Raw genomic sequence first — 50,296 nt, 5'->3', positions numbered from 1 at the left:
TCCCCTACCGCCACCCCCGCGGCGCACCCACCACCACGCCCCCGCCCACCACCGCCGCCACCCACCACGCCCCCTACCACCACCGCCGCGGCCACCCCCACGGCGCGCACCTTCGCCATGCCCTCATGACCTCCGGGGAGACGCTCCACCCGTCCCCGGCGCTTGTCCGGTCCCGTACCCCCACCGCACCCGAGGAGCACACCGTATGAGCACCATCGGCAGAAGAGGCTTCCTGGCCGCGAGCATCACCGTGGCCGGCGCCGCGACCGGCCTGGGCGCCGCCGCACCCGCGTTCGCCGCCCCGGCGTCCGTCACCGGGCCGTCCGCCGCCCGGTCGTCCACCGGCCTGACCGCCCCCGCCGCCCCGACCCCGCCGCTGTACCGGGAACACCCCTGGCTGCGTACCGCCCGCACCGGTCTCTTCCTGCACTGGGGCATGTTCACCGCCCCCGCCTTCACCGATGCCGCCGCGTGGGAGGCGGAGGTCACCGGCTCCGGCTGGACCGCCGAGTACTGGGTCCGGGAAGCGCTCAAGCTCAAGGCGTCCTACCTGGTCCTGGTGACCTTCCACAGCCGCCTCGGCTACGCCCGCGCCTGGCCCTCGCAGATCCCGGGCAGCGGCTCCACCCGGCGCGACTTCCTGGGCGAACTGATCGCGGCGGCGAAGAAGCGCGGCCTGAAGGTCATCTGTTACGTCACCGACGACCCCCAGTGGCACGACGCCACCGGGACCGAGTGCCTGGACTCGGCCGCCTACTCCGCGTACAAGGGCAAGGCCGTCGACCTCACCACCCGCGAGGGCTTCGGCGAGTACTCCTACGACGTCTTCGTCGAACTCATGCGGAACTACCCGGAGTTGGCGGGTTTCTGGATCGACAACGACAACGAGTACTGGGAGCGCAACAAGCTCTACGAGCGCATCCGCACCGAGCGCCCGGACATGACGCTCAGCAACAACAACGAGGACACCCCGATCATGGACATGGTCAGCCATGAGCAGAAGAAGGGGATGCTGCCGGACTACGACTACTCGGCGGCCACCTGGACACCGCTGCCGCGGCTGGCCGAGGGCTGCTTCACGGTCGGCGGCAACTGGTGGTACGAGGGCAAGAACAACACCGTCGACTACCCGCTGACCATCCGCCGGGTGATCAGCAACGTGGGCGCCTCGATCCGCTCGCTGATAGCCGAGGGCGCCCAGCACAGTGGCCGCTTCACCCCGAACATCGAGGCGTTCAACAACTACGTCGCCGACTGGTTCGACGGCATGTGGGAGTCCGTCGACGGCACCGAGGGCGGCGGCTACATGTACGGCGGCCTGCAGCCCGGCTGGCTGAACGACGGGGCGTTCGCCGCGGTCACCGTGGCCCGGCACGACCCCCGGCTCCAGTACCTGCACGTCACCACCCGCCCCACGTCGGACACCTTCGTACGGGTCCGCGACAACGGCTACCGGATCACCCGCGTCGAGGACCTGCGCACCGGCCGGCGGATGCCGTTCGTCCAGGAGAACGGCACCCTGACGATCCGTTCCGTCTCCACGTGGGACGACTACGACACCGTCTTCCGCATCAGGACCACCGGTGACCGCGCCTTCGTCCTGCCGGGCCACCGGGTCCGCGCCACCGCCACCTCGTCGAAGGCCGGGTTCCCCGCGTCGAACCTGGTGGACGGTGACTTCACCACGTACTGGGACGCCGACGACACCATCCCGGTCTCGATCACCCTCGACCTCGGCGAGGTGCGCAACGTCGCCTGCCTCGGCGTCAACCACCACGAGTGGTCCCCGACGCAGAACCGCGAGACCTTCGGGCGCAAGGAGGACTCGGCCCGGATCAAGGAGTACGGGGTCCAGGTCAGCCGCGACGGCCGGAACTGGTCGACCGTGATCGCGAGCGCGGAGCTGGAGAGCGCGAAGGCGGTGCGCTTCATCGACCTCGACACCAGGGCCCGCTACGTCCGGATCGACGTCGCGTCGACCTGGGCGCTGGAGAGCGTGCCCGCGTACTACCGGAAGCTGCTGATCGACTCGATCGAGGTCACCACGGGGCACCCCAGGAGCCGCGGCTGACGGTGGAACAGCGATGGCCGCCCGGACCAGGTCCGGGCGGCCATCGGCGGGTACACGTCAGTCCCCTGACGTCGCCTCAGTACTTCCTGCTAGTCACCGCTGAAGATCGCAACGAGCCGCAGCATCTCCGTGTAGATCCACACGAGCGACACCGTCAGACCGAAGGCGGCCAGCCACGACTCCTCGCGCGGGGCGCCGAAGGCGATGCCGTCCTCGATCTGCTTGAAGTCCAGCGTCAGGAAGAAGCAGCCGATCAGGATCGCCGCGATCCCGACGAGCGCACCGAGCGGACCGAAGCTGCGCAGCCCGCCCTGGTCGGCCACCCCGGTGACGACCAGCAGCAGATTGACCAGCAGGAGCCCCATGAACGCGAAGGCGACGGTCATGCCCATGCGGGCGTAGCGCGCGGTCACCCGGATCCAGCGCTGCTTGTACATGAACAGCGTGGCGCCCGAGACCGCCATCGTGCCCAGCACCGCCTGGAAGGGCGCACCCGCCCACTGGCTGTTGTACATCTCGCTGATCACGCCGAGGAAGATGCCCTCGAAGAACGCGTAACCGAGGATCAGCGCGGGCACCGGCGTGCGCTTGAAGGACTGCACCATGGCCAGCACGAAGGCGACCAGCGCGGAGCCGAAGGCCAGCCCGTAGCTGGTGGTGGAGACCGGCAGCAGCGTCCAGGCCAGTACGGCGGCGACCGCGACGGTGCCGAGCGTCATGGCCGTGCGGGAGACGACGTCGTCCATCGTCATCGCGTTGGTACGGGCGGGCGCCTGCGGGCCGTGCGGGTCGGGCGCGTACGGATTCGTGGCATACGGATTCGTCGCGTACGGGTTGGTCCCTACCGCGGGGCCCCCGGCCTGCGGTGCCGCGTTGAAGCCCGCGTAGCCGTTGTCGCGGCTGAAGCCCCGTCGCGAGAAGACCGGGTTGCTGCTCCTCATCTCACTCCTCAGTGGCCACGGTGCGTGGCCTCAGGGCAAGAGTAATGGGACAGCAAAGAGAAGGCCCTACTGCCTGAGAAGGATCTTTCCGCGGCGAACCCGGACAATCGCGACATCAGTGCGGGATGCTCTCCCAGCGGACACACAGGAACTGGCGAAGTGCCCGGAACCGGACTTGAACCGGAGCCGGACATCATCCTGACCAGCGTCTTTGCTCTGACCTGCCGATTGCTCCCCCGCCCCGCCCCGTCCCGACCCGTCCCGACCCGAAATGGCGCGCCCACGTGCGCCCATGGGCGCACACCCGCTGAGCTGCATTTCCTGCCGCGCGGTCGCTGGTGCCGACATGGCTGGATCTCAGCACAGACGCCCTCAGCCGCCCGGGAGTGAGAGTGCGGCTGGGTGTGACACGCGGAATCGAGGACGGCGGTCGCCGAAGCACGCAACGTTAATCGCCGCCGCCTTCGCGTCGAGTCAAGTCCCGGGGTTCGGCGCGGGCGCCCAGTACTGCTCGCCGTCGGACGCCCGCCCTCCCCGACCCGGTCCGCTGTGTGACGAGCCGGCCCGGGAACTCAGCAAGGCGGTTGGTCTTCGCATGGTCTTCGCAGGCTGGGCGTGCGGCTCACCAGCACCGCGGGGACTCCGGATAGGTCTGGCGCGGCGGGGGCTTCCCCGGGCAGCCCCCCCTGTGTACGACGACGGTCCCACCCGGGCCGGACGCCCCGTACTGGGTCAGCTCCTCGGCCTGGCCCTTCGCCACCGGCTGCTCGCATCGGTCACACAGCATCGCGAGTCCCCCACCCTTCGAGGGCGGGATGTTCCGGCGCGGCACCGAACACCTCCGGCTCCTCGTGCATCAGCGTCAGTAGCCGCACCACCGGGGGCATGGCCAGCAGGTCCAGCACGCTGCCCCGGACCGGGTGGGTCAGAATGCCCTCTGCGAGGCCGAGGGTCTTGGTGACGACGTCGCGCAGCGGTCCGGGGGCAGCGTCGGCGAACTCCTGGCTCACCACGTCGACCAGCCGTCGCACGTGTCCCGACAGGGCGTCCCGCAGCCGCTGCACCTGCGCTGGCGGCGGCTCCACCCCATCGGCCAGGGCGTCTGTCGCCATAGCGTGAGCCTCGGCGCAGTCCCGCCGGATCGCCGTCTCATCCATGGGCCACCAACCGCACACTGGCCGTCGGCATCTCCGAGTACACGCGCGTGTCGGTCGTCAGGGTCGTCACAGCTTTCCTTTCGTCGGGCAGGTGAGACAGGACCGGGGGAACCAGCGGACGCTGCTCCCGTACACCTCGCGTACGCGCTCCCCCAGGTCACGGAGGAATCCCGAGCGCAGGCCGGCGCCGCAGAACACGCACCTGCCACCGCGCTGCTGGCACGTGGTCAGGGACTCGAAGTCCGGCAGGTCCGCAGACTTCGTCGTCATACGAACGCCGAGACCGGCAGGTGCATCGGCCCGCCCGGTCCGAACGCAGCGCCGAGGGCTGCCAGGTCGGTCAACTTGCCGGAGCCGTCCGGCTTCTCCAGCCACCCGCGGCCGTTCAAGTAGTAGTCGGCGGGCGGGCAGATCAGTTCCCAGGGAGGGGTACGGACGGTGATGGCCCGTATGTCGGCGAGTTCCTGGCCGGCGTCGAGCGGGACCAAGAACCAGGCGAGGTCAGCCGACGGACTGACGAGCACAGGGCCGAGACGGTCCGGCCCTACGCGCTGCATAGCGTCGACCGAGCGCATAAGGTCGGCCTCGGCTGCCAGCCAGAGGCGTCCTGACGGGATTTTGGCGAGCTGGTCCTGCGCCCATCTCCGGAAGATCTGCACTGGATCCGGAGCCGACAGGGCCAGCCACTCCGAGCCCGAATTCAGCGTCTGTGAGTGCATGACCAGCACCGTAGAGACACGCGTTGCGGCAATGCGTGGCGATTTCTCGGTATTTCTACCGTCGTACCAGCGGCTTCCTGAAGTTGCTCACATCAGGTCGAGCGAGGCCCTCGCTCGGGCGATCAGACGGTGTGCCTGATGCCCGGAGACCGCGACCCGCGACAACTCGTCCCACACAGTGCGGTACAGGTCGATCTCTGCCGAATCCGTGAGCCGGAGCTCCGCGCCGATCGTCTCGGCCATGACCAGCCGGTCGTCGAAGATCCAGAATCCGTGGGTGGGTACGACGGACAATTCGGCGCCGAGCGGCACCACGCTCAGCTGGACTGTGGACATGCCGAAGACTCCCGACAGCCTGTCGAGCTGGCCGGCCATCACATCACGTGGGCAGAGCAGCATGTGGAGCGCCGGTTCCCAGACCATGAACTGGAAGCGGCGGCCCGGTGTGTACAGGGCCTGTTGGCGCTGCATCCGTGCGTTCACCCCGGCGTCGATGTCCTGAACGCTCTTGTGGAGTGTGGTGGTGCGGATGAACATGTGGCGGGCGTACTCGGCAGTTTGCAACAGGCCCGGGATGACGGCGGATTCGAAGTTCCGGAGCTCCGCCGCGCCGTTCTCCGTCGCGTGCCACGCCTCTTGCCGGGCGCGGACACCTGCGGCGAGCTGGCGCCGCCAGACCGCGTAGTGCGTCTCCAGAGACCGCAGTCGGCCGGTCATCTCGGGCAGGACTTCAGCGACGCCAAGGAGGTCCGTCCACGCCCGCAGGTCGTCTATCGACGGCACCTGCTTGCCGGTCTCGATCTTGCTGACCTTCGAGGCCGGCCAGCCAAGCCGAGCAGCAAACACCTTGCCGTTCAGCCCACCCTCGGCGCGCAGCTCTCGCAACCGCGCGCCGAGGGCAAGCCGTGCCGTCTGGAAGTCGCTCACCTGGAGGGCGTGTTCTCCTGCTCGTAGTCCGCGAAGGTGATCGCATGGTGCCACGCCGCCTCGCGCCACTGCACATGGTGCAGGACATCGGTCGGCTCTTCCGACAGCACGACGCCGAGGAAACGGTCGTGCTCACCGAACTGAAGGCGGGCCACGGTCCGCGAGTCGAATACCCAGAAGTCGTAGTCGGGTAGTTCGAGCTCCTTGGCCTGGTCCCGGCCCAGGTAACGGATGTCCTCTCCGGCCGCGAGGTTGTGAGGCGTCCCCCACAGCTCGAACCGCAGATAGTCCGACGGCGGGTCGTCGATCACCCGGACCCGTGCGACCCGCTTCCCCGTCCCGGTCTCCGTCCGCATGAGGTCGAGCCACGGGGCGAACCAGCCGAGCCCCGGAGCCTTCCCCGCGAGGAAGCGCCGGTACGGCTCGTCTTCGTCCGGGATGCCGTACGACGAGCGGACCTCCAGGCGGAACGCCGTGTGCGAGCAGTCCTTGAACAGCTGGAGGAACTCCTCGCCGCTGACCAGCTCAGGCACCGGCCACCTTCGCAGCGTGGTACTCGAACAGGACGGCGGGAACGACGACGAATTCCTCGCCTTCCTTCACCTGGAGGAGCTGGCCGATCTTGGCCGGGTCAGTGAGCTTGGTCCCCTGAACGACGATGTCGCCCGTGTCGGTGTCGCGGTAGAAGGAGGGGCATCCGCCGCCCTGGGACGTATTGCTGCTGCCGAGAAATTCCAACGCCATGGGATCAACCTTTCACGATGGTCGGATCCTCAGAATGCTCGCTATCGACCGGCGCCGCGCGGGTGTTGCTCGAAATTTCTCGTGCATGTCCGGGGCATGCCTGAATTGCTCATCCCAGGCATCCAGACACGCGTGTGGCCCGGCAACATGGCCGGGCCACACGGTTCGGGGACGAAGATTCGTCAGGCCAAGGCGGGGCCCCGGCGGTTGTGCGCCTTCACCAGCGCTTCGAGACGCCGGACGCAAGGCTCGCAGCAGTAGAACGGGGCCTCGCCCTGTTCCAGACTCTGTACAGGGCCGAGCCACAGCACGGGCACGTCCGGCCGCTCGCAGCGCCAGCACTGCCCGGTGGACCACGTCCTCTTCACAGCGCCACCCGTCCTTACAGACTCACGCCGATTCTGACCACCAGCAGGGCGAGAACGATGAGGTAAAGGGGCACCACCCAGGCGATACTGGGGTGTTCCCGGCGAATGGCCCGCCATGCTGCCCAGCCGCTGTGGCCGTCAGCTCGGGCCCGGACTCCCAGCGCGCTGACGCTGAGTGCCGCGTACTGGATTGGGTTGCCGGAATCCGTGTCGCTGCGTTCCGTCACGGGTGTTCCCTCTCTCTCGTGCATTTGGGTGGGAGACCCGCCCCGGCCGGCACTTCCGGACTCCGGCCTGGGCGGGCGATCTTGGTGCGACCCTTGACCCGATTTGGTCGCCGTGGGTGGTGTGCACAGTGGGCCGTACGGTTCCCGGTCACGCGTGCCGGGTTGAGTCAGACCGCGTCGGTGACCTTGCTCAACAGGGCCGCGCTCGCCGGGATGTCGTGATTCAACCGGACCGCGCGGTGCGGCAGCATGGCGAGACGCGATGCCACCTCGGCGCGCGCACTCTCCCTGCCGCCACCGTCCACGCCCCGGGCCTGCCCGAAAACGTCCGGGTACCGGTCCTCCGTCGCCCCCGACATGAAGTCTTCTTCCCCCAGCGTTCGGGTGCTGTCGAGAGCATCCGGTGCCATGCCTGCGTCGATCTGCGGGAAGAGGAGGCCCACCACCCACCCACCGGTTGCCAGCGGCACATCGAACAGGTCCGGGAACTGGTCCGGGAACACCTGGACCTTCCGCTCCCGCTTCGGGGTCTCCCACAGCGGCGTGTGGTCACCAGCGAGCAACGCCTCGGTCACGGACTCGTGCTGAGTCGGGTGGAAGGCGCCTCCGGCTCGCAGATGCTCCCGGGCGGGGATGTCCCAGCCGAGCGAGTGGAGCAGCCCGAGGCCGAGTGCGGCAGCGGACGGCCACGGCACTACCTCTACGTCCCGCTCACCGGTCGGCCGGACCAACACCCTGTCGTTGGCGAGGAGTTGCCAGCCACGAGAGGCGAGCAGCAGTGCGGTGGTCGTCTTCCCTGCCCCCTTGTCGCCGAAGGTGAGGAGGGTCGCCCCGTCGTCCGGCCGCACGACGGCGGAGGAGTGGAGCACGGCCCAGCCGGCCCGCAGGAGCTGGCCACGAATCGCCTCCCGCGCGAGGCGCGCGGCGGCCAGGGCGAGAGACTGCGCGTCGGTCCCGGCCAGGAAGATACGGTTGGATGACGGCGTGCTGCGGTACGCGATTCCCTCGTCCCGCGATGTCGCGATGATGTCCTCTCCATCACGTGCCACCAGTAGAGGGTGCTTGGCGTAGTCCACGGAGTCGGTGGGCCGGCCGTCGTGGATCAGAAGGGTGATCTTCTCGCAGGCGTCCCGGTTGACGTCCGCGATCACCACCGCGTCGGCGCGCACGGAAGCGGCGTCCACGGAAGTGGCGTTCCACCACGGGCCGAAGTAACGCAAGGCCCAGGCCGTGACCTCCGGGCGGTTACTGAGCACGGTGACGGCCGCAGTTGCAGCCTCAAGTCGGGTAGCGCTGGTCATGGGGTAGTCCTCTCGGTGTGGGCAGGGAGATGGGTGTAGGCGTCGCGGAGGCTGCTGGCCGCAGAGTCCAGACGCAGGCGTTCGGTACGGGTGAGCTGGGGCAGGCGCGCTTCGGCCCTACCTCCGGTGAAGCGCATCGGAATCCCGAGCCAGACGTCGCCGTACGGCACGGACAGTTCCTCGGTGCCGTCGACCAGGCCGAGGGTCTTGCGGAGCGTGGACAGCACGGCACCGGCGGGCCCGCAGCGGGTACGGCCGATGCCGGTACGGATCAGCGCGGGTCGCCGCTGGAGGTCTTCCACGACCACGTGCACCGGGACCGTGACCGGGCGGCTGTCGACGGTGGTCGTCGACACGCACACGACCGCGCGGTCACCGTGCTCGCCGATCACGTGGCCGCGCACCAGGTCCGGCGACACCTGGGCGTACCGGGCCAGCAAGAGCCGGTACCTGGCCGAGTCGAGGTTCGACCCGATCCCGAAGACCCGGGTGCAGCCCGACACTTCGGCGAAGCGGCGGGCCATCAGGTCCACGGGATTCGTCACGACGAGGACGGTCCCGTCGTACCCGCGCAGGTCCCGCGCGAGGGCCCCGAGAACGGGAGCGTTGGCGGCAGCGCCGCCGCGGCGGATGTCCCGGGCGGCAGTGTTCTTGAAGGCCGTACGCAGGGCGACCACTACCGCGTCACACCCGTACAGATCGGCGATCTCGCCGGGCTCGACCTGCGTGCGCGATCCGGCGGCGAGCGCGAGGTCCTGGAGGTCGGCGGTCAAGCCGCGGGCCTGGTCCGGTTGTCGGGACACAACGAGAAGCCGTCCGGGTAGCGCGGCGGCGACGAGACTGGCGGCGAGGGTCTGTCCGACGGCACCTGCCCCGACAATCCCCACGACCGGGCCGCTCATCGAGGGCTCCCAGCGGTGTGCTCGACCTCGGAGAAGGCGGCGTCCAGGAGCCGGGGCCCGGCCATCGCCCCGACGAGGAGCGCACTCACCCTGTCCACGATGCCCGCCACCGTCCGGGCCTTCGCCACGAGGGCCCCCTGATGGGGTGCCAGGGGGAGCCCCGTCGGCGCGCTGAGACACGTACTCAGGATGCTGACGGTGTCCATGAGCCACAGAACCATGACCTCACGGAGCCGTCCCGTCCGCTCGTGCTCGGGTAACGCCGCAACGTGTCTCGCGAGAACGGAGGCGACCCCCTGCACGATCTGTCGTCCAGCGCGCGGGTCAGGGTGTCCGAGGGCGAGAAGCAGCGTCCGGCCGAGAAGCTTCGCGATGTCCGGCTGAGGCCCGGCCGCCCACTGCACGGCCGGGTCGATGTAGGTGAGGCGGGGGCCGTCGATATACACGTGCTCGGGCTTGAGGTCGCCGAAGACGACGACGTCCTGGCGGGGTGAGATGGCGCCTGCTATCCGAAGCAGCCGCCACACCGCGTGCTGGACGAGCTCCACGATCTCCTGGCGCTCGTTCTCCGGGAGCCCGCTGTCCCGGCCGAGCGCCCGCAGATAGCTGTTGGCGCTCAGGCCGTTGAACTTCCGGCGGAAGACGCCGACGACGGACCGCTCACCGATCGGTGCCGCTCCGCGCAGGCACTCGGCGCCGGCCGGGCCGTGCAGATCGCCGAGGGGGAGAAGGACCGTGTCGAGGAGAGCGCCCGTGTCCCACGGGCGGGCCGCCAGTTCGTCAGCCAGAGGTGTCCCGGCCGCGATCCGTGTGAGGAGAACTCCGCCGTGCATGCCGGCCGTCTCACACACCCGAGGCCGCCCGAGCCTACGGAGGAACTCCAGGTTCTGCGCCTCGCGCGCCGTCAGCAGTTCGGCGCTCTGGACATACGCACGCTGTGCTTCCTGGACCTCCTTCCACGTCCCCCCGGCGCCCCGCAGGATGGACACCAAGGAGATGCCCAGCCAGCTGTACTTGGCGATCAACTCCTCGTCGTCAACGGTGACCCGGCAGACGTAGGAAGTGACGCTCGGGCACTGGGGGCCAAGAGCCACCTTCCTGTCGGGCCAGAGGTCCTTGATCGCGCGGGCGATGGTCCGCTGAGTCGCGGTGTGCAGCAGCGCCGGGTTCACTGTCGTGTTCTCGTTCGTTGCGAGGGTCACCGACCGCCTCCTTGTGGGATCGCGTTGTCTGTTGGCGTTGATCCGTGAACGAGTTCCAATCGAGCTACCTCGTGACGAGGTCGTGCCAGGCGCAGGCGGCGAACCAAAGGCCGACGAACGCGAGGAACCCGAAGCAACTCGGGCTGGCCAGCACGGTCAAGCACCCATGGCGCTCACCCATGGGCGCGGCTTCGTCCTCGGCTGATATCGGCCGGGGTGATCGGGTCGCCGCGCCACAGCACCGTGGATGCCTGTGCTGCCAGCTCGCCGTCCAGGTCTACGACCTGGCACTGGCCCTTCGCCTCGGCTCTCCGCGAGGGGACGCACGGGACGGGGTCCATGGCGCGCGCGGGCACGACGAGAGGTGGCTCAGCTGTCATAGCGGGGCCCGTATGCGAGAGCGATTTCAGCGGTGAGCGCGGCGTGCAGCAGCTCGGGATCGGTGAGGTAGCACAGCGGCGACACCGGGACGGCCCAGTGCAACCCGGGCGCGCTGGTGCGACCTACGGGCGGCACGGCCACGTACGTGTGCGGTCCGAGGACGCCGACGGTGTGCTGCGGCAGCTCCCACGCGTCGGCCGCTCCGGGCTCGATGAGCCAGTAGAGGACCATCCCGTACGCGTCCTCGATGACAGCTCCGCACTGCGGGCCCAGGCGGTCGACGACACACCGGCCGAGTCCCGTAGCAACCCGTACTGCGTCCCAGTACTTGCCCGTGGCGACAAGATCAACACTGGCCCCCTGCGGCGGCGACCAGGGGGCGATGGCCTCAGCGTCGTCCGCCGCCCCCAAACTCTCCATGTGCGTGCACAGGGCGACCACGGAGCGGGACAGACGCTGTGCCTCCGCGAGCAGCACTGGCCCCGTATGCCCAGTGGTGTGGCCCAGACGACGACGCGCCTCACCGATACCTGCCCACGCCGCAGCCCCCAGCCCATCGTTCACAGGGCGTTCGGCGGCCAGCCGGGCAACCGCGGGGACGAGCTGCGCGACGAAGCCGCGCAGCACCTTGATCTCAGCGAGGAGGCCATCTGCCGGGGGCGCCTCGCCCGCCGCGAGCAACCGAGTTGCTACCGCCCGCATCTGTTCGAGATCCATGGGCCTGGCGACGTCTGTCGACGGTCTGGGAGTGGCAGTAGCGTGGATCATGTCGGCTGCTTTCGTCAGGGTGGCCACGCCCTGGGGCCGTGTCAGCGGTCGCCGGGGTCTGAATGTGAGCGGCCGGGGCGTCGGGTGCTGTCTGCACGGGAGAGTCCCCGGGGGCGTGATTCTGATGGTCCCTAAACAGTCCCAACAGCCGCGCCTCCCGTCGCGGGCCGCGGTGTCCAACTTTTCTGGCCGTCCTGCAACGTCCTGACCTGCACCGCCTTCACAGTCCATGGCGTCTTGTGGACGGTGCCGCGGCCTCAGCATCACCGACCCGCCATCGCGCGGGTGACGTAGTGGCTACCGTGAGCGAATCCCCCCGCACGCAGGGAGAGTTGATGACGCCACAACCACCGCAGGGCAGCAAAGCCGACCGTGAGGCCCTGCGCCACGAAATGACAGCCTGCGGATTCACCACGGAACAGGTCGCCGTCGAGATGCGCAGCCGCTGGCGCATGCGCCCACGGGAAGCATGGCGCCACGCGCTCGGCTGGACGTTGCAGAAGGCGGCCGACCGGCTGTCCACCGCCCCAGGGCCCGCCATCGCAGCAGATGCTTCCCTCGTCGCCAAGTGGGAGAAGTGGCCTGGGCCGAGCTCCCGCCGCCCGACCCTTCAGGTCCTCGCCGCTCTGGCCGTCACATACGGCTGCACCGTCGAAGACCTGCTCGACATCGAAGACCGGCGAGCGCTCCCGGAGGGAGACCTCCGGGTCCTCGACCACGTTCCCGAGCCGACACCGCACTCACAGGAATCTATCCAACCGGCCGACCCCGAGCCGGAGCCTGACCGAGTCCTTGCAGCCGCCGCGGAGTCCGCGAGCTGGGCGCAGTGGGCCGAGTCGACCAATGTCGGTGACATCGCTCTGGAACAGCTCTTCGCCGACGTCCAGACCCTGGCCGGTGACTACCTCACCGGTGATCCCCTGCTTATGTTCCGCCGTACCCGCGAGCTCCGTGACCGCGTGTTCCGCCTCCTCGAAGGGCACCAGCCACCTCGCCAGTCAGCTGACCTGTACGTGTCCGCCGGCTACGTGTGTGGGCTCCTCGCCTGGATGTCCTCCGATCTCGGAAACCTGCGGGCGGCCGACACCCACGGGCGAACCGCGTGGCTCTGCGCAGAAAACGCCGGTCACGCAGCACTCCGTGCCTGGGTCTACTCCACCCGTTCCAAGGTCGCCCTGTGGGACGGCCGACTACGCGATGCGGTGAACCATGCCCGGCGCGGCTCGCTTGTCACCGTCGACGGCACAGTCGGCGCCCTCCTCGCCTGCCAGGAGGCGGACGCGTGGTCCGTCCTGGGCGCCGTCGACGAGGCCGAAGGCGCACTGGCCCGCGCCGTCCAGGCCCGTGAAAACGCTACGGGAGGCGACGACGTCGGCGGGCTCTTCTCCTGTCCGCAGGCCCGCCAGGAGAACTACGCGGCAGCCGTACACCTGCGGATCGGGCGCCCCCAGGCGGCATTGGCCGAGACTCAGACGGCCCTCGAACTGCTGGCCGCGCAGCCCGTCCGCGCGTACGGCACCGAGGCCCAGATCCACATCAGCCAGGCCACTGCCCTCCTCGCCTGCGGTCATCCCGAAGGCGTCCTGGAAGCCCTGCTGCCAGTCCTCGCGATGCCCGCCGAGCGAAGGATGGGGCCAGTGACGCAACGCATGCGTGAGCTGGCAGCAGCCATGACAGGCCGCCCTGTAGCGGACTCCAACGCAACCGCATCTGCCCGGCGGACCATCGTTGACTGGTGCGCCGACTCCGCACCACAGCAACTGGCCCTCTCGTCAGGAGAGGCCGCAGGCTGGTTGGATCTCGCGCATGAACTCAGGACCTGAGCACATGCGCGATCACTGGTGGTGGCGGCCCGGCTGGACTGTGGGCCGCCGCTTCTACACCTGGCACCTCACCTTCGACGGCCAGGGCGACGTCCACCGCCTTGCAGCGCAGTACCGGGCAGCACTGGCCCCTATCGAGGGAGTCGACCCCATCCCCGACGAATGGCTGCATCTGACCATGCAGGGCGTCGGGTTCGTCGGCGAGGTCGACCAAGCAGATGTGACCGCGATCGTCGGTACCGCGCGCGAGCGCCTGGCCGCGGTCCCCGCCTTCGACGTGACATTGTCCAAGCCGGTCGTCGACCCCGAGGCGATCCTCATTCCCGCGCAGCCCGACAGCCCCGTCCGCGCAGTGCGGGACGCCATCCGTGCCTCGATCGGTGAAGTCTTACCCGAAGTGCCGGAAACAGCCGAGGGCTTCACACCCCACGTCTCCGTCGGCTACAGCAATGCCACAGGACCGAAGACGCCGTTCGAGGAGACCATCGCATCAGCTGATATCGAGCCCGCGCGGGCTCGGATCACCCACGCCGATTTGATCATCATCCACCGAGACAACCGCATGTACGAGTGGGAGCCAGTAGTCAAGGTGCCCCTCGGTGACCAACCGGCATGACAAAGGCGCCTCAGCAGCAGTCAACAGCTGGATTGCTGACGGCACCACAAGGGGTGCGGCGCCGCCCTACTCCAGGGGGGGAGGAGTAGGACGGCGGTCCCCTCAGTGTGAGCCCACGGCTGGCATACACGCAGACACTTCGACGAATTGTCGCCGTTCCCCCAGGTGAGGGCACATACCGGAGACGCGCATCACACCAGGGGGCCCGCCTTCGAAGCGCATCGCACTGAGGTTTACGATCCGGCCGTGGCAAAACCGAGTGATGACCTGATCAGGCTGGCGCGCGCCTCAGCCGAGGCGCGGCAGAGGGCAGTGAGCGGCCCGTACAGCGTGGAAGCGTGGGCCCCCTGGCGTGAGGCCGCGCACCGGTTCTTGAACGCCGTGTCGGCCGAGGCAACGGCGACGGAGCAGGATCGGTACAAACTAGAAATGGCGGCGAAGAAGGCCGTCCAGCCGGACGCAGCTGAGTAGCGTCGGCCGCGCCTGTCCAGGCGCCTGGGCGCCCTGAAGAAATCACCCGGGCCGGCCGCGGCACGCCGAAGCCCTCCACCCCAGACGCATTCCAGGGTGGAGGGCTTTCACCGACGAGAGCTGACGTCAGCCGGTGACGAACAGTGCGATCACTGCCGCGACGAGCGCACCGATCGTGAGGATCACACCGAGCTGGGCCAGCGGCCACCGGCCTTCCTTCAGCGCCTCGACGTCCGCCCTCAGCCCCTTAATCTCCTCCTCGGTGTCCGTACGCAGCTGCTTGAGATCCGCGTCCGTCCGCGTCGTCCGCTCAACCAGCACGGACAGACTCCCCTTGATCTCAGCCAGGCCTGTCCCGATCTCGCCGCGCAACTGCGCCAGCAAGATCGAGACGGCCTCGGTCTCCGGCGCAGTCACTCCAGGCTCTGCACGGCAGGCCTGGTGCTCTTCCCCGACTTCCCGGTCGTGCCGCTCGGGCTGCCCGTCGCGACCGCGGTGAGGACCGCCAGCACTCCGGCCATACCCGCGGTGCCCAGGGCAGGCGACTGCGCGACGGTCCGCACAGCACGCCCGCCGGTCGCCCTCCAGAACACTGCTGTACTCATGTCAGCTCTCCTCGGTCAGCACAGCAGTCAGCGCCTCGACGGCCTTACGCAGCCCCTGCACCTCGGCCAGGAGCGCGTCCGAGTTCTCAGCGGCCTTCCGAGCGTGGGCGTACCCAGACCCGATCGCGGTGTTCACCGCGATCCGCTTGTCAGCCAGCCCGGCATCCTTCGGCCAGTGCGCCGGCACCCAATCGCCCAACTGCACCTGGTCGTTCAGCTGCATGTCTTCCTCCGTGGGGGGTGTCCAGCTCGCCGGATGGGCGAGCCGTTCAGCGACGTCGGCCCGGAAGACGACCATGTCAAAGCTCGGGTCGACCTTGCCTTCGACGCTGGTCTCTTTGTGGCCGACGACGCTGTTGGCAGACCAGCCGTGCGTGCGGCAGATCGCCGCCGCCCACCGGACCGCCGCCTGGTACTGCACATCCGGATACGGGTCCTGGCCCGTGCCCAAATTCTCAATCTCGACGCCGTAGAGGTACCGATTGCCATCGACCGTGCCGGAGTTCGCATCCGGTCTCGGATGCGTGGCCGACTCGTCCACCACGGCGGTGAAAGCGTTGACCGCGACTAGATCGGCATGATTGGCACGGCCGTTGCCGACCATCGTCGCCGCCCCGTCCTTCGCCAGGTGGGTGTGCGCAAGCGGGCCCGGCAGATCCGGGCGTCCCGACCACACGGTTCCCAGCGAGTTACTGCCCGCCGTGTGATGGATCAGAACACCGTTCACCCCACCCCATGCCCCCACGCTGTTGCGATTGTGGGTACGCCACCCAGCGTGTTCGACGACGTGTACGCCCTCGGCCCGGAGCGCGGCCACCAGCCGGTCGGCTGTCAGCGGAGTCGCCATCACACAGCCTCCGGCCAGTGCCAGGTGCCACCGAGCTGGGCGCCGGTGTCGTCGTGGACCGAACCGCCCGCGTCGAGCGGGTGGAAGAACAGCCCCGATGGGTTATGCACGGAGAGCCCGACTCGGGCGGGGTCGCTGGGATCGACCTCGGTGACAACCGCAGCCCTGCAAGCGGGCCGGAACGCCTGGCTGCCATCGCTGCGCAGCGGCGTTCCGTGGCTGACGTAGTGGACCGGCATACCGACGGTCGGCTGTTGGGACATGCACACCTCCAGGGGTGACGGAGACGTCCGGACGGTGTCCGGACACACATGAGGGCCGCGTCCGGACACGTGTCCAGACATGAGAGGGACGAGGCGGTGACCTTCGTGGACACCATCCGGACACTGTCCGGACAGTGGTGCCTGCGGCAGAAGACGAGTGCGCGCGTGATGCTCGTCGGCCACGCTGCGCCCCGCGCTTCCGGCCGGTCATCCGTACAACTCCACCGCTACGATCCCGGACTGGCCGGGTGCGCCGGACTCGGCAGCACCGTTGACTGACAGGGCCCCGCCGCCGCCACCGCCAAATCCGCGGCCCCCGTGTCCTCCGCCGGTCCCTGAGCGGCTGACACCCCCGAAGCCCATCTGTGAGTCGCCGCCCGCGCCGGACAACCCGTGCGATCCGTTCAGACGGATGCAGCTGCCCCCGGCGCCGCCGCCGATCGCGTAGTCGCCAGTGCCCGCCAGCGGCCCGCCCACGCCCTGCGAGTCGTTCATGTCGGTGCCGGATTCCATGTTGGCGGTGCCAGCATCGCCGCCACCTGCCGACGCGTGCCCGCCGAAGGCCGACGTGCCGCCTGCGGTACCGGGGTTGTTGCCGGTTCCGCCCTTTCCTCCCGCGCCGACCACAACGGTCTCCACGTCACCGAGATCGCCGACCTCGATCAGCGCTTCTGAGTAGCCGCCGGAAGCGGCACCAGGACGCGAAATGAGCTGGCCCTTGTCGGACTCGGCACCGCCGCTACCGCCGCCAGCACCCTGCACAAGCACCCGGATCCGCGCCAACCACGGATAGTCCGCTTTACGGAATTGGTAGGTGCCGGGCTGGGTGTAGCGCACGATTTTGCGCAGACCCATCGTGCCGGGATTCAGGCAGAGTTGCCCGGACTCGTCGACGTTGAAGTACTCGCCGCACACGCACGCAGACGCCATGGCGTCCCTCCGCGAAATGGTCGTGTGCCCGGCCCACAACCAGCGGCACGGCCAGGCTACCCGTCAATCACGGGGCGCCGCGGTGTACACAACGAGATGCACCTCAACACCCGCGCCTGCCACACCCGCAGGTCCCCACACCCGTACCGTCACCGCCTGGACGCCAGACTCCTCAACCACCACCCACAGCGGCCCCGTCTCCAGGCCGGGCGTGACGGCCACGATGGCAGACACCACCGGCCGGCCGTCCAGCGGTGTGTCCGGTGTCCACCGCGCCCGGCCGTCCACACCGGTCACCACGATCGCAGCGGCCTGGGCCAGGCCCGGAGGCCCAGGGTGTCCGCGGGGGCCACGCGGCCCTTCTACCCCCTGCGGGCCGGGGACCGGACGGGGCCGGTAGGCCGCCGCCCGACGGCCCTGACGCCCCAACTCCCGTAGCACGCCACCCAGCGGATCGGTGCCCGCGCGGTGCGCAGCGCTCCCTTGTACGCCCATCTCAGACTCCTGCCGGGGCCAGCGTCACGGCCACGGTCTCGCCGCTGCCGTCTTCAGAAACCTTCAGCGCGTGCAACTTCATGGACTGGCTGATCGTGCGGCACGTCGCGGTCGTGGTGACATCGACCGTCCATCCGGGCACGAGCGACGGCACGTCGACATCGGCGTCCGGCGCGAGCGTCGTCTCCTGCGAGCTGATGAACACCGGCGCAGGAAGGGAGGCGCGCAGGTGCGACAACGCCGCCGCCGACGCCGAGTTGTCATCCAGCACGGACGGCTCGTCCACGTACTGCTCCAGCAACCCGTAATAGTCGTCCACGCCGCCCGCAGAACCGATAACGTCCGCCGCGTTCTCCTGGCCCTGCCGCCCGGCCACCACCACCCTCGTCGCGAGGCTACTGCCGTCCTCGGTGACGGTGAGGCCGTCCGGGAAGTCAGCGTCCGTCAGCGCGCCAACGCTGCCGTAGAAATTCTCTGGCAGCAGCACGATCCGGGAGCCGACCGCCGTGTAGTCCAGGCCTGTGTCCGCGAGGTCGGCCAGGTGGTCGGAGACGTAGCCGACGTTCTGGGTGTACGCGCGGTCGCCGCGGATACGGGTCGGCGCCACGATCTGCACCTGGTGGCCGGGGTCGTCCGGCGCGAACCCGTCCGAGACCAGGCTCGCGGCGATGTCGGCCAGATCCCGGTCAGTGAACCGCATGTCCTGGTGAGGGACGCGTTTCGCCAACCACCCGACGGTGTCCACCGCGGTGATGGTGATGCCGTCAGCGGTCCACTGGGGCGTGGTGATCGGCCCCGTCCAACAGGACTTCCCGTCGCGGTAGATGGCGAGGCTGTGACGCCAGGACCGGACGCGGGACAGGGCGCGGCAGCAGGTCCCGTCCGGCTGCACGGTGATCGTCGCCGTGCTGATGCCATCCAGGACCCGAGTCCACTCGATCTTGGTCAGCACGTCCGCCTGAGTGACGACCGCACCGTCGCGGTCGATGATCAGCGCTGTGTGAGTCGCGCACCCTACGGACACGTCAGCGCTCCTGTCCGGACACGGCCAGGGACAGCGTGGCGTCCGTGGCCGGCGTGGTGATCGCGTCCGCCTCCAGCAGCACGCAGTACCGCCGCGCCCGCAGCAGCGGCACCTCCAGCGGGGTGCCGTCCCGCCCGTACACGTCGGACGCGGTCTCGCACTCGCCCGCGCAGTCGACCAGGGCCCGGCCGATCTGCCCGTCCACGGTCAGCGTTGCCCCCGCGGCGACATACCCGACCTCCACGACCATCGCGGCATCACACCGGCCAGCCGAGGCAATGTCCTCGCAGGACACCGACTCATCGGTGCCGTCAGGGCGTTCCACGACCGTGACCGTGAGGTTCCGCAGCTCTCCACTCCCGGAGTACACCTCGATCTGCGGCGCCAATCCGAACCATGCCGGGAACGAGGTCAAATCCAGCTCGTACGCTGCGGTGTTGACCGCCAGGGCGTGGCAGAAGCACGTGCCCGGCGGGGGCGGTACGGGCGGGGCCGGTGTCCGGCAGTTTGGATCCCGGCACAGGTCGTCCATGTCCGGGCACGCCGCGAGACGGCACCCGCCCGAGCACGGCCCCGTGCCCTCCGTGGCAGGCCACCCCGTCGCGCAGCTGTCGCCGAACGGCACGCCCACTTCCCCGTCCGGGCAGGTGTCGGCCAACTCGATACAGATCGGTACGGAGGGGTCCGGGGGCCCGCCGTGTACGCACCACGTGATGCACTCGGTCCCGTCATCGGTTGGCACCGGCACCTGGTCGATCACCGTCACCGGGTCCGTCCACATCCACGGCGTCGCGGCGGAGAGTACGAACTCCACCGTCAGCATGTCCGCACCCACGCTGCACCCGCCAGTGCCGGAGCAGCCGTTGCCCGCCCGCGCCGTCACCGTAGGAGCGGACACGAGCGCGACCCGCCGCACCGTCCGCCGGTGCTGCTCGGCGAACTCGCCAGGATCCTCGAACTGGGCGGGGCAGCAGTTGTACAGCTCCAGGCAGTCCCCTCCGCACTGCGCCCCCGTGGTCCCGCCGAGCGCCTGAGCGAGCCACCGCAGGCCGTAGTCCACGCCGCAGCACGTCGCCCCGAGCAGGACGCCGGTCACGGTGACGGTGCGCGCCTGGGTACGGGCGGGGCCAAGAGCGGCCCCGCCCGTCACGGCGGCGGTGACCTGACGCTGCACCGGGTGGTCGTCCAGCCCGCCCACGTCCAGGACCAGGAGGCCGCAGAACTCGGCGCTCTCCGGGACGGCGGGGTCGTACCAGGGCGCGGGCGAGGCCGGATCGTCCGGCGTCGTGTACGGCTCATCGCCCACCAGGACCGCATCGAACGTCTGGCACCCGCACACCGTGCTGGAATCCAGCGGGGACCCGACGGTGCCCAGGTAGGTGTCCAGTCTGGCGTGGTTGGCGATCTCAGTGCCGCCCAGCGCGAGGTACCACTCCAGTGCCATGTCAGACCCCCGCAGTCAGCGCGATGCGGTGCAGGACGCGGCGTGCTGTGGTCTCGGCGTCCCCCACCTCCGTGATGTGGAACGTGTTGCTGATCGACGGCACCCCTGCCGGGGTGCGACTAGCTGCCGGTACTCCCCTGAGCGGCGGCGCCAGCAAGGACGGCAACGCCGGACCTGCCGACCGGTCCGGTAGGTACGCGGCGAGTTGCGGCCCGAGCACGTCCAGCAGGCCGGATGCCGCTGCCAGGTGAAGGGCCCGCTGCGGCTTCGTCAGCGGGATCACGACCTCACGACGGCCTCCCTCACCGAGCTGCGCGATCACTGGGCCGGTGACGATCCCACCCTCCGCGAGCCCGGGAATCGCGTTCCGCACCACGGACGGCAGCCCGCTCTTGATCTTGGAGACGATCCGGGAGCCGATGTTGCCGAGCGAGGCGACGATCCGGCCGGGCAGTGTCGAGAAGAGACCGACCACGCTGGAGATCAGCGAACCCACGGCGCCTCGGGCCGCGCTGGCGGCACTACGGAACGCACCGGCGATCCGGGAGCCAACGGCGCTCAGTGCGCTGCCGATGCGGCTCGGCAGGCCGGAGAAGAACGAGACCACCGACGACCCCAACGACCGGGCGGCAGACAGGGCCGCGGAGCCGGCCGACGTGAACAACGAACGCACCGTCCCCGGCAACGCGGCCAGGGCGGAGCCGATCCGACCGGGGAGAGCGGCGAAGAACGCCACAGCCGACGAGATGAACGAGGAGATCGCCGCTCGTGTCGTGTTGAACGCGCTGGTGAACGCCGAACCGATCGCAGACCCCAGCGAGGCCAGCGCAGACACGATCTGTCCCGGCAGCTTCGTGAAAACGTAAATCAAGGCGGCCAGGGCGGTCAGTAGGGCGATACCGAGGGCCGCGACCGCGTTCACGAAGAGAGTGACGAGGAGACCAGGGAGCGCGGCCAGCGCGGCCAAGGTCTGGCCAGGGAGCGCAGTGAAGAACCCGATCACAGCGGCGATTCCCGCCGACACGGCGGCTACCGCGCCCTGCCAGGCCGACACGAAGAACGTCGTGATCATCGAGCCGAACGCGGTGAGCGCCCCGACAATCATCGATGGCAAAGCGACGACGAAATTGACCACCGCGGTCAGGCCGGAGGCCAGGCCGGTCAGTACCGACACCACGGCGGAGACGATCGGTACGACGGTACTGATGATCGCCCACGACGCGAACCCGACTGCGATCTGGAGAATCGGCGCGGCGATGCTGACCATCAGCGAGACGAACGGGACCAACGCCGCGACCAGGCCAGCGATGGGCGGCAACAGGGGGACGAGGGCGCCGACAAGCGCGTTGAACGCGTCAACGATCGGCGGGAGGATCGGCAGCAGCGACGTGAGGATCTGCCCGACCAGCGGAGCCAGCGCGGCGACCACGGTCGTCGCCGCTTGGCCAATGCTGACCAGTAGTGGGGCCAGCCCCTGCGCGGCGTCACCGAGCGCGGCACCAAGTGCCCCCGCGACCTGACCGATTACCGGGATCAGCGGCGACAGCGCGCCGAGGAGCCCGGCCACAATCCCGACGAGCGGCCCCAGCAACGGGACCACGATCTGAATGGCCGCGCCCAGCACCGTCCCGAAGAGCTGGGCAAGCTGAGCGATAACCGGGGCGAGGCTACCCGCGAGCTTCCCGACCAACGGGCCGATGACAGCGACCAGCTGGCCGATCGCTGGGACGATGCTGCTCGTCAGGATCGGGACGAGCTGGGCGATCAGCGGCAGGACTGCGGACAGGGCGCCGCCGAGCGCCTGCCCGAGCTGGGAGGCGACCGGCCCCAGGGCAGTGAACAGGCCCTGGAAGGCGGCGCTCAACCCGGGGATCAGCGGCAGCAGGGCGCTCGTGATCGCCGAGATCACCGGGGACAGCGCCGCGGTGACCGTCGACAGCGCCCCTCCGAGAACTGTGGAAAAAAGCTGTGCGAGCTGAGTGACCAGCGGCAGGAGCGGCTCGATCGCCGACCGAACCGCAGTGATGATCTGCGTCAGCGCACCAACAGAGCCGCCACCACCTGCGGCGAGCGCCTTGAAAACGTCACCGAGCAGCCCGCCGACTTGGACCACGAGCGCACCGAGCTGCCGGAAGACGCCGAGCGCGCCACTGACCCAGGCAACGGCCTGCCCGCCCTCGGCCGCCCGGGTCAGGAAGGCGCCGATGCCCTGCCCGAGCTTGGCGATGGCGCTTCCCGCCTGCCCACCGAACGCTGCCGCAACGGCACCGCCGACCTGCGTCAGGCCGGCGACGACAGGTGCGATCGCCGCGCCCAGGCCTTTCGTCGCCTGGTCAGTACCCGTGACGACCTGCGTCACGGACTTGATGCCGTCGGCCGACGTCAGGAAGGCGGCCACCTTGCTGGCGGCCGTCCCGAAGTCGGTCGCGACGGCTGCGAGACCCGTCTTCAGCGGCCCGCTCAGCGCCGTCGAGACTGCGGTGATCTGCCCCTGGAGCGGCTTGAAGAACGAGTCCTGGACCGAGTCCTTGAGCGAATCGAACGACGGCTTGAGGGCGCGTACTTCGAGTGCCGCTGCGCGGGCGGCAGGCGAGAGTCCGTCCAGTGCCTCGGCGAACTTTTTCGGGTCGTCGGCCAGTGCCGCGCCGAAGGCGTCGCCAACGCCGGCCAACGCCAGCTTCAACGCACTCGTGGCGACGATCGCACCCCCGATCGCCGCCGGGAACGCGGCAATGATCCCGGCCGCCGGTGCCAACGAAGCGGCAAACGAGGCGACGTTGGCCGCCGCCGCCAGGGCCGAACCGCCAATGGCCGCGAACTTCAGGCTGCCGGACAGCGCCCCGCCGACGCCGCTCGCCACCGACGACAGCCCGTGCAACGCCCGGTTGAACCCGTTGACGTCCGGGTTTACCGGCACCCGCAGGCCCGGCATGTTGTGCGCGCGCAGCCGCGCGTTGAACCCCGTCAGGTCGGGAACGACCGTGACGGGGAACTCCTCGCCCGCCAGGAGCGCACGGATCCGCTCGACGAACCCGGTCAGGTCGGGGGCGACAGGGATGTTGATGCTGTCCAGGGACCGCAGTTGGGCCAGGAGCTGCGCGTCGAACCGCGACAGGTCCGGGACGACCCGGACCGACACAGACGCGGCATCAAGACCACGCTGAATGTTGCGACGGATCTGGGCGCCGACGTTGCGAGTTGCCCTGTCCAGAGCCCGCGAGATGCGCAGGCCGAGATCGCGTGCTTCACCGACAGCGTCGGCGTCGTCCAGGACAATCCTGATGACGCCGCGACCGTAGTCCTCGTCGTCGGCCACTGGGCAACCTCGCGCGTGCGAAGGATTGCCCGGCCCAGAACCAGCAGCGCCCCCAGACTAGCCGGTCAGGCAGCCTGGGGGCCGCGCCTCCTGCCGCAAGCTGCTGATCGACGGGCGCCGCAGAAGCACTTAGTGCCCACCGGTCAGACGTGCGTCCTCCGCCGCGAGCTGCGCCGCCAGGCTCTGCGCCTGCCCCATGGCCATACCCGGCGGTCGCATCCGCCGCCGCCCCGCCTGGGAGCCCTTCGGCGGCGCGTACAACTGGGCCCGGATCCGCCGCCTTTCGGCGTCGTCCTCCGCACTCTGCTCCATGGACGCCTCAGCGGCGCTCAACATGACCCTCAGCGGCCAGGAGTGAATATCAACGCCGGTCAGCGCGAGACCGCCCTCCCACGCCTCCCAGGAGGCGGCGATGCTGGCGCAGAGCCGGTGGATGACGTAGGAGGGCGCTGGCCGCCCCCGTACAGCTCGACAACCCACTCCATCAGCTCGACCAGGACGCGGTCCGGGTACCGGGTACCGCCGTCCACGGCCTCTGCCCCTTCCAGGTCCGCAGCGGCGGCGCCGGCGTCGGCCGGAGTCGCATACGAGCCGGTCACCGACCCGTCGGCCAAGACGTCCCAGCGGGCGAACTCGTGCGCCGAAGCGGGGAGCATCAGACTCGCGAGGAAGACCCGCATGGCGGTGGTGGCCTCCCGGACCTGCGACAGGTGGGCGTCCCCCATGTTCGCCGGGTCGAAGTTCAGACGGCGGTTGACTTCCTGAAGCCGCTCGTACCGGTCCAGGAACTCATCACCCAAGACCTCGGGCTCGAACAGGTAGACGGCGTCGCCGATCTCCGCTTCATGCGGCTGGGTGTTGAGCGCGAACTGCTTCTTAGCCACGGATGGCCCTTCTCTTCCCGCACGGAACGCCCGGCCCAAAACCAGCGACGTGGACGGAGAGGGTATCCGTCCAACAGGGCGGGTGCACCCGAACGGCAGCGCCCCGGGCTTCCCGCCACCGACTCAGCGCCGGGCCAGACTCGCGACGGGTCGCAATCCCCCGAGGGTGCAAAGACTCACCGCCTGGGGCTTGAATGATCATGAAGCACAAACCACACTGGAACCATGTGGAGACGCGAGCAACTCGCCGGGGATAAGTACATTGCACGTCGAATGCGAAGGTTTTTTGACCATACCCCGGGGGGCAGCCTCCGCGATCCTGCCGGGATCGCCAAGGCGTACGGGGAGTTTATGCTCTCTCCAGAGGGGATCAACAGCTCCAGGGGTACCATGCTCGCGGGCGAAAGGCGACTCTCCCGAAAAGCCTTCACTGTGGGGCTAAGGACAGAGGATCGCGGATTCGAAGAGCTCACAAAACGCGCCATACTGGTATCCGATAGCCTATTAATGTCTCACGGACCACAAGCCCCATTTAATCATATCGGAGAAAAGACGTTCACTCGCGGCGATACCAACTTTGACACCTTGCAGCCCTCGCCAGGAGACACCACCACTACAACCATCCACTACGGGATTCACTGTCCAGATTTGGCCGCCCTGGGGAACTGGCTAATTGGAGCCGAACCACTACTCAAGGCAGGTCTCACTTGGTACCTTCCGAGCTACACCACGCGCAGGGAAGTGCAATACGGATTCGAACGCCGCCAATCGTCTGACCGGGCGCGCCGAGTGGGGGCAGTCGATTACATAATCAGGGGCGGCAGAGTAATTGACTCATCTGGATCCAATCCCGTAAAGGGCCGCCTGATTCGCCCCGTACTTGAGATTGACCTGCCCTTCATCGACGGCGTCACCCTGGCAGAGTTCAGCAGAATTACAGTCGGTGAATTCGATTCCTACAAGGGATTTCGCAGGTTCCTGAGAACAACCTTCCTATCTATGGATGAAGCACTCAACGCAGTGCAATCCCAGGTGGAGTTGGCGAAGCTAAGCTTGGAAATAGAAGACCAGGTCAGCGCCATGCAGGCCGAACTCTTCGCTGCCAGAAGAAGGAGGTCCATGGCCGCGATTGGTGCTGCGGTCGCTTCAACTGCTGCACTGCTAATCGCTGTAGAGGGGTCCGTAATGGAGCGAGTGCTCACAACTTTCGGCTTGACCACGGCCGGGACCTTTTGGGGCGCAATCAAGGATAGGGCCGAGAACGGCCCTCGCGCGATAGAAAATGGAAAATGGTACTACGTTTGGGTACTTTCCCAAAAGAGCGGTTCATTGTAGGAGTTCAACACGGGAAATCGATCACCACTTTCCGTTACCGCGAAAAGCATTGCGCGGTAACGGGCCAACAACGGCTAACGCAATGTCAAAGGTCAGCGGCCCTCGCGCAGCGCGCGGGCCAGTAAGTTGTTCTGCCGTGTACCCGGAAACGGGGATCAGCCGGGGGTACCCCCTGACCAACGCCGACCCTATAGGGGACCATCAGGCCATGGATCTTCAAGGCATCGGCGCGGTCTCAGCTGCGGGCGTCACACTGATTAGCATCCCCGTGCTCCTCGTCATCGGCCGCTGGCAGGCGCGTACCACCCTGCAAGCTGCTCAGGAAGCGGGTCGCGCTGGCTTCGCGCAGGCACAGGCGACGTACAGCTCCGCTCTGGACGCTGTTAACGCACAGGCGTCGGCCGCCCACACCCAGTGGCGACGCGGCGTCCAGAGGGGCGCCTACGCCGCCTTCCTGCTGGCTGACCATCAGGTACGCGAGGCCACAGAGCGGCTCATAAGGGAAGTTGATGCGGACCCCGTGGCACTGGCTACGCATATGGGGGAAGTCGACAGTGCCAAGGCAGCACTGCGCACCGCCTACGTCGCTGTGGACCTCGAAGGCCCCGGAGATCTCGCCTTCACCGCAGACGCCATCCTCACCTACGCCTTCCAGGTAGCAGACTTCGACCAGCGCGAAGCGACGATGGAGCGGGCCTGGCACCAGCTGGTCCAGATGACCGAGGGCAGCTGGATGACGGGCGGGATCGATGCCGTCCGCCGTGACCGGGCCCGCACGTTCATGGAATGTCTGGTGCGCGTGCAGGTGGCCATCGCCAACAGCCCCTACACAGGTGACCCCAGACATGACCCCGAAGCCATGGACGACGAAATGACGGAACTCACGAGCCAGGTCTATGCCGCACTGAGCCACGTAGATGACGCGCTCAGCATGAGGGATCGAGCCCGCCTGCTCGACATGCACTATCGCGGGCGTCCCCGTCTCCAAAGCGACTACCGGCTGTGGACCGCTGAACTGGAGCAGGCACGAACGGAGTTCGTGCGCGCCGCCCGGGCCGAGCTCGGCAGCACCCCCAACACCTGAGGTCAGCGCCCCGCCCGTAGGGCCCGACCCAGGAAGTCATTTGCCCGCGTGCCGGGATGCCTGACGTATGCGGAGTACACCACCCGGCCGCGGGCCTCGAACCGGAGCACACCGCCCTTCTTACGCGGGCGGATGATGTGCGGCCGGGTGCCGTCGAGGACGTACCGCACGGCCGGGTGGTCACAGACGATGACGCCCTGGAGCCCGCGGGGGCCAGGCTGCACCTTCCACGAGATGTAGCGGCCCATGGACCCGGGTGCTTCGCGCTCGGCGATCCGGGCGGTCCGGGCGGTGCGTTCGGCCAGGCGCCGCGCGACGACGCCGTTGCGCAGCCGCAGTGTCCGCGCGATACGGCCGGGATCGATGCGCACTTCGACGCTCACGGCGACACCTCCTCGTCGTCAGGGCACTTCCCACAGCCGGGTAGCGCAACAATCACCCGCTGCTCAAGGCCCACACAACCGCCTTCCGGGCCGAGGACCTTCTGCTGTCCCATCACGAACCGCCGGCCGCGTCGGGCTTGCTGAGTCCCGGGGAGGCAGCACAGCAAGGCGTTGAAGACCGCCACCATGTCGACATGGAGGATCTGCGCCGAGGCGTTCAGCTCCTCGCAGCTCGGCGGGCACCCGTCCTCGGAGAACGTCGGGGCGCAGCGCAGGAGCGTGACAACGAGCTCCAGCGCAGTGATCGGTGGAGGCGTGCAGCCGCGCACGCCTTGCACGACCCGGGACTCCGAGGGGAACTCGGCGTCACTACTCCCGTAGATCCGGGCCACGGACACCGTGAGCTGCCCACCCTCGCCGTCCTGGCCGCACGGGTCGTCACAGGAGTCCCACGCCGGCTGTCCGGGCACCACGCAGGCCCGGCACGGGCACCCGGGCTGTCCCTCGACCTCCTGCGCAGTGCGGGCCAGAGCAGCGCATACGCAACCGACGACCGCTTCAGTCAGGTCGCGAATCGCCAGCGAGTTCAAGGCCACGTCGTCGTCCTTGCTCGTTTGAAGTCTGGGCTGTAGGCCCGGCTCGGGCTCGTCATCCGGTACGGGTTCACGACGGCAAGCCACAGGTCGACGATGGGCAAGCCTGTGCGGCCCTCGGCGAAGATCAGCGTCGGGTCGGGCATCTCCATCTCCACGCCCTGCCGGACCATCCGGGTCACGTTCCGGTTCGTCTTGCAGCCGCACGCCCCAGGGGAGCAGCCCTTGAGGAAGTGGCACGTCAGCTCGGACACGGCCGCCACCGCAGCGTCGTCGAGCGGCAGCCCGATCCGGTACTCGACCGTGAACGTGCCCTCGGTGCCAGACGGCGCAGCCATGTCCTGGCAGTCCGGCCAGCACTCGCCGTCGGTTCGCACCAGCATCCCGGGAGCGTCGATACGGTACGCCTCCGGGACCAGGACCTCGCCGTCGACGTCGACGCTGACGATGTCGTACACCGGCCCTTCGAGGCGCACTTCGCACAGCTCACCGCATGAGCAGTCCGACGCGCACCCGCACCCGCTGGCATTCCTCCACGCGCCGTCGGTCCCGATGTACGGCACCCACGGCCCAGTGCTGACACCGGACTGGAAACTGATCGGTGCGTCGTCGGCGCACGCCCGACGGCACGGCCGGACCTTGATCGGGCACGGTCCGAGACGCCGTCCGGACAGAGCCCAGAGGACTTGCGACGCAACTCTCGTCCACCGGTCCACTTCCTCCTGCTCCATGCCCTCCGGGACTTCGCAGCACAGCTTCGTGGGCCACGCCGAGCACGGGCCGATCTGGAGCGGCATCAGCGCCTCGCCGTCGTCTCGTATTGCGAAGGCTGGAAGTACGCCTGCCGCAGGTACCGGCCGACCATGCCGTTCGCGAAGCTGTCGGGCATCGTCGACAGGAATGGGCCGGACGCGAACCGCGGGCTGCGGTGCAGCACCTTCACGTCCTCGATCCGCTGCCCGCCGAGGCCGGCCAGCGTCGCGTACAGAGTCCGCTTATGGACGACGGCCAGGTGCCGGCCGATGTCCAGCGCCTCCAGCATCCCCGACTTCTCGACAGGTAGCGGGACATGGAGCTCGTACGACATCGGGTCGTCGTGCCCCAGCCTGACGAGGAGATCCCGGGTCTCCCGCATACCGGTCAGGTACTTCCCCGACGCCCGCGCCGCGTAGTACCGCTCGACGTCGCGCACCGGGCCGCGGTGCAGCACCGGCATGTCGGCCTGCCGCTGCGTGACGAAGAAGTCGTCATTCATCAGCAGGAACCGCTCCGACACGTCGGGGTGCTCGCACGCGGCCCGGACAGCGATCGTCGAGTTCTGATACTTCGTCCCCGATTGGACCGTCGGGATGTGCTCGACGTCCCGCAACCACGTCGGCCGGTAGCCGACGATCCACACCTTCCGATGCGGGAGGTTCGCCGCCCACGTCCGCAGCGCATACCGCAGCTGCTCGTTGACGGGGCCCTCCCGCACCGGAACCACCAGGTCGGGTGCCCCCACTGTCACGACGCCAGGCACAGGCCGCCGGTGACCGGGGTGTACTCACAGACCGGCTCGGGCGGTGCGATCGTCGTGATGAAGGTCCTGCGATGACAGGTCGAGCCGAGCGGAGTGAGGAGCGGACCAGCTGTCCCGGCCTTGTCGATCGGCATGACGTCGTACGGGCCCGCGCCCCAGGCGCCGCCCGCGCGGGTCGCGCCGGTGAGGGTCAGCGAAGCGGCCTCACTGCCGACTTCCAGGTCCCCGAGCTGCCCGTTGGTGACCCACGGCATGAGGAAGTAGATCCACGCGCCCGTCCCGGTGCCCTCGGCCGCACAGACGTCGTCGCCCAGCACCTCGGCCCACAGCTCGATCGCGAAACCGCTGTTGCACTGGATCGAGCAGTCGTCGTAGCCGATCGGCTTGCCGTCGTAGCCGTAGACGACCGGGTTGCCCGTCGCGATCTCGATCAGCTCCGGGCTCACGGAGAAGAAGTTCAGCTCGACGTCGTAGCCCTTCAAGCTGGGGCAGCCCCGCTTGAAACCGCAGATCCTGCCGTTCGCGGCCTTGTATTGCACATCGTCACCATCGTCGACGTTCGCCTTCATCCCGAGCGTGGCGAAGCAGTCGAAGGTGAATCCGTTGTCATCGCCACAGATCGGGCGGCCACAGCCGTCGACCCGGGTCACCCGGAGGGTGTCAGCGTTCGCAATCAGCGGGCAAGACATGCCAGAACCTCCATCGCACTCGGAGGCCCGGCCCAAAACCAGCGGCGTCGAAATGAGTCTAGCCCTGACCGGGCAGTGAAACCCGGCTGAGGCGTACGGCTCTATCTGGCCTTCGCGCGCCCGGTCTTGGCGGGCACAACCTGGGCGGGGTCCTCCTCGACGGGCGGCTCCGGGGGCAGCGCCAGGGTGATCGTCCCGGTGGCCTCGTTGTACTCCTGTTCGTTGACCTCGCGGTATCCGTCGGGTACCAACGCGAGCACGCCTGTGTCGCCGCTGGCGGTCAGCCAACCGCCTTTGTCATTCAGGAAGTAGCGCATGGTCAAACTCCTCAGCGAGTGATGACGATCAGGTGGGTGTCGGTGATCCACTGGTTCAGCGTCACGGAGCCTGCCGTCACGCTGATCGCCGGGTAGACACGGACCGAGTAGCCGGTGTGCGCGGCAAGCACGGCCGCCTGCGCCGTCGCGAAGGTCCACCGCTCGTGACCCACACCCCCGGCCTGGAGCCTGCTGCACATGACGCGCACGCTCGGGGGCCCGCCGTTGATCGACACCCCGTATCCGAGATCGAAGACGCTGCCAGCCGTCCACCTCGCCTCGACGTGCCCGGTGAACTCGCTGCTGAAGGTGATAGCTCGGCAGGTGGTCAGCGAGTCGGCGGTGTAGGTGCCCTCGGCCCAGGCGGTCGTGTCGGCGATGAGGAACCCGCTGGTGGGGCCAAACGTCGGAGTGCCGAGCGGGTGGCTCTGCTGGAGTGTGACCGCCGCCGAGGTGTGCTCGGGCGGCGTCCACAGGGCCCCGCTGCCCGGATCGCACTTCAACGTCGAGTTCGCTGCGGGGTCACAGTCCCAGTCATCCGCCCAGGGCTGCTCTGCCGCGATCGGGAAGGCAGCGAGCGGGGAGTCCGTGGTGCCCTCGCCCTGGAGCCCACAGCCGATCTCCAGCGGCTCAGCAGCGGCTCCCGCAGAGGCGAACAGGCCGCCGTCGGCGCCGAAGTTGATCGTGTTGTCCGTATCCGTGGACAACCGGGCCGTGATGGCCCCGGTTGTCGGGTCGTACCCGGCACCGTCCCCGGCGGAGATACAGCCGCGCACGTCAGAGCAGGCGAGCGAGATGCCGTTCGGGCCGCTCTGCAGCAGCTCGCTGCCACCGTCCGGTGCCGGATCGATCCGCACGTCGCTGGTGATCACGATGGGCGCCCCCGTCGTGCCGACGCCCGTGACGGTCGTCGTCACCGTGTCGGTCGCGCCTGCCACGAAGACGCAGGAGCAGCGGGGGGTTCGGCAGCAGTTCGCCATGTGATGACGCCCCTTCAGGGTGCGGTGTTAGGGGTGGACGGTGACGGATGGCGGCGTGCAGTGGTCTTCGGTGGACGGCGCGCGCGCCGGGCGAGCGCGATGGACGTGCGGGGCCGCAGTCTGAGGCACGCGGCCTCGAAAGCTGCGAGGTTTCCGGGGTAGTCGAGGGCTCCGGTGTGCGCTGTGGCCCTGGCTGACGCCGTGGCGTAGGTCGCCGGATCAGACAGTCGGCGGATCTCGCTGACCCAGCGAGCCGTGTCCTCGCGCGGGATGTAGGTAGCCGCGTCCCCGAACGCCTCACGCATGCCGGGCAGCGGTGACGCGAGCACGGGAATCCCCGACACCATGGCCTCAACGCCAGCGCGGCCGTACGACTCGGTCGTGGACGGCATCAGCAGGATGCGTGTCCGGGCGTAGACGTCACGCGGGTCGGCCCGATCCACCACGCTGACGTTCAGCGCCTGGTGGTCGGCCGCGTGGCCTGCTGCCCTCACCATGAGGAACCGGGCCTCCGGCATACGCGCGGCAAGGTCGGCCAGGACGTCGGCGCCCTTGGCACGGGTGGACCCGTTCAGGGTGACCATGCGGCGCCCACTCGCCTCACCGTCGACCTGGTACAGCAGGGGATTGATCGGGGGCGGGAGCACCAGGGCCCGGCCTCGGTATGCGGGGTAGTGCTCTCGGCACGCCTGCGACGGGAACCAGACCAAGGCTGGCTTCCCCAGGTCAGCGTCCGCTGCCATTCCGTGCACCATCAGCAGGTTCGGGGCCAGGCCCACTTGGGCGGTGATCCGTCGGGCCTTCCTGTCGCCGTGGTGCGAGATGACCAGTTCCGGAACTGCGGCCTGAACCGCCCGCCGCCAGTACCGCAACGGCCATACCCGCACCCTGCCCTCCAGGCGGACATCGCCGGGCTCGCGGATCGTCGTCACGACGTCCACCGCGTGCCCGGCCGAGGAGAGGTGCCGCACGTACTCCCGAGTGGTGACGAACGCGCCCGTTGGGCTCGCCTGCCCATACACCGGCAGGATCACCAGAATGCGCATTGGGTGCACTCCTCACGCCTCGGCAGCGTGGACGTGGACGGTGACACCGGCAGCAACGCCACCGACGGCCAGGACGCCGATTCCAAGCAGTGTCACGCCAGTTGACTGGTCGACGTGCACGACCGTTCCCGACGCGGTGTTCGCGGCGACGTAGGCGGAGCGGAACCCGGTACCGCCCTGGACAGCAAGGGTGACGACAGGCGCGGCGCCGAACGGTGGGGACCAGGTGAGCGTCACGTCCCCAGCGGCGTTGGTGACGGCCGTACGGCGCTCGACACGGGGCCCGGTCGACGCCGGGTCTCCCGGTACCCCCTGTGCCCCCTCGGGGCCGGTGGGCCCGGCCAGGCCCTGGGGACCAGTCGGGCCCTCGGGGCCGACGGAACCCCGCGGGCCGGCCGGGCCGGGGACGCCCGCGCTCCCGCCGGTGCCGCTCACAGCGTCACCGTCCGGGTGTACGCGACCGTCACCGTGCCGGTCCCTGCCGTCACAGTCAGCGGACCGACAAGCGCAGCCTCGGTGTCCCGGCCCACCGACCAGGACACCGACTCCGCCTCGAACAACGTGGACGCCGAGTCCTGGGTGGTGACTGTCCCCGTGCCACCGTGCGCGGTCATGGTGACGGCCTGGAGCAGCGGCACCGTCGCGGCCGACCAGGAGCCGCCCGGCGCGACCTCTACGCGGTGAGCCTGGACCGCTGTGGCCTGGGGCGCACCCTCCGTCTCGCACGGCACAGGTGCAACCGCGGTGTACGGGGCGGACAGGTCCGGGGTGTACGTACCGATCGAGGTAAGAGTGCCTGCGCAGTCGATGGCCATGAGCTCGACGTAGTCGGTATCCGCTACGCCGTCGCCGTCGGTGTCATCGCACCGGCACGCCTCGATCACGGTGTTGGCCGGGCATGGTTCTGGCTGCGGAGTCACGCCCCCGGCCGGGGTGCACTGGCCGACCTCGCCAGTCACCGTGTACGGCTCGCCGTCCAGGGTGGTGTCCGTGACGGTGAGGACGGCGCCCGTCTCGCAGTCCACCGTGACGGTACGGAGGATCTGCGTGGCGCAGTCGCTCTGTTCGTAGGCAACGGCCGCGGTGAACGAGGACAGTTCCCACGATGTTTCGCGCGGGCTGCCGGGGCATGCCTGCGGCGAGTCATCGTAGGTGTCGAGCGCCACGAAGAAGACGAGGTTCCCGGCGGCCAGGTCGGCGGCCGGGACGTCCGCCTCCACTGTGAGGGTGCCCGACCAGCCGACCGCGGCGTCCTTGGGCGGGAGGACGGTGGCGACCGGCTTCGTGCCGTTGATGAGGCGCACGGCGCCGGTGATGGCGCATCCGGTGTCCGGGCCGAGCTGTGCGGCGTCGACTGACACGGTGACGTGAGCGGTCCCGGTGTCGCACGCCGGGCGCGGGGCCTGGACGGTCGCGGCGAGGGTGCGCACGGTGCCGGTCGTGCCGGGCTGTGGTCCGGTGCTCGGCGGGATGGTGAGGGGGCCGCCGTCCCACAGCGCTTGTGCACCCGCCATGGGCAGCCCTGTCGGATACGGGTAGTACGGGCCGGGCGCGCTGTCCGTGACCGTGGGGTCGGGCTCGCCGTCTGCCGGAATGTCGCACAGCAGGAGCGTGGAGGAATTCCGGCACTCGGGCTGCGGGGGGCAGCGTGCCAGGACGGCCCTGGCCGGCAGGTCCACCGGGTCGCCCGTGGTCGGGTCGGTCAGGCGCTGCTCCATCCGGTCGCCGGTCTGGTCGTCATAGACCCGCTCGACCACGACCTGGCCGAGGACGTCGCCGCTGGCCTCGTCGCGGATACACAGGAGCTCCGTCTCGACGTCCACCCGCTGCTCCGGCGGGGGCTGCTCGCAGCACTCGGACAGGGTCTCGCACTGCCCGACCTCTCCGGTGACGGTGTACGGGTCGCCGTCGAGGGTGGTGTCGACGACGCTGACCGTGGCGCCGGTCTCGCAGTCCACCACCGTGCGCCGCATGAACTGGACGGTGCGGGTCATGACGATGTCCAGGCGGCCCTGGATCCAGTTCTGGGCTGCCCCGTCGCGGACTTCGATCTCCACGACGTTCGGCCCGGCCTTGACCGGGATCTGTGCGGTGCCGCTGGTCGCGGGCATGTTCCACTGCCCGTACATCCCGGCATCCTGGCCGTTGATACGCGCCCTGGCGCCGCCGTCACCACGGAAGTTGGTCGAGGTGACGACCGCGACCCCGTCCTCCGGCGCGGTGAATTCCTTGCGCATCACCCAGCGGACGGGCGCAGTGTCGTAGCTCTCGTAGCTGGGGCCGGGACCGATGCTCAGGTCGGTCCGTACGCCCATGTATCCGGGGTTCCCGGCCGGGTGGGGTACCGGGTACGGGATCGCCGCCTCAGGGCCGAAGCCGGGCCCGTAGCCGGTGTAGGAGACGATCTCCCACTCGTCCGCCCCGGGCCGGTTGACGGGGTCGAAGACCGTGACGGCCGCCTGCGCCGCGGTGTCGCACAGCAGCGTCGAGGACGAGTCACGGCACGGCTTCTCGCCGCCGCCGTTCGCTGAGCAGCCGCAACAGCCGTCAGGGACGAGCGTCGTGCCCTGGAAGTGAACGGCAGTGCAGGCGGAGCCGCCGCCGGTGTTGCCGTACCGGTACACGATCTGCGCGGGCGGGCTGTCGAAGTAGACGTAGGCCGTGATGTTGCTCTGGTTCGCCTTGATCGTCGACCCGTTCCAGGTGACGTCACCTTCGACGCGGGACGGGATCGGGCTGAGGTTGGTGACGCCCTCGAACGTGTCGAAGTCGAGCAGGTCCAGGCGGAACGTGGTCATCTGCTGGGCGGCGGTGTCCAGGGTGAGCGTGTACACCGTCGGGTTGTTGAAGGCGGGGTTCGCCGGGTCGTACGTGCCGCACCCGCCTGGCGCGGCGCTGCTCGCGTGCAGTTTGACCTTGGCGACCTCGCCGGTCTCCGGGTTGGTGACGGTGTAGATGAAGTCCTGCCGGGCCACCCCGGCGGGGTCCTCGGCAATGCCGGTCTGCGGCCACAGGAGCTCGGAGAGGGCGGGGACGCCACCGCTTCCGCAGTCGACGACCTGCACCGGTGTATACGGCGTCGTGCCGTCCATCTCCGTGTCGCGGGTCTCGGCCAGGGCGCCGTCGCAAGAGTGGACCAGGTGCCGCAGGAACTGGACCGCGCACCGCCTACCGTCATCTCCCGGCTCGACCGTCGGGTTCAGGTCGCACAGGCGCAGGATCTGCACCGTGGAAGCGCAGGGCTCGACCTCGGGCGGGTGGCAGACGCCGACGGTCCCAGTCGGGGTGTAGGCGCTCGTGCCGTCCAGGCGGGTGTCCGTGATGCTGATGACCGCACCGTCGCAGTCCCGGCACACGGTGCGCAGCATCGGGGCGGTGGCCGGGGTGACGACGAGGTCGCCGACAGTCCGCTGGGTGGCGGCTAGGCCGGTGGCACCGTCAGTCGCGAAAGACAGCGCCGTGAAGGGCCCGGGGTGCGAGAACGTCGACGCGGCCGTGGTGTCAACCTGCCCCGCAGCAGGCCCGGCGCTGAGGGTGCGCGTCGCCGGGTTCCACAGGTGGTCAGGACTCAGGGACAGCAGCTCGGTGCCGAGCGGCATGACCAGGGCGCCGACGGATGTGTTCACCCGGCCGACCTTCGCCGACCAGGTGGCGGATACAGAGCGGCTGAACGTGAACGGCAGCGGGCCCCCAGTGGGCAGCGGGAACAGGGCGACGGGGAACCAGTTCGGAACGCTGCTGGTCCCGGCCCCGGACGTCCAGTTGACCCCGTTGGGCAGTGTCCCGGACCGGGCACCGGCCTGGGAGGCCGCGACGAGAATAGGCGCCGCCGAGGTGTCCAGCGGCACATCGCACAGGGTGTGCGTCTCACAGTTCCGGCAGGGCTCCGGCTCGCAGAGCCCGACCTCACCAAGGGGCTCGAACGGGGTGATGCCATCGAGGAGCGTGTCCGCGACGACACCGACCCGGCCGCTCTCCGAGTCGACCTGGTAGGCGCGGAGGAACTGCGTCACCGTGCCGTCCTCGGCGACGTCGCAGAGGACGGCGACCTCGGTGTCCTTCCCGGGCTCCACCATGACCGGGATCGAGTCTGTCGGGCAGACCTTGACAAGCTGCGCGAGCGGCGGCGGCGGAAGCTCCGGGCACCCGGTCACGTTGTACTCGTACGCGGCCGACCAATCGGAGAAGCTCCAAGACTTGCACTGCGAGGAGACGTTGAAGGATTTCTGCCAGGTCTCGGCGCTGACGACGGCGTACACCTCGCCGGCGGCCAGGCGGTCAGCGGGGATCGACGCGACGACCTCCCGAGTTCCGGAGGACCCGGCGGGGGTGTTCTGCGGGAATGCGTGGCCACCGGCTTGCACGGCGCTGCCGTCCGCCAGGTGATACATCAAGAAAAGTGCGCCCGTGGACGCCTGGCCGGAGCCGGGGCCCTCCTGGGCGTAGTTGAGCCGGATAGTGACCCGCACGGTGCCCGCGTCACAGATCGGACGCGGAACAGCCGGAAGCCTGAGGGCACCCAAGCCGTAGTCCTCGCCGGACGTGTTCACACCGCACTTGGTGGCGGGCATGTGCCAGGTGCCGCCGGAGATGAGGGCGCCCATGCCAGGCACCTCGTGCTCGGTCGCCGCCTTGATCGGCCGCGACAGGGCGACGGAGGACAACTCCTCGTTGCCGCTGGTGATCGGCCCGGACACGCCCGGCGTGCCGCCGGTGCCGGTCCCGCAAGGGACGAGGGAGCCTGCACAGGCGCCCACGCGGCCGACCGGGGTGTACGCGGTGGTGCCGTCGAGGAGGGTGTCTCGCGTCGTGCTGGTGCCGTCCCCGTTCGGCGTGAGCTGCCGCAGGAACTCCGTCACGGAGCCATCGCTGCCCGTGTCACACAGGAGCAGGTACTCGACGTCGTCGATCGCTCCAGGGCAGATTCCCAGTGTCCCCACCGCGGTGTACGGGTCGCCGCCCGGGGTGAGAGTGCGGACTCCGGTCAACTGGCCGTTGTCGTCGTACTCGTACTCGACGAGGACGGGCGCGATGACCTCGCCGTCCGCGTCCAGGTCGCACCACTGCCCGACCTCGAACTGTGCCGGCTGGCCTGCGCATGCCTCGGTCCCGGCCGGGGGCGAGCCCGCGGTGAACGCGCCGGTGAGCAGGTTGAGCCACCCGGTGACCTCGGGGGCTGCGGCATCAGCACCGCACTCCCCGCACGCGGACACGGCGAGGACGGAGATGGGTGTGCCGTCGGCGAGGCACAGGCCGGTGGAGGCGATCCCCGGGGAGCAGCAGGGCGGAGTCGGCGGCTCAGGCTCGGGGGCAGCGCACGGGATCGGCTCGACGGGCATTCACGCCTCCGGGTGCTTCTGGCGGCGGTGGGTGTCCCGTCCGCGCTCGCTGGTGAACTCGCGGTCGCAGCCGCCGCAGAGGAAGACACCTTCCGGCACTTCGGCGGCCGGGTCGCTGGAGCCGCTGTCGTCCTCGGACAGGGCGGGAAGCGGGACCGAGTCCGGCCCGTGCGTCTCGGCGGGCACCCCGTGCAGCGGCTCGCCAGGGACAGCCTTCCGTTCGTCGAGCACGGGAGCGGCCAGGCCCTCTGAGGTGGCCACGCCCAGCAGTTCCCCGGGCGCGGGGTGTCCCTGAGCGGCGTCCTCGTCGGGAGAGACGTACCGGTGGCCGTCCACGAGGGAGCCGATCAGGATCTCCTCGGGCGCCTCCGGGAACAGCTCGGCAGGGACGGCAAAGACGTTCGGGCCGACCGTCCGCAGCTTCGGCTTCTGCGCGACCGCCCACACGGCGAACGCTCGCAGCTTCTCCGACGTCGGCCGGATCTCGATCATGTTCCTCATGGGCAGGTACTCACCTGAATCGCGCAGACGGTGCAGGTGGTGCCGACGACGTAGGTCCGCTCCACCAGGACGTTCCTGTCGTTGTTTCTCGTATTCACGGACGAGCCGGGCCGGTCCGGGATGGTCTCGGCGGGGCCGCGGCGGATGACGACCGGGCCGGTGATGTAGAGCCACGCGGTGCCCGGGTCCGCAGGGATGTTCCCCGGGCCGGTGTTCAACGCGGAGTATCCGGAGCCGATGATCACGCAGTTCCCGGCGAGGGTCCGCAGGTTGCCGGTTGCCGGGTCCTCGCGGACGATGTTGCAGCAGCCGAGGAGCGCGGCGGCGCCGGCCGGGACGTGGAGGACACCACGACCGCCGTACGACTCGGCCAGGCATCCCTCCAGCGCGGCAACGCCCTGGGCGATGTTCACCGGCCCCTCGGCCGGGGTCAGGTCGATGGCGGACATGGCCAGCTTGTTGGACCAGAACCCGGCCTCGACGGCTTCCTGCTCACCGAGGGCAAGGGATGCCTCGGCGTGGGTGCGGGCCTCTGCGTACGTCCAGCCGAGCGCGCTGCATTCGGCTCCGGAGTACACGGTGATGGGGTCGGCGTGCTCCGTCGTGGGGCGGCAGAACTCCTTCCGGAGCGGGCCGGGGCTCTCCTCGCTGGGGCTCTCGTCGTCCAGGCAGGGGTCCCGCCAGACGTTGACGGGGCAGCAGCCGAGCGACAGCCACTCGACGCCGAGGAGTTCGTGGACGTCGTCGACATCTCGGATGTCAGTACAGGCGCCGAGGATGCCGTGGGGCAGCGGCTTGCCTGGGATGGCCTCGACGTACTTCCTCATGCCTGCCATCGCTCACCTCCGTTCTGAATTGGGTTGTGCCGGGCCCGGGTTCAGGGCACCGGGCCCGGCACGATCGGGGGCGGGGAAGGTCAGGCGATGGGGCAGGCCAGCTCGATCTGCGCGCCGGTGGCGCCGGTCGGGCAGACGGGCACGGTGACGAGGCGGGTGTCGACGGAGCGGTCGACCAAGGCGACGCATTCCTCGGCGAAAAGCGCGGTGTAGTCGTTCGTGACGAACTTGGTTGAATCGTGAACAACCCCGAGGTTGACCTCCTCGCCACGGCCGATCTGGAGCGAGCCGGCCGGGTACATCAGGAAGGACAGCTCAGACGGCCAGCCGGTAGCCGGGGTCGGGCCGCCGATCTCGGTTGGCACGCCCGTGGTCGGCGTCGGCGCCAGACCGCGCGCCCACTGCACCCGCACACCCAGCGTGCTGAACGCGTTCTGGATGCAGTTCGGGTCAATGTCACAGATGTCCTTGCCGTTCTGCCGCGCGACGTCGGCAAGGAACATGTTCTTCGCCCACCACGGGAATACGACCTCCAGCGCAGTGCTCTCACACAGGCTGTGACGCTCGATCATGTCGGCCGACTGGAGGCCGATGGCCCCGTAGATCGCCGACAGGGCGGCCATCGTCTCCGGGAGGACGACGGGCGTCGCCGTCGCCACGGCCTGCTGGAACAGGACCTGCCGAATGCGGATCTCGTGGGCGACCATGCTGTTCCGCAGGTACCAGGCGACCAGCTCAGGGAAATGCCTCTGCGTCAGGATGCCCGCCTCCAAGCAGACACCGACCGCTTCACAGCGGACCTCGACCGGGTCCGGGCACGGCACCCTGAAGCACGGCTTCTCGGCGCCACTGATGTCGTCGGCCTCGGTGTGCACCCACGTCATGGACGACACGTCCAGCGACAGCGGCTTGTAGTACCTGAGCCCGCCTCGGGCGAGCTGGATCTCCGGCGCGTCCCACAGCATGTCGGGGCACGAGGTGTCGGTCAGCTCGTAGATCGTCTCCGACGGCGCGCACCAGCCGCCAGAGGCGACGAGGTCCTTCTCCGGGAGGCGCCGCTGGCTCGACGCGTGGAGCGCCACGGTGGTGCCCTCGGGCGCCGAGCTGGAGTCGGTGACGATCAGGTCGTCGGAGTACGGGTGCCGGTAGCTGATGACCTGGCCCACGCCTCCGCCAGCCGTCTTCAGCGCGTTCGCGCGGCTGATGATGCCCGCAGTGATGTCGCTGAAGTCGAGCGGGGAGCCCGGGGCGTAGCCGGGGACGTCGACCGCTGCGGTGATCGTGGTCGTCGGGGTCGGCGCCTCGGGCAGCACGCGGGGCTGACGCCGGCGGACACCGGACAGGTTCAGGGCGGGGCGCAGCGCGGACGAGGACGCGGCGACGGCCTTCGGGGCGGGCTCGGGCTCGGGCTCCGGCTCGGCGTCGGTGGCCGCCGCGGTGGCCTCGTCCGCTGCGGCGACAGCGTCGTCGCCCTCGGTGCTGGTGTCGGTGTCGGCGGCGTCTCCGCCGCGCACCTGCGCGGCCAGGGCGTCGATCTCGGCGGCGGCCTGCTCGGCCGCCTCGCGGCGGGTGCCCTGCTCGGAGCGGATCGACTCGACAGCGGTCGCGAGCGAGCGGAGAGATTCCAGGTCCTTCGACGTCACGCTGGTCGACGTGGACTTGGCGTCGAACGCGGCGACCGCACCGGAGAGAGCTTCAGCCAGCTCCTCGTCGGTCAGAGCAGTGATGTCCTCGGGTACTTCGAAGTCGGCCATGGGTCGGATCTCCAGGATCGATCTTGGAGACCCGGCCCAAAACCAGCAGTCGTCTGCCGCCCAGCATAGGCCAGGCGCCAGCGGCGATATCGGCGACTTGTCCACCGAACGTGGCGGTGCCTACCGCGTCGACGTCTTCTCGGCCTTCGAGGCGGCATCCTCCTTCGGCTTCTCCCGCACGATGGCGTCCTGGCTGTCCTTGTACCGGCGGGCTACGGCCTCGCTGGTGGCCTTCGACACCGAGCTGTAGAGGACCTTGCCCTTACCTCCGGCGGCGACGACTTCCCACTGCTGACGCTTCTTGCTGCACGAGCACGCCATCAGACTTCCCCTTCCGTTGCGGTGTTGGTGCCGGCCGCGATCTGCTCGCGGGCCGGGGCGATGACGGACGCAGCGAGGCGCTGCGCCTCGGCAAGGGCGGCGCTGTCGCGCTGCTCCTGGCGGCGGTCCATGGCCGTCAGCAGGACGTCGAGGAACGGCACGCTGGTGAGCAACGCCGCAGCGATGGAGTCGACCTGACTGCGCGGCAGCGGCACGCGTCCGGACATGTCCGCCGAGTTGTCCGGACGATGTCCGGGCAGGTCAGCGGCTGTCCGCGTCGAGGTGTCCGGGCCGTCCGGGACGGTGTCCGAGTCGTGTCCGGACACGTCCGGAGCGGTGAGCATCCCGGCCGCAGAAGCGGCGAGAGCGAGATTCGACCGCTCGGTCACCGCGGTGGCGAGGAGCGGCGAGGAGTGGCCGGGCACCGGCACCGACAGGACGGCGCGGAGCTGCCACTTCCCCTTCGGGCCCTGCTTCATGTGGTACGAGGGCTGCGTCGCCTGGAAGACTGCGCGGTCCCACTCGGACAGCCACGGGCCGGCCGCGCCCGAGAACCAGAGCCCGCCCGCGTTCTGCCCGACGGTGACGATCCCGGCGACGGTCCTTGAGTCGTCGAACTGGCAGGCAGCATCGTTGCATTCCGCGCCGTCCCTGGTGTGCGGCGCGTTCATCGTGAAGGCGCCCGCGCGCACCGTGCTGCCGTCGTCGAGCTGGAACTTGGCCCGCAGGAAGTGCGTCAGATCGAGCTTCCCCAGGGACTCGATCGTCAGCTTCCGGCCCGGGTAGCCCGCGTGCGGTTCGCCGGCCTGTGCCACCCAGCCGTAGATCCGGCCGTCGGCGTAGTGCACACCGCCCGAGCCCGGGGGCAGCTCGGCTGCGGTGGGCTCCTTGAACCAGGCGGCGGGCATCGGCGGGAGTTCACTCATAGCCGTCCACGCCGAGGCGACCAGGTCCCGCATGGACGCCGTTTCCTCGTCGCCGTCGTCGCCGATCCACGGCGGGACGATCGAGTCGTCGTCGTACGCCTTTGCCAGCCGGGCGTACAGCGTCGCCACCCGGGCCTTGACCGCGTCCCGGTCATCGTCGGGCAGGTCGACGCCGCCCATGCCGCCCTGCAGAACGCTCGCGACGGCGTACACCCCGGCCGCGATGATCCGCAGCTCGCCGTCGATGACGTCGGCGAACGGCAGTTTGTACGCGGCGGCCGTCGCCGGGTCGGCGTCCTCGTCGCGCCACAGATACGCGGAGCTGAGCTTGTCGGCGTCCACGGTGTCGTCGTCGCCCGTCGCCCAGGCGAGGACGTTCTTCTTCGCGGCGGCCCCGTCCCACTTCCGGTCAGGGTCGTCGTTCACTGGAAGGTCGACGTCGCCGGACACGGATGCCGTCATGGACATCTCGGTCGACGGGCCGACGTACACGCCCCGGGCGAGGCGCACGATGTGCCCGGCCTTCGCGGCGCGGGACAGGTGGCCGCGCGCGGTCTCCATCTTGATGCGGAGCCCTCGGGCGACCTCGCGGGCGCCGACCGGCGCGGGGGCGGACTTCACGAAGTCGACGACGCGGAGCTGTGCCGGGCTCGGGCCGGCCGCCGACCAGAAGTCTTCGTCCTCGTCGACGGGGGCGGGCTCGGCCTGGTCGTCGAGGACGATGCGGGCCTCGTCGTACGCGGGCATCGCCACCAACGTGGCGCCGCGCAGCCGGGCCCGGGTCACCCGCATCAGCAGGTCGCCGGACGACTCGCTGTGCACGACCGTCCCGAGGTCCTGGTCGTCGCGGTCGCCGGCAGCCGCGGTGAGCGTGCCCGTCGAGCCGAGGGCCGCGCTTACGGCAGCAGCGGTCACCTGGCCGTTCTGCCCGGTGATGAGCTGCACCGTCGACCCGTGGCGGGAGAGGGCGTTGCCGGATGCGGTCCACTCGGTGGTCGCCGTGGCGGTCAGGGACCAGGAGCCGTCATCCAGGCGCAGCAGCGACGCCGACGGCAGCGACGCGAGCAGCACGACGGCACCCTCGTCCCCGTCGGCCGCCGGGGAGCGGTCCACGAACTCCACGGACACGTCGTCGAGATCCACGCTGACGCCGAGTGGCGCCTTCTCCTCCAGCAGCATGACGGCGTCGGCACCGGCCGGCCGGTTCGGGTACAGGACGCCGCCCCCGGCGATCCGGTCGCCTTCGCGGGTGATCCGCTGGATCGATCCGGCGAGTTCGGCGCCCTGGTGGCCCATCAGCATCTCGTCGGCGTGCTGGAGCGGCCACGGCCCGGACCCGGACCAGTACAGCGAACCGGGCCGGAACACGCGGCCGTCGCCGGTCTCGGTGTTCTCGAACGCCAGGGCTGTGCTGCCTGGGGTGGACCACGGGCGGGGGGCCAGCGGGCCCATGGTCAGGTAGTCGTCGTCTTCGTCCATCGTGGTTGCCTCCTCTTCCCGGCCGAGCGGGATGTCGGTGTGCTCACCGGCGAACGCGACCCGCAGCCGGTCGAACCGGATCGGGCCCAGCCGCTGGTTCATCGCGGTCAGCAGGGACGGGCTGCTCGTGTACGCGGCGCAGACGTGCGCCTGCCAGGGCGTGTGCTGGGCTGGCAGGTCGGGCTGCCGGTGCATGTCCTCCAGCGCGTAGGTGGCCGCCCAGCGGGCGGTCTCCAGCGTCGGGGCGTCTTGGGGGCGGTCGCGGTCATCGCTGACGGACCACACCCAGCACGGATCGTCGCCGTCCGAGTTCCAGTGGGCTGCGCCGAACGCCCGCCCGGCCAGGGGCTCGCCGAGGTCGGCGACGCGGGAGCGGAGACCGGCGATCAGGTCGGCACGGTGCTCCTCGTCCCAGTCGGCGCCCTCGCCCAGGTAGAACAAGGTCAGGTGCAGCTCGCCAGCCGGTTCGGAGCCGACAGCGGCGAGGGCCAGGCGCTCGGCGTCCTCCTCGCTCGGCACCAGGGCGATCATCGCGCCCGTGTGACCACCAGCAGCGGTCAGGGACTCGTCGGCATCCACACTGTTCTCCCTTGCATCTGAAATTCCTGCTCCGGGGCTCGTCTGAGATTCCAAGGCGGCGGCCTGTAGCTCGGGGGCGACTGCAAGGCGGCATCGGCAGTTGATGACCAGGCCGGCCGGGGCGGTCGGGTCGCCGGGGGTCTGCATGGAGACGCCGCCGACCGTGAACGGCTCGGCCAGGAAACGGATCTGACCGTCTGCCTGGTCGTGTGCGGTGCGGACCTTCCGGTCGTGGCGGGTGACCCACTGCTTGACCACGGGCCGGTCGGGGCCGCTCGCAGCCTGCGCGGCGGCCAGGGTGGTCGTGTTCCACGCGCGGGACACCTCGGTCTGGGCGATGCGCCGCTCCCGTACGGGGCCGAGGTGCGGGCCCTCGCGGGTGAACGCCTCGCGGAGCCTCGCCCGCAGCTGCTCGATGTCCTCCCCGGCGTCGATGCCGGCCGCCAGCTCGGCGCGGGTTTCCTCGGCGAGCCGGTCGCCGACCGCGCGCAGCAGGTGCTCGGTCGTCTCGACGTACTGGCCGATGCCCTGCGGGAGGGTGCCGTCGTCGTACCGGCCGGGAAGGTCGTCCCAGCCCTCGGGGAGGTCGGCGCCGACGTCCTCGGCCGCCGCGGTGGCCGCTTCCTCCGCCGTGCCGAGGAGACGGCGCACCAGGCCGGATACACGGCCGCCCCACATACGGGCGATCCGGCCCACCGAGAAGCGGGCGGCCACGAGTTCCGTCGCGGCCAGGACGGCGTCAGCGAACTCGTCGGCCGTCGCGGTGAGGGCGGCGGCGACCGCCGCGGTGAACTCGCGCTCAGCCTGGTCGAGCTGGGCATCACGATCCGGCATGGGCGGCCTCCTGCGGCACGGCCTCGCAGTTGATGCAGAACTTCCATCCGCCCGCCCGCTTCGGGCCGCTGGTCGTGCGGACAGTGATCACGACGACGGACAGGGAGCCGGCGTAACCGCACTCGGGGCACATCTGCCAGTCCGTGGACGAGTCGAGTGGGCCGTCGACGTCGTCCTCGGCAAGGCGCTCCTGTGCGTCGAGCTGCCACGCACAGACTTCCTCGGCCAGGGACCGGTCCGGGCAGTGCGAGCACCAGCCGAGGACGCGGTGAGCGGGGATGCTGTGCCCCAGCGGGACCTTGTGCGCTGCGTCATCCGGCACAGCCGGCCTCCTTCTGTGGACACGGTTCCTCGGCCGGGCCGACGTAGATCCGCGCCGGGCCGCTCGACAAGGCGCTGCCGTCCGCGTACGTGATCTTGAAGCCGGTGACGTCGATGCCTTCGAGGACCGCGGTACGCAGACCGCCGCAGTCCTGGCACAGGTCGACGTGATGGAGACGCTCAGCCACGGTCGATCCTCCTGGGCGGGAGCGGGCTGTCGGGGTCGTCGCAGATCTCGCACCACGCCCACGTGCCGACGGTCGTCAGGCCGCCGGGGCTCAGGAGCAGCAGGTCCGCGGTGATGTGGGTCCACGCCTTGCAGACCGCGCACCAGCCGGACCGGAGCGTCCCGGGGTGGAGGATCAGGCCGCCGTCGGGCTCGGTTTGCGGTGCGGGCCGGGGCCTCATGCTGCTGCCCCGACGCACGAGGTGAGGACGGTCGGCACGAGCCGGTATTCGTGCTCGACGCCGGCGGCGATCAGCTCGCGGGCGTAGATGTCGAGCGACGAGGTCAGGCACTCCGTGTCGAGGCCGTACCGTCCGGCGATCTCGTCGGCGCGGGACCAGGCGCCATCGAGGAGCCGCCACTGCTCGACCTGGGCGGCCTCCACGGACAGGACGGTGTGGAGGCGGGCCGACGCGATGTCGCGGGCCTTGCCGCGCTCCGAGCGGGGGCAGGCCGGGGTCTTGCGCAGCTTCTCCCCGGCCGCGGTGAGTGCCCCCCAGATCAGGCCGTCGGCAGCGGCAAGCAGACCCTCGCCGGGGCCGGCCGACGCGGGCAGCGTCTCGGGCGGGGCCTCGGACTCGTCAACGGGCAGGGTCGGCGGGGCCGGTGGTGTCTCGTCCTCGGGGGTCTCGTCACCGGTCTCGTCGGGCGGGTTCAGCTTGCGACGGGCGATCTCGTCCGCGTCGGGTGCGTCCGACTCGTCGAATCCGGTCTCGCGGCGCAGCGCCGCGTCCGAGATGACACCCCGGTCGTGGGCTTGGAGCGCTGTCTCGCTGCGGTTGGTGCGCACCCGAAGCGGACTGGTGTCGTACCAGACGAGCCACCGGTGCCACTCTGGGTCGCCCTCGGCTTCGAGGATCGGGCGGAGCCACTGCTGCGTGAAGGCGTAGCAGACGGTGCCAGCCTTCGGTTCGATGCCGAGGCGGATCGCCTCCGAGGTGAGCGCCCACTGCCCCCAGTGGTTCACGTCACCGAGGCCGAGCAGGATCTCGGCGGGGATCTCCAACCCGGTGGCGAAGCGGCGCACAGCCTCCTCACGCAGCTTGATCGCCAGCTCATCAAATTCGCTCTCGAATTTGATGTGCTTGAACTCGGCGATGGCGTCGGCCGGGAGTTCCAGGATGATCGGGACCGTCGCGGCGGCCGACTCCGGGTCACGGATCGCCGTCTCGGCGATCGTCATGAAGATCTCGATCAGGTCGTCTTCGGCTTCGCCCTGCTGTGTGCCGGCTGTCGGGAACCTCGTGCCCTTCGGGATGAGGAGCAGGCCCCGGCCCGTGATGCGGGAGCGGGCGATGGCCTTGACGGCGGCGTTGAGGAGCAGCAGCTCCTCCAGCAGTTCGAGGCTGGAGCGGACGGGGCTGTCGGCCTCGATGGCACGCTCGGGGTCCGGCTCCCACACGCGGATCGCCACGGGGCCGTCGGGGTCCATGGCTTCGGGGTCGCCCTCGGGGATCGGGACGTCCTCGCCGTCGATCTCGGCCATGAGCTTGCCGGACTGCTGGCGGACTTCCTTCACCGACAGGACACGCCAGTCGTGCCCGTCCTCGGGGCTGTACGGCGACAGCACCTCCGAGTTGGGGCGGACGATGACCCAGCCCTCGCCCGGGACGGTCAGGTGCTTCCCGAAGGCGCCGAGCATCTTGGCCTGGCCGTCAGGTCCTCCGGCGATCTGCGAGACGATCTCGTGCGCTCGGTGGCCGGGCGGTGCGGGCTCGATCGTTCCGTCGTCGGCGCGGCGGCCGGCGAACAACCTGACCCCGGACATGGCGTTGCTGATCCAGGAGGCGGCGAACCGCACCTCGGGGACCTGGTGGTACATGTCGTAGGCGCGGCCCTGCCAGGACTGGTCACCGGCGCCACGTCCCCTGATCTTGCGGGACGTGTAGCGGGACGCGGACGCTGCGAGCTCGCGGCCCGTCATCAGGCTGAGCCAGTGCGGGAGTCGTCCCAGCGGTTCAGGAGGACGGCGGCCCCGGCGACGGCGAACCATTCGATCCCGTGGACGAGAACCGGCGCCTGGTCCCACCTGCCGGTGACGAGGAGCCACGTCACGAGGAGCGCACCGGCCACCCACCAGCCCGAGCAGTAGACGCAGGACATCAGCGTCACCACGGCTTCGCGGGCGGTGGACTCGGGCTTGCGCTGGTACCAGGTGTCGATCCGCTCGCGGACCGGGTCAAGGATCGAGTCGTGGACGACGAGCTGTGTGCCGCGGTACCCGGCGAAGGCCAGGACGGCGAGGACTGTGGGGCTGATCATGGGCGTCCCCTGACGGGAGATCATCGGCCGGGTTCAGCGAGGGATGATAAGCCATCTCGCGCGACCGGTTCCGACGGAATCTCTCAGCAGGTCAGGTGACGTTTTTAGATCAAAAACATGGCTGCGGTCGGAACAGAGCCATGGCGTCGACCGGTGCCGAGCCGGGCGTTTCGATCTCAAGCTGTCCGCCTGGAGCGGGCAGCTCCACGATATCCAGGGCGCTGGCGCAGGAGGCCAGAATGCCGGAGTCACGGCGTGCCCCGGGGGCGTCATGCCGCGAGGCGTCCCTCGGTGGAGTGGCCGACCACGGATCTGGACGACGCGAGCGTGCGGGACATCCTTCGGCGGTACCCGACGGGGGCGCCATCAGTCGCCTGTATTCCGCTCTTGCTGGGGAGCAGGGCCCTCCTCGGGCTTGGACCCGGCGACCATCGTGAGGATGAGTGCGTGGAGCAACTCAGCCTGCTTTTCCTCGCCAAGGCTAGAGTCGCGCACCAGGCGCTCAGCAGCCAGATAGCGGGACAGTGACAACGGCTCCTCGAAGTAAGCGTGCAGCGCCTTTGAGGTCATCTCCTGGGAGCGGATGAAGGTTTTCGCGATGTAGCCGGACAGGGCCGCAGCTACCGCCCCTAGCGCGCCGGCTGCGATGCTTCCAGTTGCCGACTTGGAGCTGAGTGCCATGACCACGAACGCGGCAATGAGGACGAATCCAGCGATCGCGGCGTATTGGGCGTTGCGGAACGACTGGGTGGCCTGGTCCACTGCCGTACGGTGATAGTCGCTGAGCCGGGCATGCGTGACCGTCCACAATGCTGGCAGCGCCAAGTCGTGTGCTGGCCCAGGATGAGAAGCGCGGGTCAGCGGATCGGACGATCCCAAGGCGGAGGCGGTGGAATCCACGTTAAGGCGCAGAGCACCTTCTAGTTGACTCTCCGCGTCCAGTAGGCGTTGCCGACTCTGCGCCCTCAATCTCTCTCTGGCGGAGCGCTCAGCAAACCAAACGACGGCCACCGCGATAACGGCAAAGGCCGTCATTATCACCCAGACGACGGGATTCACGCCTGCCGAATCCGGCATCGAATACGAGACCGCTTCGAGCGTAATTGTTACGCCCAAGAAAACCATTGTAACGAGAAGGATCGCGACTACGGCGCGTTTGCGGAAACGCACGCCTTCATGGTCGACGAGGCGGATATCTCTGTCCGGGCCGCTGGAAGGTTCGGGTCGACTTGCCATAGCTACTCATCATTCCCCGGCAGCCGCTAGGTCGTGTCCAATGCCGCCAAGTCGTTACCTCCGCTGCGCTGATGCACTCAGCGCCTGAAGGGGGTTGACCTCACTTCGTGATCCTCCGCCCGTACACGCCGGCCGAGGGCGGCGTCTGACGGCCCGCGCCGCCCGGCTGCGGGGCCTGCGGCAGCGGGGCGTGGACGATGGCACCCTTGTTCGCGTCGGGGATCAGCCCGTACACGAGGATCGTCGAGGCGTCGATACGACCGGGGCTGTCCGGGTCGGTCGACATCCACGTCGCCCACTCCCGTTCCAGGTCGGTGAACACGCCCCGGAAGCGGACCTTGTCCTGCACCATCTGCTGCGCCACGGGCTCTGCGCGGAGCAGCTTGCCTTGCTTGGCCCGTACGGGGGCGATCTGCGGCATGAGGACCTCGGGCGGGATCTCCCCCTCACGCTGCAACGTCTCCCACGACGTGCGGATGGCCAGCTCACACATGTCGCGGCCGTAGTTCCACTCCACGTAGATGATCGCCGCGTTCGTGCGGTGCGCGAGACGGCAGGCCGCGGTCGACCAGTCCGCCGAGGACATCGCAGCCGACACGTCGTCAGTGATCCACACACGGCCGTCGTCGCCGAGGAAGCCGCCGATGACGCCGGCGACGTCCCGGCCGCCGCCGGACGGGTCGATCGCGACGGCGACCTTCTGCGGCACCACCGGGGTGGTCGTGTCGCGGATGAGGCGCAGCAGCTCCTCGGACACCAGCGCGCCTTCTGCGGGCTGGGGATCGCCCTGGGCGAGGGCGTGCCAGTCCCGGACGATCGACGTGCGCTTCATGTCCGCCCACCACGCCAGCAGCCGCCGCCGGTCCCGCGTCGGGATCTTCGGGTGCGGCAGCGGGTCGCCCGGGGCGCGGCCGAGCGGGTCGGGACCGAACTTCGGATCGGCGATGGCCGGGAGGTGGATCACCTTCCACCGGCCGCCGTCCTCGATGCGCCCTTCGTCGGCGAGACGTCGGCCGGCCCAGTCGTCCGGGTGCCAACGCGTCTGGATGCCCACCACACAGTTCCGGTCGGCCTGGAGGCGCTTCAGCGCGGTCGACGAGTACCAGTCGTGCAGCGCCCGCCGGGACGCCTCCGACTCGGCGTCGGCGCGGTCCTTGTGCGGGTCATCGACAATCAGCACGTTCACGTCATGCCCGGTGAGGCCCTTACCGACCGACACCGACCGGACGCCTCCGCCTTCGGTGATGGCCCAGTCCTGCATGGCGCCCGAGCCGGCCTTCATCCGCAGGTCGTACTCGGCGCCGTACTCC

53 protein-coding genes (1 of these 53 running past the window's edge) are annotated in these 50,296 nt (G+C 69.4%); 7 read left to right on the top strand and 46 right to left on the bottom strand.

Annotated elements, in window-relative coordinates; translation table 11 throughout:
- Both NBY69_RS18565 and NBY69_RS18560 read left to right on the top strand, forming a co-directional pair.
- On the top strand, window positions 1–209 hold a 209-nt coding region (locus tag NBY69_RS18565; RefSeq protein WP_374211295.1), incomplete at its 5' end, for a hypothetical protein.
- Window positions 206–2,071, top strand: coding sequence for a discoidin domain-containing protein (locus NBY69_RS18560; RefSeq protein WP_250302128.1), 1,866 nt, complete (start codon window positions 206–208; stop codon window positions 2,069–2,071). The genes NBY69_RS18565 and NBY69_RS18560, both read left to right, overlap by 4 nt.
- Before the next feature lie 89 nt (window positions 2,072–2,160).
- Here NBY69_RS18560 and NBY69_RS18555 read toward each other — a convergent pair whose 3' ends face one another.
- The 14 genes from NBY69_RS18555 to NBY69_RS18490 form a co-directional block, all read right to left on the bottom strand.
- Window positions 2,161–3,012 (bottom strand): Bax inhibitor-1/YccA family protein, encoded by an 852-nt coding sequence (locus tag NBY69_RS18555; RefSeq protein ID WP_250302126.1) that lies wholly within the window; start codon window positions 3,010–3,012, stop codon window positions 2,161–2,163.
- Window positions 3,013–3,788: 776 nt separating this feature from the next.
- Window positions 3,789–4,124 (bottom strand): DUF6415 family natural product biosynthesis protein, encoded by a 336-nt coding sequence (locus NBY69_RS18550; protein WP_250302125.1) that lies wholly within the window; start codon window positions 4,122–4,124, stop codon window positions 3,789–3,791.
- Window positions 4,125–4,235: 111 nt separating this feature from the next.
- On the bottom strand, window positions 4,236–4,439 hold the full coding sequence (locus NBY69_RS18545; RefSeq protein WP_250302124.1) for a hypothetical protein: 204 nt from the start codon (window positions 4,437–4,439) through the stop codon (window positions 4,236–4,238).
- Window positions 4,436–4,888 carry a hypothetical protein gene (locus NBY69_RS18540; protein WP_250302123.1) on the bottom strand — a complete coding sequence of 151 codons (453 nt, stop codon included), beginning with the start codon at window positions 4,886–4,888 and terminating at the stop codon, window positions 4,436–4,438. Before NBY69_RS18540 ends, NBY69_RS18545 begins: the two co-directional genes overlap by 4 nt.
- An 87-nt stretch (window positions 4,889–4,975) precedes the next feature.
- Window positions 4,976–5,815 (bottom strand): helix-turn-helix transcriptional regulator, encoded by an 840-nt coding sequence (locus NBY69_RS18535; protein ID WP_250302122.1) that lies wholly within the window; start codon window positions 5,813–5,815, stop codon window positions 4,976–4,978.
- On the bottom strand, window positions 5,812–6,348 hold the full coding sequence (locus NBY69_RS18530; RefSeq protein ID WP_250302121.1) for a DUF6879 family protein: 537 nt from the start codon (window positions 6,346–6,348) through the stop codon (window positions 5,812–5,814). The genes NBY69_RS18535 and NBY69_RS18530 overlap by 4 nt, the downstream gene beginning before the upstream one ends.
- Window positions 6,341–6,559 (bottom strand): hypothetical protein, encoded by a 219-nt coding sequence (locus tag NBY69_RS18525; protein ID WP_250302120.1) that lies wholly within the window; start codon window positions 6,557–6,559, stop codon window positions 6,341–6,343. The genes NBY69_RS18530 and NBY69_RS18525 overlap by 8 nt, the downstream gene beginning before the upstream one ends.
- Before the next feature lie 182 nt (window positions 6,560–6,741).
- A complete protein-coding gene (locus NBY69_RS18520) occupies window positions 6,742–6,927 on the bottom strand; it encodes a hypothetical protein (protein WP_250302119.1) in 186 nt (61 codons plus the stop codon).
- A gap of 14 nt (window positions 6,928–6,941) precedes the next feature.
- Window positions 6,942–7,154 (bottom strand): hypothetical protein, encoded by a 213-nt coding sequence (locus tag NBY69_RS18515; protein ID WP_250302118.1) that lies wholly within the window; start codon window positions 7,152–7,154, stop codon window positions 6,942–6,944.
- A gap of 167 nt (window positions 7,155–7,321) precedes the next feature.
- Window positions 7,322–8,455 carry a hypothetical protein gene (locus NBY69_RS18510; RefSeq protein ID WP_250302117.1) on the bottom strand — a complete coding sequence of 378 codons (1,134 nt, stop codon included), beginning with the start codon at window positions 8,453–8,455 and terminating at the stop codon, window positions 7,322–7,324.
- Window positions 8,452–9,357: a lactate/malate family dehydrogenase gene (locus NBY69_RS18505; protein WP_250302116.1), complete on the bottom strand. Its 906-nt coding sequence runs from the start codon at window positions 9,355–9,357 to the stop codon at window positions 8,452–8,454. Before NBY69_RS18505 ends, NBY69_RS18510 begins: the two co-directional genes overlap by 4 nt.
- Window positions 9,354–10,559, bottom strand: a complete 1,206-nt coding sequence (locus NBY69_RS18500) for a hypothetical protein (protein ID WP_250302115.1) — start codon at window positions 10,557–10,559, stop codon at window positions 9,354–9,356. The genes NBY69_RS18505 and NBY69_RS18500 overlap by 4 nt, the downstream gene beginning before the upstream one ends.
- 173 nt (window positions 10,560–10,732) lie before the next feature.
- Window positions 10,733–10,939 (bottom strand): hypothetical protein, encoded by a 207-nt coding sequence (locus NBY69_RS18495; RefSeq protein ID WP_250302114.1) that lies wholly within the window; start codon window positions 10,937–10,939, stop codon window positions 10,733–10,735.
- Window positions 10,929–11,657, bottom strand: a complete 729-nt coding sequence (locus NBY69_RS18490) for a DUF6415 family natural product biosynthesis protein (RefSeq protein ID WP_250302113.1) — start codon at window positions 11,655–11,657, stop codon at window positions 10,929–10,931. The genes NBY69_RS18495 and NBY69_RS18490 overlap by 11 nt, the downstream gene beginning before the upstream one ends.
- 386 nt (window positions 11,658–12,043) lie before the next feature.
- On the opposite strand from NBY69_RS18490, the gene NBY69_RS18485 reads away from it, so the two are divergent.
- The 3 genes from NBY69_RS18485 to NBY69_RS18475 all read left to right on the top strand — a co-directional run bounded on the left by NBY69_RS18485 (window position 12,044) and on the right by NBY69_RS18475 (window position 14,618).
- Entirely contained in the window at window positions 12,044–13,531 is a 1,488-nt protein-coding gene (locus tag NBY69_RS18485; RefSeq protein ID WP_250302112.1) for a helix-turn-helix domain-containing protein, read from the top strand.
- A 4-nt stretch (window positions 13,532–13,535) separates the two neighbouring features.
- Complete coding sequence (locus NBY69_RS18480; RefSeq protein WP_250302111.1) at window positions 13,536–14,147, top strand: 2'-5' RNA ligase family protein; 612 nt, start codon at window positions 13,536–13,538, stop codon at window positions 14,145–14,147.
- A gap of 246 nt (window positions 14,148–14,393) precedes the next feature.
- Entirely contained in the window at window positions 14,394–14,618 is a 225-nt protein-coding gene (locus NBY69_RS18475; protein WP_250302110.1) for a hypothetical protein, read from the top strand.
- Window positions 14,619–14,744: 126 nt separating this feature from the next.
- Here the strand turns inward: NBY69_RS18475 and NBY69_RS18470 are convergent, their stop codons facing one another.
- The 10 genes from NBY69_RS18470 to NBY69_RS18425 all read right to left on the bottom strand — a co-directional run bounded on the left by NBY69_RS18470 (window position 14,745) and on the right by NBY69_RS18425 (window position 24,426).
- On the bottom strand, window positions 14,745–15,035 hold the full coding sequence (locus tag NBY69_RS18470) for a hypothetical protein (RefSeq protein WP_250302109.1): 291 nt from the start codon (window positions 15,033–15,035) through the stop codon (window positions 14,745–14,747).
- A complete protein-coding gene (locus tag NBY69_RS18465) occupies window positions 15,032–15,223 on the bottom strand; it encodes a hypothetical protein (RefSeq protein ID WP_250302108.1) in 192 nt (63 codons plus the stop codon). The genes NBY69_RS18470 and NBY69_RS18465 overlap by 4 nt, the downstream gene beginning before the upstream one ends.
- A 1-nt stretch (window position 15,224) precedes the next feature.
- Window positions 15,225–16,070: an N-acetylmuramoyl-L-alanine amidase gene (locus tag NBY69_RS18460; RefSeq protein WP_250302107.1), complete on the bottom strand. Its 846-nt coding sequence runs from the start codon at window positions 16,068–16,070 to the stop codon at window positions 15,225–15,227.
- Window positions 16,070–16,333, bottom strand: coding sequence for a hypothetical protein (locus NBY69_RS18455; protein WP_250302106.1), 264 nt, complete (start codon window positions 16,331–16,333; stop codon window positions 16,070–16,072). Before NBY69_RS18455 ends, NBY69_RS18460 begins: the two co-directional genes overlap by 1 nt.
- A 207-nt stretch (window positions 16,334–16,540) precedes the next feature.
- Entirely contained in the window at window positions 16,541–17,263 is a 723-nt protein-coding gene (locus NBY69_RS18450) for a hypothetical protein (RefSeq protein WP_250302105.1), read from the bottom strand.
- A 496-nt stretch (window positions 17,264–17,759) separates the two neighbouring features.
- The gene (locus NBY69_RS18445) at window positions 17,760–18,782 is read right to left on the bottom strand and encodes a hypothetical protein (protein ID WP_250302104.1); all 1,023 of its coding nucleotides are present in this window, start codon (window positions 18,780–18,782) and stop codon (window positions 17,760–17,762) included.
- Window position 18,783: 1 nt separating this feature from the next.
- Window positions 18,784–20,226, bottom strand: a complete 1,443-nt coding sequence (locus NBY69_RS18440; protein WP_250302103.1) for a hypothetical protein — start codon at window positions 20,224–20,226, stop codon at window positions 18,784–18,786.
- A 1-nt stretch (window position 20,227) separates the two neighbouring features.
- Window positions 20,228–23,542, bottom strand: a complete 3,315-nt coding sequence (locus tag NBY69_RS18435) for a hypothetical protein (RefSeq protein WP_250302102.1) — start codon at window positions 23,540–23,542, stop codon at window positions 20,228–20,230.
- Window positions 23,543–23,671: 129 nt separating this feature from the next.
- A complete protein-coding gene (locus tag NBY69_RS18430; RefSeq protein WP_250302101.1) occupies window positions 23,672–23,878 on the bottom strand; it encodes a hypothetical protein in 207 nt (68 codons plus the stop codon).
- A gap of 35 nt (window positions 23,879–23,913) precedes the next feature.
- The gene (locus NBY69_RS18425; protein ID WP_250302100.1) at window positions 23,914–24,426 is read right to left on the bottom strand and encodes a hypothetical protein; all 513 of its coding nucleotides are present in this window, start codon (window positions 24,424–24,426) and stop codon (window positions 23,914–23,916) included.
- Window positions 24,427–24,651: 225 nt separating this feature from the next.
- On the opposite strand from NBY69_RS18425, the gene NBY69_RS18420 reads away from it, so the two are divergent.
- Both NBY69_RS18420 and NBY69_RS18415 read left to right on the top strand, forming a co-directional pair.
- Window positions 24,652–25,761, top strand: coding sequence for a hypothetical protein (locus NBY69_RS18420; RefSeq protein ID WP_250302099.1), 1,110 nt, complete (start codon window positions 24,652–24,654; stop codon window positions 25,759–25,761).
- A 208-nt stretch (window positions 25,762–25,969) separates the two neighbouring features.
- Window positions 25,970–26,845 carry a hypothetical protein gene (locus NBY69_RS18415; RefSeq protein WP_250302098.1) on the top strand — a complete coding sequence of 292 codons (876 nt, stop codon included), beginning with the start codon at window positions 25,970–25,972 and terminating at the stop codon, window positions 26,843–26,845.
- 2 nt (window positions 26,846–26,847) lie between these two features.
- Here the strand turns inward: NBY69_RS18415 and NBY69_RS18410 are convergent, their stop codons facing one another.
- From NBY69_RS18410 to NBY69_RS18305, 22 genes are all read right to left on the bottom strand, one after another.
- A complete protein-coding gene (locus NBY69_RS18410) occupies window positions 26,848–27,228 on the bottom strand; it encodes a hypothetical protein (protein WP_250302097.1) in 381 nt (126 codons plus the stop codon).
- Window positions 27,225–27,620 (bottom strand): hypothetical protein, encoded by a 396-nt coding sequence (locus NBY69_RS18405; RefSeq protein ID WP_250302096.1) that lies wholly within the window; start codon window positions 27,618–27,620, stop codon window positions 27,225–27,227. The genes NBY69_RS18410 and NBY69_RS18405 overlap by 4 nt, the downstream gene beginning before the upstream one ends.
- Window positions 27,621–27,814: 194 nt before the next feature.
- Window positions 27,815–28,297 (bottom strand): hypothetical protein, encoded by a 483-nt coding sequence (locus tag NBY69_RS18400; RefSeq protein WP_250302095.1) that lies wholly within the window; start codon window positions 28,295–28,297, stop codon window positions 27,815–27,817.
- 320 nt (window positions 28,298–28,617) lie between these two features.
- Window positions 28,618–29,328, bottom strand: coding sequence for a hypothetical protein (locus NBY69_RS18395; protein ID WP_250302094.1), 711 nt, complete (start codon window positions 29,326–29,328; stop codon window positions 28,618–28,620).
- Window positions 29,325–30,029 (bottom strand): hypothetical protein, encoded by a 705-nt coding sequence (locus tag NBY69_RS18390; protein ID WP_250302093.1) that lies wholly within the window; start codon window positions 30,027–30,029, stop codon window positions 29,325–29,327. Before NBY69_RS18390 ends, NBY69_RS18395 begins: the two co-directional genes overlap by 4 nt.
- Before the next feature lie 101 nt (window positions 30,030–30,130).
- The gene (locus tag NBY69_RS18385; RefSeq protein ID WP_250302092.1) at window positions 30,131–30,346 is read right to left on the bottom strand and encodes a hypothetical protein; all 216 of its coding nucleotides are present in this window, start codon (window positions 30,344–30,346) and stop codon (window positions 30,131–30,133) included.
- Window positions 30,347–30,357: 11 nt separating this feature from the next.
- Window positions 30,358–31,284, bottom strand: a complete 927-nt coding sequence (locus NBY69_RS18380) for a hypothetical protein (protein ID WP_250302091.1) — start codon at window positions 31,282–31,284, stop codon at window positions 30,358–30,360.
- A gap of 56 nt (window positions 31,285–31,340) precedes the next feature.
- On the bottom strand, window positions 31,341–32,372 hold the full coding sequence (locus tag NBY69_RS18375; protein ID WP_250302090.1) for a glycosyltransferase family 4 protein: 1,032 nt from the start codon (window positions 32,370–32,372) through the stop codon (window positions 31,341–31,343).
- A gap of 12 nt (window positions 32,373–32,384) precedes the next feature.
- The gene (locus NBY69_RS18370; protein ID WP_250302089.1) at window positions 32,385–32,807 is read right to left on the bottom strand and encodes a collagen-like protein; all 423 of its coding nucleotides are present in this window, start codon (window positions 32,805–32,807) and stop codon (window positions 32,385–32,387) included.
- Window positions 32,804–37,711 (bottom strand): hypothetical protein, encoded by a 4,908-nt coding sequence (locus tag NBY69_RS18365; protein WP_250302088.1) that lies wholly within the window; start codon window positions 37,709–37,711, stop codon window positions 32,804–32,806. Before NBY69_RS18365 ends, NBY69_RS18370 begins: the two co-directional genes overlap by 4 nt.
- On the bottom strand, window positions 37,712–38,212 hold the full coding sequence (locus NBY69_RS18360; protein WP_250302087.1) for a hypothetical protein: 501 nt from the start codon (window positions 38,210–38,212) through the stop codon (window positions 37,712–37,714).
- Window positions 38,209–39,048 carry a cupin gene (locus tag NBY69_RS18355; protein WP_250302086.1) on the bottom strand — a complete coding sequence of 280 codons (840 nt, stop codon included), beginning with the start codon at window positions 39,046–39,048 and terminating at the stop codon, window positions 38,209–38,211. Before NBY69_RS18355 ends, NBY69_RS18360 begins: the two co-directional genes overlap by 4 nt.
- A gap of 80 nt (window positions 39,049–39,128) precedes the next feature.
- Window positions 39,129–40,802 (bottom strand): major capsid protein, encoded by a 1,674-nt coding sequence (locus NBY69_RS18350; protein WP_250302085.1) that lies wholly within the window; start codon window positions 40,800–40,802, stop codon window positions 39,129–39,131.
- Between the two features lie 120 nt (window positions 40,803–40,922).
- Window positions 40,923–41,123 (bottom strand): hypothetical protein, encoded by a 201-nt coding sequence (locus tag NBY69_RS18345; protein ID WP_250302084.1) that lies wholly within the window; start codon window positions 41,121–41,123, stop codon window positions 40,923–40,925.
- A complete protein-coding gene (locus NBY69_RS18340; RefSeq protein ID WP_250302083.1) occupies window positions 41,123–44,941 on the bottom strand; it encodes a phage minor head protein in 3,819 nt (1,272 codons plus the stop codon). Before NBY69_RS18340 ends, NBY69_RS18345 begins: the two co-directional genes overlap by 1 nt.
- The gene (locus NBY69_RS18335) at window positions 44,928–45,263 is read right to left on the bottom strand and encodes a hypothetical protein (RefSeq protein ID WP_250302082.1); all 336 of its coding nucleotides are present in this window, start codon (window positions 45,261–45,263) and stop codon (window positions 44,928–44,930) included. Before NBY69_RS18335 ends, NBY69_RS18340 begins: the two co-directional genes overlap by 14 nt.
- Complete coding sequence (locus tag NBY69_RS18330; RefSeq protein WP_250302081.1) at window positions 45,253–45,450, bottom strand: hypothetical protein; 198 nt, start codon at window positions 45,448–45,450, stop codon at window positions 45,253–45,255. The genes NBY69_RS18335 and NBY69_RS18330 overlap by 11 nt, the downstream gene beginning before the upstream one ends.
- A complete protein-coding gene (locus tag NBY69_RS18325) occupies window positions 45,443–45,670 on the bottom strand; it encodes a hypothetical protein (protein ID WP_250302080.1) in 228 nt (75 codons plus the stop codon). Before NBY69_RS18325 ends, NBY69_RS18330 begins: the two co-directional genes overlap by 8 nt.
- Window positions 45,667–47,412: a hypothetical protein gene (locus tag NBY69_RS18320; RefSeq protein WP_250302079.1), complete on the bottom strand. Its 1,746-nt coding sequence runs from the start codon at window positions 47,410–47,412 to the stop codon at window positions 45,667–45,669. Before NBY69_RS18320 ends, NBY69_RS18325 begins: the two co-directional genes overlap by 4 nt.
- Window positions 47,412–47,750 (bottom strand): DUF1360 domain-containing protein, encoded by a 339-nt coding sequence (locus NBY69_RS18315; RefSeq protein ID WP_250302078.1) that lies wholly within the window; start codon window positions 47,748–47,750, stop codon window positions 47,412–47,414. Before NBY69_RS18315 ends, NBY69_RS18320 begins: the two co-directional genes overlap by 1 nt.
- Window positions 47,751–48,116: 366 nt before the next feature.
- Entirely contained in the window at window positions 48,117–48,986 is an 870-nt protein-coding gene (locus tag NBY69_RS18310; protein ID WP_250302077.1) for a hypothetical protein, read from the bottom strand.
- 100 nt (window positions 48,987–49,086) lie between these two features.
- Window positions 49,087–50,296, bottom strand: partial view of a hypothetical protein gene (locus NBY69_RS18305; protein WP_250302076.1) — the 3' portion only. It continues 374 nt past the right edge of the window; the window shows 1,210 of its 1,584 coding nt (coding positions 375–1,584); its start codon lies off the right edge, out of view; its stop codon occupies window positions 49,087–49,089.

Origin of the sequence: Streptomyces sp. A 4/2 (assembly GCF_940670765.1) — a bacterium.
Lineage (GTDB): Bacteria > Actinomycetota > Actinomycetes > Streptomycetales > Streptomycetaceae > Streptomyces.
This window is presented reverse-complemented; position numbering and strand designations above follow the sequence as displayed.

What these genes read in the sequence shown, in the direction of transcription:
- NBY69_RS18495 (WP_250302114.1), bottom strand. Translation starts at nt 10,939, where the DNA reads ATGACAGCTGAGCCACCTCTCGTCGTGCCCGCGCGCGCCATGGACCCC.
- NBY69_RS18340 (WP_250302083.1), bottom strand. Translation starts at nt 44,941, where the DNA reads ATGCCGGATCGTGATGCCCAGCTCGACCAGGCTGAGCGCGAGTTCACC.
- NBY69_RS18545 (WP_250302124.1), bottom strand. Translation starts at nt 4,439, where the DNA reads ATGACGACGAAGTCTGCGGACCTGCCGGACTTCGAGTCCCTGACCACG.
- NBY69_RS18355 (WP_250302086.1), bottom strand. Translation starts at nt 39,048, where the DNA reads ATGGCAGGCATGAGGAAGTACGTCGAGGCCATCCCAGGCAAGCCGCTG.
- NBY69_RS18555 (WP_250302126.1), bottom strand. Translation starts at nt 3,012, where the DNA reads ATGAGGAGCAGCAACCCGGTCTTCTCGCGACGGGGCTTCAGCCGCGAC.
- NBY69_RS18325 (WP_250302080.1), bottom strand. Translation starts at nt 45,670, where the DNA reads ATGAGGCCCCGGCCCGCACCGCAAACCGAGCCCGACGGCGGCCTGATC.
- NBY69_RS18390 (WP_250302093.1), bottom strand. Translation starts at nt 30,029, where the DNA reads ATGTCTTGCCCGCTGATTGCGAACGCTGACACCCTCCGGGTGACCCGG.
- NBY69_RS18365 (WP_250302088.1), bottom strand. Translation starts at nt 37,711, where the DNA reads ATGCCCGTCGAGCCGATCCCGTGCGCTGCCCCCGAGCCTGAGCCGCCG.
- NBY69_RS18385 (WP_250302092.1), bottom strand. Translation starts at nt 30,346, where the DNA reads ATGCGCTACTTCCTGAATGACAAAGGCGGTTGGCTGACCGCCAGCGGC.
- NBY69_RS18465 (WP_250302108.1), bottom strand. Translation starts at nt 15,223, where the DNA reads ATGAGTACAGCAGTGTTCTGGAGGGCGACCGGCGGGCGTGCTGTGCGG.
- NBY69_RS18420 (WP_250302099.1), top strand. Translation starts at nt 24,652, where the DNA reads ATGTGGAGACGCGAGCAACTCGCCGGGGATAAGTACATTGCACGTCGA.
- NBY69_RS18550 (WP_250302125.1), bottom strand. Translation starts at nt 4,124, where the DNA reads ATGGCGACAGACGCCCTGGCCGATGGGGTGGAGCCGCCGCCAGCGCAG.
- NBY69_RS18560 (WP_250302128.1), top strand. Translation starts at nt 206, where the DNA reads ATGAGCACCATCGGCAGAAGAGGCTTCCTGGCCGCGAGCATCACCGTG.
- NBY69_RS18440 (WP_250302103.1), bottom strand. Translation starts at nt 20,226, where the DNA reads ATGGCACTGGAGTGGTACCTCGCGCTGGGCGGCACTGAGATCGCCAAC.
- NBY69_RS18320 (WP_250302079.1), bottom strand. Translation starts at nt 47,412, where the DNA reads ATGACGGGCCGCGAGCTCGCAGCGTCCGCGTCCCGCTACACGTCCCGC.
- NBY69_RS18540 (WP_250302123.1), bottom strand. Translation starts at nt 4,888, where the DNA reads ATGCACTCACAGACGCTGAATTCGGGCTCGGAGTGGCTGGCCCTGTCG.
- NBY69_RS18415 (WP_250302098.1), top strand. Translation starts at nt 25,970, where the DNA reads ATGGATCTTCAAGGCATCGGCGCGGTCTCAGCTGCGGGCGTCACACTG.
- NBY69_RS18310 (WP_250302077.1), bottom strand. Translation starts at nt 48,986, where the DNA reads ATGGCAAGTCGACCCGAACCTTCCAGCGGCCCGGACAGAGATATCCGC.
- NBY69_RS18345 (WP_250302084.1), bottom strand. Translation starts at nt 41,123, where the DNA reads ATGGCGTGCTCGTGCAGCAAGAAGCGTCAGCAGTGGGAAGTCGTCGCC.
- NBY69_RS18460 (WP_250302107.1), bottom strand. Translation starts at nt 16,070, where the DNA reads ATGGCGACTCCGCTGACAGCCGACCGGCTGGTGGCCGCGCTCCGGGCC.
- NBY69_RS18505 (WP_250302116.1), bottom strand. Translation starts at nt 9,357, where the DNA reads ATGAGCGGCCCGGTCGTGGGGATTGTCGGGGCAGGTGCCGTCGGACAG.
- NBY69_RS18350 (WP_250302085.1), bottom strand. Translation starts at nt 40,802, where the DNA reads ATGGCCGACTTCGAAGTACCCGAGGACATCACTGCTCTGACCGACGAG.
- NBY69_RS18375 (WP_250302090.1), bottom strand. Translation starts at nt 32,372, where the DNA reads ATGCGCATTCTGGTGATCCTGCCGGTGTATGGGCAGGCGAGCCCAACG.
- NBY69_RS18480 (WP_250302111.1), top strand. Translation starts at nt 13,536, where the DNA reads ATGCGCGATCACTGGTGGTGGCGGCCCGGCTGGACTGTGGGCCGCCGC.
- NBY69_RS18510 (WP_250302117.1), bottom strand. Translation starts at nt 8,455, where the DNA reads ATGACCAGCGCTACCCGACTTGAGGCTGCAACTGCGGCCGTCACCGTG.
- NBY69_RS18315 (WP_250302078.1), bottom strand. Translation starts at nt 47,750, where the DNA reads ATGATCAGCCCCACAGTCCTCGCCGTCCTGGCCTTCGCCGGGTACCGC.
- NBY69_RS18360 (WP_250302087.1), bottom strand. Translation starts at nt 38,212, where the DNA reads ATGAGGAACATGATCGAGATCCGGCCGACGTCGGAGAAGCTGCGAGCG.
- NBY69_RS18485 (WP_250302112.1), top strand. Translation starts at nt 12,044, where the DNA reads ATGACGCCACAACCACCGCAGGGCAGCAAAGCCGACCGTGAGGCCCTG.
- NBY69_RS18455 (WP_250302106.1), bottom strand. Translation starts at nt 16,333, where the DNA reads ATGTCCCAACAGCCGACCGTCGGTATGCCGGTCCACTACGTCAGCCAC.
- NBY69_RS18525 (WP_250302120.1), bottom strand. Translation starts at nt 6,559, where the DNA reads ATGGCGTTGGAATTTCTCGGCAGCAGCAATACGTCCCAGGGCGGCGGA.
- NBY69_RS18450 (WP_250302105.1), bottom strand. Translation starts at nt 17,263, where the DNA reads ATGGCGTCTGCGTGCGTGTGCGGCGAGTACTTCAACGTCGACGAGTCC.
- NBY69_RS18490 (WP_250302113.1), bottom strand. Translation starts at nt 11,657, where the DNA reads ATGGATCTCGAACAGATGCGGGCGGTAGCAACTCGGTTGCTCGCGGCG.
- NBY69_RS18430 (WP_250302101.1), bottom strand. Translation starts at nt 23,878, where the DNA reads ATGTTGAGCGCCGCTGAGGCGTCCATGGAGCAGAGTGCGGAGGACGAC.